63 protein-coding genes, 1 tRNA gene and 2 pseudogenes (2 of these 66 only partly in view) are annotated in these 52374 nt (G+C 62.7%); 34 read left to right on the top strand and 32 right to left on the bottom strand.

The window, feature by feature from the left end; genetic code table 11:
- A protein-coding gene (locus NKJ81_RS09530; protein ID WP_352540273.1) for an N-formylglutamate amidohydrolase crosses the window boundary here: on the bottom strand, nt 1-610 show its 5' portion. The gene continues 188 nt to the left of window position 1, outside the view; only the first 610 of its 798 coding nucleotides appear in the window; its start codon is at nt 608-610; the stop codon falls past the left edge of the window.
- 286 nt (nt 611-896) lie between these two features.
- Between NKJ81_RS09530 and NKJ81_RS09525 the strand changes: the two genes are divergently transcribed.
- The 3 genes from NKJ81_RS09525 to NKJ81_RS09515 all read left to right on the top strand — a co-directional run bounded on the left by NKJ81_RS09525 (nt 897) and on the right by NKJ81_RS09515 (nt 4075).
- Nucleotides 897-1343: a DUF1036 domain-containing protein gene (locus tag NKJ81_RS09525; RefSeq protein ID WP_473505739.1), complete on the top strand. Its 447-nt coding sequence runs from the start codon at nt 897-899 to the stop codon at nt 1341-1343.
- Nucleotides 1340-2770: a pyruvate kinase gene (gene pyk / locus NKJ81_RS09520; RefSeq protein WP_352454861.1), complete on the top strand. Its 1431-nt coding sequence runs from the start codon at nt 1340-1342 to the stop codon at nt 2768-2770. Before NKJ81_RS09525 ends, pyk begins: the two co-directional genes overlap by 4 nt.
- A 216-nt stretch (nt 2771-2986) precedes the next feature.
- Nucleotides 2987-4075 carry an NAD(P)H-dependent flavin oxidoreductase gene (locus NKJ81_RS09515; protein ID WP_352540272.1) on the top strand — a complete coding sequence of 363 codons (1089 nt, stop codon included), beginning with the start codon at nt 2987-2989 and terminating at the stop codon, nt 4073-4075.
- A 101-nt stretch (nt 4076-4176) separates the two neighbouring features.
- Here NKJ81_RS09515 and NKJ81_RS09510 read toward each other — a convergent pair whose 3' ends face one another.
- Nucleotides 4177-4776, bottom strand: a complete 600-nt coding sequence (locus NKJ81_RS09510; RefSeq protein ID WP_352471168.1) for a tetratricopeptide repeat protein — start codon at nt 4774-4776, stop codon at nt 4177-4179.
- 94 nt (nt 4777-4870) lie between these two features.
- On the bottom strand, nt 4871-4996 hold the full coding sequence (gene ykgO, locus NKJ81_RS09505) for a type B 50S ribosomal protein L36 (RefSeq protein WP_006327841.1): 126 nt from the start codon (nt 4994-4996) through the stop codon (nt 4871-4873).
- Between the two features lie 225 nt (nt 4997-5221).
- On the opposite strand from ykgO, the gene NKJ81_RS09500 reads away from it, so the two are divergent.
- Nucleotides 5222-5644, top strand: a complete 423-nt coding sequence (locus tag NKJ81_RS09500) for a lysozyme inhibitor LprI family protein (RefSeq protein WP_352540271.1) — start codon at nt 5222-5224, stop codon at nt 5642-5644.
- Nucleotides 5645-5736: 92 nt separating this feature from the next.
- On the opposite strand, the gene NKJ81_RS09495 is transcribed toward NKJ81_RS09500, so the two are convergent.
- The 12 genes from NKJ81_RS09495 to NKJ81_RS09440 form a co-directional block, all read right to left on the bottom strand.
- Nucleotides 5737-6813 (bottom strand): 5-(carboxyamino)imidazole ribonucleotide synthase, encoded by a 1077-nt coding sequence (locus NKJ81_RS09495; RefSeq protein WP_352540270.1) that lies wholly within the window; start codon nt 6811-6813, stop codon nt 5737-5739.
- Complete coding sequence (gene purE / locus NKJ81_RS09490; RefSeq protein ID WP_023678468.1) at nt 6810-7307, bottom strand: 5-(carboxyamino)imidazole ribonucleotide mutase; 498 nt, start codon at nt 7305-7307, stop codon at nt 6810-6812. Before purE ends, NKJ81_RS09495 begins: the two co-directional genes overlap by 4 nt.
- A 124-nt stretch (nt 7308-7431) precedes the next feature.
- A complete protein-coding gene (locus tag NKJ81_RS09485; protein ID WP_352540269.1) occupies nt 7432-8280 on the bottom strand; it encodes an anti-sigma factor family protein in 849 nt (282 codons plus the stop codon).
- Nucleotides 8277-8837, bottom strand: coding sequence for a sigma-70 family RNA polymerase sigma factor (locus NKJ81_RS09480; RefSeq protein ID WP_352817726.1), 561 nt, complete (start codon nt 8835-8837; stop codon nt 8277-8279). The genes NKJ81_RS09485 and NKJ81_RS09480 overlap by 4 nt, the downstream gene beginning before the upstream one ends.
- A gap of 25 nt (nt 8838-8862) precedes the next feature.
- Nucleotides 8863-9210, bottom strand: coding sequence for a cupredoxin domain-containing protein (locus NKJ81_RS09475; protein ID WP_352540268.1), 348 nt, complete (start codon nt 9208-9210; stop codon nt 8863-8865).
- An 11-nt stretch (nt 9211-9221) separates the two neighbouring features.
- Nucleotides 9222-10166 (bottom strand): metallophosphoesterase family protein, encoded by a 945-nt coding sequence (locus tag NKJ81_RS09470; RefSeq protein ID WP_352452518.1) that lies wholly within the window; start codon nt 10164-10166, stop codon nt 9222-9224.
- Nucleotides 10167-10334: 168 nt separating this feature from the next.
- Nucleotides 10335-11540 carry an aminotransferase class V-fold PLP-dependent enzyme gene (locus tag NKJ81_RS09465; RefSeq protein ID WP_352540267.1) on the bottom strand — a complete coding sequence of 402 codons (1206 nt, stop codon included), beginning with the start codon at nt 11538-11540 and terminating at the stop codon, nt 10335-10337.
- A gap of 23 nt (nt 11541-11563) precedes the next feature.
- On the bottom strand, nt 11564-12025 hold the full coding sequence (locus NKJ81_RS09460; RefSeq protein ID WP_023678474.1) for a RidA family protein: 462 nt from the start codon (nt 12023-12025) through the stop codon (nt 11564-11566).
- A 34-nt stretch (nt 12026-12059) separates the two neighbouring features.
- Entirely contained in the window at nt 12060-12854 is a 795-nt protein-coding gene (locus tag NKJ81_RS09455) for an amino acid ABC transporter ATP-binding protein (RefSeq protein WP_352540266.1), read from the bottom strand.
- A 4-nt stretch (nt 12855-12858) separates the two neighbouring features.
- Nucleotides 12859-13509 (bottom strand): amino acid ABC transporter permease, encoded by a 651-nt coding sequence (locus tag NKJ81_RS09450; protein ID WP_352540265.1) that lies wholly within the window; start codon nt 13507-13509, stop codon nt 12859-12861.
- A 1-nt stretch (nt 13510) separates the two neighbouring features.
- A complete protein-coding gene (locus tag NKJ81_RS09445; RefSeq protein WP_023678477.1) occupies nt 13511-14176 on the bottom strand; it encodes an amino acid ABC transporter permease in 666 nt (221 codons plus the stop codon).
- Between the two features lie 66 nt (nt 14177-14242).
- Complete coding sequence (locus NKJ81_RS09440) at nt 14243-15124, bottom strand: transporter substrate-binding protein (protein WP_352540264.1); 882 nt, start codon at nt 15122-15124, stop codon at nt 14243-14245.
- A 128-nt stretch (nt 15125-15252) separates the two neighbouring features.
- On the opposite strand from NKJ81_RS09440, the gene NKJ81_RS09435 reads away from it, so the two are divergent.
- Nucleotides 15253-16056: an IclR family transcriptional regulator gene (locus tag NKJ81_RS09435; RefSeq protein WP_352540263.1), complete on the top strand. Its 804-nt coding sequence runs from the start codon at nt 15253-15255 to the stop codon at nt 16054-16056.
- A 34-nt stretch (nt 16057-16090) separates the two neighbouring features.
- Here the strand turns inward: NKJ81_RS09435 and NKJ81_RS09430 are convergent, their stop codons facing one another.
- The gene (locus NKJ81_RS09430) at nt 16091-16294 is read right to left on the bottom strand and encodes a YdcH family protein (protein WP_023678480.1); all 204 of its coding nucleotides are present in this window, start codon (nt 16292-16294) and stop codon (nt 16091-16093) included.
- Nucleotides 16295-16533: 239 nt separating this feature from the next.
- Between NKJ81_RS09430 and NKJ81_RS09425 the strand changes: the two genes are divergently transcribed.
- From NKJ81_RS09425 to NKJ81_RS09395, 7 genes are all read left to right on the top strand, one after another.
- Nucleotides 16534-16713, top strand: coding sequence for a YdcH family protein (locus NKJ81_RS09425; protein ID WP_023678481.1), 180 nt, complete (start codon nt 16534-16536; stop codon nt 16711-16713).
- A gap of 200 nt (nt 16714-16913) precedes the next feature.
- Entirely contained in the window at nt 16914-18167 is a 1254-nt protein-coding gene (gene ispG, locus NKJ81_RS09420; protein WP_352540262.1) for a flavodoxin-dependent (E)-4-hydroxy-3-methylbut-2-enyl-diphosphate synthase, read from the top strand.
- 4 nt (nt 18168-18171) lie between these two features.
- Nucleotides 18172-19026: a lytic transglycosylase domain-containing protein gene (locus tag NKJ81_RS09415; protein ID WP_352471157.1), complete on the top strand. Its 855-nt coding sequence runs from the start codon at nt 18172-18174 to the stop codon at nt 19024-19026.
- A gap of 162 nt (nt 19027-19188) precedes the next feature.
- Nucleotides 19189-20385 carry a phosphoglycerate kinase gene (locus NKJ81_RS09410; RefSeq protein ID WP_352540261.1) on the top strand — a complete coding sequence of 399 codons (1197 nt, stop codon included), beginning with the start codon at nt 19189-19191 and terminating at the stop codon, nt 20383-20385.
- 140 nt (nt 20386-20525) lie between these two features.
- A complete protein-coding gene (locus NKJ81_RS09405; RefSeq protein WP_352540260.1) occupies nt 20526-21551 on the top strand; it encodes a class I fructose-bisphosphate aldolase in 1026 nt (341 codons plus the stop codon).
- A gap of 148 nt (nt 21552-21699) precedes the next feature.
- Nucleotides 21700-22440: a DUF899 domain-containing protein gene (locus tag NKJ81_RS09400; RefSeq protein WP_352540259.1), complete on the top strand. Its 741-nt coding sequence runs from the start codon at nt 21700-21702 to the stop codon at nt 22438-22440.
- An 82-nt stretch (nt 22441-22522) separates the two neighbouring features.
- Nucleotides 22523-23254 carry an SGNH/GDSL hydrolase family protein gene (locus tag NKJ81_RS09395; RefSeq protein ID WP_352540258.1) on the top strand — a complete coding sequence of 244 codons (732 nt, stop codon included), beginning with the start codon at nt 22523-22525 and terminating at the stop codon, nt 23252-23254.
- Nucleotides 23255-23371: 117 nt separating this feature from the next.
- Here the strand turns inward: NKJ81_RS09395 and NKJ81_RS09390 are convergent, their stop codons facing one another.
- The gene (locus tag NKJ81_RS09390; protein WP_352540257.1) at nt 23372-23533 is read right to left on the bottom strand and encodes a hypothetical protein; all 162 of its coding nucleotides are present in this window, start codon (nt 23531-23533) and stop codon (nt 23372-23374) included.
- A 203-nt stretch (nt 23534-23736) separates the two neighbouring features.
- Here NKJ81_RS09390 and NKJ81_RS09385 point away from each other — a divergent pair, with 203 nt between their 5' ends.
- The 4 genes from NKJ81_RS09385 to NKJ81_RS09370 all read left to right on the top strand — a co-directional run bounded on the left by NKJ81_RS09385 (nt 23737) and on the right by NKJ81_RS09370 (nt 25179).
- Nucleotides 23737-23904, top strand: coding sequence for a hypothetical protein (locus NKJ81_RS09385; protein ID WP_023678489.1), 168 nt, complete (start codon nt 23737-23739; stop codon nt 23902-23904).
- Nucleotides 23905-24046: 142 nt separating this feature from the next.
- Nucleotides 24047-24193, top strand: coding sequence for a hypothetical protein (locus NKJ81_RS09380; RefSeq protein ID WP_352540256.1), 147 nt, complete (start codon nt 24047-24049; stop codon nt 24191-24193).
- Nucleotides 24190-24441, top strand: a complete 252-nt coding sequence (locus tag NKJ81_RS09375) for a hypothetical protein (RefSeq protein WP_352540255.1) — start codon at nt 24190-24192, stop codon at nt 24439-24441. Before NKJ81_RS09380 ends, NKJ81_RS09375 begins: the two co-directional genes overlap by 4 nt.
- Nucleotides 24442-24459: 18 nt before the next feature.
- Entirely contained in the window at nt 24460-25179 is a 720-nt protein-coding gene (locus tag NKJ81_RS09370; protein WP_352540254.1) for a helix-turn-helix transcriptional regulator, read from the top strand.
- A gap of 58 nt (nt 25180-25237) precedes the next feature.
- Here the strand turns inward: NKJ81_RS09370 and NKJ81_RS09365 are convergent, their stop codons facing one another.
- The 3 genes from NKJ81_RS09365 to NKJ81_RS09355 all read right to left on the bottom strand — a co-directional run bounded on the left by NKJ81_RS09365 (nt 25238) and on the right by NKJ81_RS09355 (nt 27570).
- Nucleotides 25238-25933: a DUF1013 domain-containing protein gene (locus NKJ81_RS09365; protein ID WP_023678492.1), complete on the bottom strand. Its 696-nt coding sequence runs from the start codon at nt 25931-25933 to the stop codon at nt 25238-25240.
- Between the two features lie 354 nt (nt 25934-26287).
- Nucleotides 26288-26428, bottom strand: coding sequence for a DUF1127 domain-containing protein (locus NKJ81_RS09360; protein WP_023678493.1), 141 nt, complete (start codon nt 26426-26428; stop codon nt 26288-26290).
- 131 nt (nt 26429-26559) lie between these two features.
- Nucleotides 26560-27570, bottom strand: a complete 1011-nt coding sequence (locus NKJ81_RS09355) for an NAD(P)H-quinone oxidoreductase (RefSeq protein WP_352471150.1) — start codon at nt 27568-27570, stop codon at nt 26560-26562.
- Between the two features lie 124 nt (nt 27571-27694).
- Here NKJ81_RS09355 and NKJ81_RS09350 point away from each other — a divergent pair, with 124 nt between their 5' ends.
- From NKJ81_RS09350 to NKJ81_RS09340, 3 genes are all read left to right on the top strand, one after another.
- Complete coding sequence (locus NKJ81_RS09350) at nt 27695-27889, top strand: DUF1192 domain-containing protein (RefSeq protein WP_023678495.1); 195 nt, start codon at nt 27695-27697, stop codon at nt 27887-27889.
- Between the two features lie 96 nt (nt 27890-27985).
- Nucleotides 27986-29233 carry an MFS transporter gene (locus NKJ81_RS09345; protein ID WP_352471149.1) on the top strand — a complete coding sequence of 416 codons (1248 nt, stop codon included), beginning with the start codon at nt 27986-27988 and terminating at the stop codon, nt 29231-29233.
- A 31-nt stretch (nt 29234-29264) separates the two neighbouring features.
- Entirely contained in the window at nt 29265-29552 is a 288-nt protein-coding gene (locus NKJ81_RS09340; protein ID WP_023678497.1) for an ArsR/SmtB family transcription factor, read from the top strand.
- 128 nt (nt 29553-29680) lie between these two features.
- On the opposite strand, the gene NKJ81_RS09335 is transcribed toward NKJ81_RS09340, so the two are convergent.
- Both NKJ81_RS09335 and NKJ81_RS09330 read right to left on the bottom strand, forming a co-directional pair.
- Nucleotides 29681-30337: a glutathione S-transferase family protein gene (locus NKJ81_RS09335; protein ID WP_352540253.1), complete on the bottom strand. Its 657-nt coding sequence runs from the start codon at nt 30335-30337 to the stop codon at nt 29681-29683.
- 59 nt (nt 30338-30396) lie between these two features.
- Nucleotides 30397-31248 carry an alpha/beta fold hydrolase gene (locus NKJ81_RS09330; protein WP_352540252.1) on the bottom strand — a complete coding sequence of 284 codons (852 nt, stop codon included), beginning with the start codon at nt 31246-31248 and terminating at the stop codon, nt 30397-30399.
- A gap of 96 nt (nt 31249-31344) precedes the next feature.
- On the opposite strand from NKJ81_RS09330, the gene NKJ81_RS09325 reads away from it, so the two are divergent.
- From NKJ81_RS09325 to NKJ81_RS09315, 3 genes and pseudogenes are all read left to right on the top strand, one after another.
- Entirely contained in the window at nt 31345-31869 is a 525-nt protein-coding gene (locus NKJ81_RS09325) for a winged helix-turn-helix transcriptional regulator (RefSeq protein ID WP_352540251.1), read from the top strand.
- A gap of 75 nt (nt 31870-31944) precedes the next feature.
- Complete coding sequence (locus NKJ81_RS09320) at nt 31945-32175, top strand: hypothetical protein (RefSeq protein ID WP_023678501.1); 231 nt, start codon at nt 31945-31947, stop codon at nt 32173-32175.
- Between the two features lie 97 nt (nt 32176-32272).
- Nucleotides 32273-32689, top strand: a pseudogene (locus NKJ81_RS09315) (GlcG/HbpS family heme-binding protein).
- 10 nt (nt 32690-32699) lie between these two features.
- Here NKJ81_RS09315 and NKJ81_RS09310 read toward each other — a convergent pair.
- From NKJ81_RS09310 to NKJ81_RS09300, 3 genes are all read right to left on the bottom strand, one after another.
- Entirely contained in the window at nt 32700-33101 is a 402-nt protein-coding gene (locus NKJ81_RS09310) for a hypothetical protein (protein WP_352500775.1), read from the bottom strand.
- A gap of 200 nt (nt 33102-33301) precedes the next feature.
- Nucleotides 33302-33484, bottom strand: coding sequence for a 50S ribosomal protein L32 (rpmF, locus tag NKJ81_RS09305; RefSeq protein WP_006203806.1), 183 nt, complete (start codon nt 33482-33484; stop codon nt 33302-33304).
- 139 nt (nt 33485-33623) lie between these two features.
- A complete protein-coding gene (locus NKJ81_RS09300) occupies nt 33624-34382 on the bottom strand; it encodes a biosynthetic peptidoglycan transglycosylase (RefSeq protein WP_352540340.1) in 759 nt (252 codons plus the stop codon).
- Between the two features lie 79 nt (nt 34383-34461).
- Between NKJ81_RS09300 and NKJ81_RS09295 the strand changes: the two genes are divergently transcribed.
- Complete coding sequence (locus tag NKJ81_RS09295) at nt 34462-35379, top strand: polyprenyl synthetase family protein (protein ID WP_352540250.1); 918 nt, start codon at nt 34462-34464, stop codon at nt 35377-35379.
- Nucleotides 35380-35548: 169 nt separating this feature from the next.
- Here NKJ81_RS09295 and NKJ81_RS09290 read toward each other — a convergent pair whose 3' ends face one another.
- The 3 genes from NKJ81_RS09290 to tkt all read right to left on the bottom strand — a co-directional run bounded on the left by NKJ81_RS09290 (nt 35549) and on the right by tkt (nt 40816).
- The gene (locus NKJ81_RS09290) at nt 35549-37438 is read right to left on the bottom strand and encodes a potassium/proton antiporter (RefSeq protein ID WP_352540249.1); all 1890 of its coding nucleotides are present in this window, start codon (nt 37436-37438) and stop codon (nt 35549-35551) included.
- Nucleotides 37439-37655: 217 nt separating this feature from the next.
- Nucleotides 37656-38666, bottom strand: coding sequence for a type I glyceraldehyde-3-phosphate dehydrogenase (gene gap, locus NKJ81_RS09285; protein WP_023678507.1), 1011 nt, complete (start codon nt 38664-38666; stop codon nt 37656-37658).
- Between the two features lie 158 nt (nt 38667-38824).
- Nucleotides 38825-40816: a transketolase gene (gene tkt, locus NKJ81_RS09280; RefSeq protein ID WP_352471145.1), complete on the bottom strand. Its 1992-nt coding sequence runs from the start codon at nt 40814-40816 to the stop codon at nt 38825-38827.
- A 260-nt stretch (nt 40817-41076) separates the two neighbouring features.
- On the opposite strand from tkt, the gene NKJ81_RS09275 reads away from it, so the two are divergent.
- The 4 genes from NKJ81_RS09275 to NKJ81_RS09260 all read left to right on the top strand — a co-directional run bounded on the left by NKJ81_RS09275 (nt 41077) and on the right by NKJ81_RS09260 (nt 43577).
- Nucleotides 41077-41349: a DUF4164 domain-containing protein gene (locus NKJ81_RS09275; RefSeq protein ID WP_006200774.1), complete on the top strand. Its 273-nt coding sequence runs from the start codon at nt 41077-41079 to the stop codon at nt 41347-41349.
- Between the two features lie 4 nt (nt 41350-41353).
- A complete protein-coding gene (locus NKJ81_RS09270; RefSeq protein ID WP_254816554.1) occupies nt 41354-41719 on the top strand; it encodes a cell division protein ZapA in 366 nt (121 codons plus the stop codon).
- Between the two features lie 175 nt (nt 41720-41894).
- Nucleotides 41895-42554 carry a peroxiredoxin gene (locus NKJ81_RS09265; RefSeq protein ID WP_023678511.1) on the top strand — a complete coding sequence of 220 codons (660 nt, stop codon included), beginning with the start codon at nt 41895-41897 and terminating at the stop codon, nt 42552-42554.
- 150 nt (nt 42555-42704) lie between these two features.
- On the top strand, nt 42705-43577 hold the full coding sequence (locus NKJ81_RS09260; protein WP_352471144.1) for an MBL fold metallo-hydrolase: 873 nt from the start codon (nt 42705-42707) through the stop codon (nt 43575-43577).
- Between the two features lie 182 nt (nt 43578-43759).
- Here the strand turns inward: NKJ81_RS09260 and NKJ81_RS09255 are convergent, their stop codons facing one another.
- The 3 genes from NKJ81_RS09255 to NKJ81_RS09245 form a co-directional block, all read right to left on the bottom strand.
- Nucleotides 43760-44272 carry a hypothetical protein gene (locus tag NKJ81_RS09255; protein ID WP_352540248.1) on the bottom strand — a complete coding sequence of 171 codons (513 nt, stop codon included), beginning with the start codon at nt 44270-44272 and terminating at the stop codon, nt 43760-43762.
- Between the two features lie 434 nt (nt 44273-44706).
- The gene (gene rpoH / locus NKJ81_RS09250) at nt 44707-45618 is read right to left on the bottom strand and encodes an RNA polymerase sigma factor RpoH (RefSeq protein WP_023678514.1); all 912 of its coding nucleotides are present in this window, start codon (nt 45616-45618) and stop codon (nt 44707-44709) included.
- A 187-nt stretch (nt 45619-45805) separates the two neighbouring features.
- The gene (locus NKJ81_RS09245) at nt 45806-46846 is read right to left on the bottom strand and encodes an RluA family pseudouridine synthase (RefSeq protein WP_352540247.1); all 1041 of its coding nucleotides are present in this window, start codon (nt 46844-46846) and stop codon (nt 45806-45808) included.
- Nucleotides 46847-46872: 26 nt separating this feature from the next.
- Here NKJ81_RS09245 and NKJ81_RS09240 point away from each other — a divergent pair, with 26 nt between their 5' ends.
- From NKJ81_RS09240 to NKJ81_RS09230, 3 genes and pseudogenes are all read left to right on the top strand, one after another.
- Nucleotides 46873-47256 (top strand): fimbrial protein, encoded by a 384-nt coding sequence (locus tag NKJ81_RS09240; protein ID WP_352540246.1) that lies wholly within the window; start codon nt 46873-46875, stop codon nt 47254-47256.
- A pseudogene (locus tag NKJ81_RS09235) lies at nt 47253-47657 on the top strand (VOC family protein); the annotation flags it as partial. The gene NKJ81_RS09240 and the pseudogene NKJ81_RS09235, both read left to right, overlap by 4 nt.
- 93 nt (nt 47658-47750) lie before the next feature.
- A tRNA-Glu gene (locus NKJ81_RS09230) sits at nt 47751-47825 on the top strand.
- Between the two features lie 512 nt (nt 47826-48337).
- On the opposite strand, the gene NKJ81_RS09225 is transcribed toward NKJ81_RS09230, so the two are convergent.
- The gene (locus NKJ81_RS09225; protein ID WP_352540245.1) at nt 48338-49405 is read right to left on the bottom strand and encodes an adenylate/guanylate cyclase domain-containing protein; all 1068 of its coding nucleotides are present in this window, start codon (nt 49403-49405) and stop codon (nt 48338-48340) included.
- Nucleotides 49406-49520: 115 nt separating this feature from the next.
- Here NKJ81_RS09225 and NKJ81_RS09220 point away from each other — a divergent pair, with 115 nt between their 5' ends.
- The 4 genes from NKJ81_RS09220 to tolA form a co-directional block, all read left to right on the top strand.
- Entirely contained in the window at nt 49521-49961 is a 441-nt protein-coding gene (locus tag NKJ81_RS09220; RefSeq protein ID WP_008873905.1) for an SRPBCC family protein, read from the top strand.
- Nucleotides 49962-50367: 406 nt separating this feature from the next.
- Nucleotides 50368-50949: a VOC family protein gene (locus NKJ81_RS09215; protein WP_352540244.1), complete on the top strand. Its 582-nt coding sequence runs from the start codon at nt 50368-50370 to the stop codon at nt 50947-50949.
- Between the two features lie 27 nt (nt 50950-50976).
- A complete protein-coding gene (locus NKJ81_RS09210) occupies nt 50977-51843 on the top strand; it encodes a glutathione S-transferase family protein (protein ID WP_352471137.1) in 867 nt (288 codons plus the stop codon).
- A gap of 364 nt (nt 51844-52207) precedes the next feature.
- Nucleotides 52208-52374: the beginning of a cell envelope integrity protein TolA gene (gene tolA, locus NKJ81_RS09205; RefSeq protein WP_352471136.1), read on the top strand. 238 nt of this gene lie beyond the right edge of the window; the window shows 167 of its 405 coding nt (coding positions 1-167); the start codon lies at nt 52208-52210; the stop codon falls past the right edge of the window.

The raw sequence follows: 52374 nt of genomic DNA, 5'->3' as shown, positions 1-52374 counted from the left end.
TATCGCCGCGCAGTGCGCCGTCATAGGGTTCGTTGTCGCCGACGATGAGGCTCTTGTCCTCGGCGAGCATGTCGATCAGCGGCCGCGCAACGCGGTCGTCCAGATCCCACAATATGCCGACGTGCCACGGCCGCACGAAGCCCTGCATGGTCGGTGTGAAGGAATGCACCGAAAAGATGAAGGGTGCCTGCGCGGATGCTCGCGCCACAGAGGCGATCATGGCGCCGACGGCATCATGATAGGGGCGGTAAAAGCGATCCAGCCGTCTTTCGCGCTCCTCCGGGGCCATGGGATAATTTCCCGGGATGATGGTGCCGTCATAGAGCTGGCGAATCAGCGTTGGATCGTCTTCGCCGCGATTGGGGTCGATCAGCAGTCGCGAAAAATTGGCAAGCACCGCCGGAACGCCGAGCTGACTTGCGAGTTCGCGGGTTACAGTCTCGACGCCGATGTCGTAGGCGATGTGGCGGTCGAACTCCGCCGCCGGCAGGCCGAGACTGCCATACTCCTCCGGCAGGTCGCGGCGGGCGTGATCGGCCAGAAGCACCATGCCGCGCTTGCGATCGCCTTCGACGATATCGAAAGGCGCGAAAACTGTGGATCGGGTCATTGGCGGGAAAGGTCTGTTCGCTGGCTTTCGGGGAGGGTGGTATCGTCATTCCACGAAGAGAACGCTTGCGCAATGCCGTTGTTTGGCCACGGTTTCTGCCAAAAAACTGAGCAGGGGCGGCCGCAAGCGCGCCAGAGCCTTCTAAATCGATTGGAATTGGACAGATCGGCGCGTTGACATGCGTACGGACTTTTCCGAAAAGGGGCGTTGAGAGATGCAAATGTGGTTCTTGAGGGGTTTCAGGATGGGTTTCGCCGGCAGGCTGCGTGTGCGCCATGCCTTGGCCATGCCGCTCCTGATACCGGCCATGGGTCTTTTCGCGGTGATTTCGGCCTCGCCGGCACGGGCCGATTTCCGGGTCTGCAACGCCACGCAGAACCTGGTCGGTGTCGGCATCGGCTATCGCGCCAAAGCCGGCTGGATCACCGAAGGCTGGTGGCACATCGAAGGATCGAGCTGCAAGACGCTGATCGAGGGACCGTTGTCATCAAGGTTTTACTATCTTTATGCAGAAGACGCCGAGCGCGGCGGACGCTGGGATGGCCCGATCAACATGTGCGTGGCCGAAAAAGAGTTCAAGATCGCCGGCGTTACCGATTGCGTCGCCCGGGGCTTTCAGCGCGCCGGATTCCAGGAATATGACACGGGCGAGCAGGCAAGCTGGATGGTCCAGCTGACTGACGAGCCCGCAACGGATGGCGCTCCAGCCGCCCCGGGAACAAACAGTCAATGAGACGCAGCCGCAAGGTCAAGATCCTCGCCACCATCGGTCCGGCCTCCTCGTCCGAGGAGATGCTGAAGAAGCTGTTCGAAGCCGGCGCCGACGTGTTCCGCATTAATATGAGCCACACCGACCATGAATTGATGCGGACGCTTGTCGGCCGCATTCGTGCCGTCGAGGAGGCGGTCGGCCGGCCGATCGGCGTTCTCGCCGACCTGCAAGGGCCAAAGCTGCGCGTCGGCAAGTTCGCAAACGGCAAAGAGGTGCTGACCGTCGGTCAGACCTTCACGCTCGACGACAATCCCGAGCCCGGCAATTCGACGAGGGTCTACCTGCCGCATCCCGAAATCCTGCGTTCGGTCGAGGCTGGTCATCGCCTGCTGATCGACGACGGCAAGCTCGAGCTCAAGGCGGTCAGCAGCAACGGCAAGGCGATCGTCTGCACCGTCGTCGCCGGCACGACCATTTCCGACAAGAAGGGCGTCAGCCTGCCCGACACCGACCTGCCGGTCGGCGCGCTGACGGAAAAGGACCGCCGGGATCTCGACGCGGTTCTGGCGACCGGCGTCGACTGGGTGGCGCTGTCCTTCGTGCAGCGGCCCGAGGACCTGGCCGAGGCGCGCAAGATCGCACGCGGCCGGGCACTGATCATGGCCAAGATCGAAAAGCCGCAGGCCGTCGCCCGGCTGGCCGAGATCATCGAGCTTTCGGATGCGCTGATGGTCGCCCGCGGCGATCTCGGCGTCGAGATGCCTCTCGAAGCCGTGCCTGGCATTCAGAAGCAGATCACCCGCGCCGCGCGCCGTGCCGGCAAGCCGGTGGTGGTCGCCACGCAGATGCTGGAATCGATGATCACCGCGCCGGTGCCGACGCGGGCCGAGGTGTCGGACGTGTCGATCGCCGTGTTTGAAGGCGCCGACGCGATCATGCTTTCGGCGGAGTCCGCCGCCGGCGCCTATCCGGTCGAGGCGGTGGCGATGATGAACCGGATCGCCACCAAGGTCGAAACCGACCCGACCTATGCCGGAATTATCAACGCGCAACGCTCGGAACCGGAAGCGACCGGAGCCGACGCGATCTCGCTCGCCGCCCGCGAAATAGCCGAGACGTTGAAGCTGTCGGCGATCATCACCTATACCGCGTCCGGCACGACCGGCTTGCGCGCCGCGCGCGAGCGGCCGCAAGTGCCGATCGTGGCGCTGTCGCCGATCCTCAACACGGCGCGGCGGCTGTCGCTGTTGTGGGGCACGCATTGCGTCGTTTCCCCCGACGCCAGCGACCTCGACGACATGGTCGACCGCGCCTGCCGCATCGCCTTCGATGAAGGTTTCGGCAAGCCGGGCGACCGCGTCATCATCACGGCCGGCGTGCCGCTGAGGACGCCGGGCTCGACCAACATGCTGCGCATCGCCTATGTCGGATCGGAAGTCGGCCGCTAATGTCGGCCGCGGCTGCCGGATAGGCCGGCTGCATGGCGCGTCGTAAACGCGGCGGCAGCCCGGTGCATTGACGGCAGTTGGGCTGCGATCAACGCCGAACTCCGCCAGCTTGCATCAGCCTGTGGCCGGCCGTGAAGCGGTTCGAAGGCCCTATCCGATCTTGAGCTGGAAGTCAGTTAAGGTAATCTCTCCTGGGAGAAAGAGGAGGGTGATCCAATGTGGATGCGCACTGATCTTCTGGAACTCCTCGGCATTGAGCACCCGATAATCCAGGCTCCGATGAGCGGCATCACCACGCCGGAACTGGCGGCGGCAGTCAGCAATGCCGGGGCGCTTGGCTCGCTCGGATGCGGCATTCTGCCTGCGGCGGCTATCCGCGAGCAGCTCACGGCGACACAGCACGCCACCAATCGTCCGATCAACGTCAACTTCTTTGCGCACCCGGCGCCGATACACGATGATGCGGCAGCCCAAAGTATGCGAGACCGCCTTCGCGGCTGCTATGAGGAGGTCGGCCTCGGACCGGTGCCCGAGCCGGGCGAGCCCTTCCCCACCTTCGATCGTGAGCGCCTCGAAATTGTGCTCGAGCTGCGCCCCAAGGTGGTCAGCTTCCACTTCGGTCTACCCGACACCGCAATTGTGCAGCAGTTGAAGGCGGCCGGCTGTACTGTCTTGTGTTCGGCCACCACCGTCTCGGAAGCGCGCCAGCTTGAGGCAGGAGGGGTGGACGCCATTATCGCCCAAGGATACGAGGCGGGTGGGCATCGCGGCACATTCACTGGCGACCCTGCTATTGGCACAGCCGGCACTATGGCACTCGTACCGCAGATTGTTGATGCCGTGCGGGTGCCTGTAATTGCCGCCGGCGGTATCTTCGACGGTCGCGGCATTGCTGCCAGCTTTGCACTTGGTGCATCTGGTGTGCAGATCGGCACGGCTTTCCTGACCTGTCCTGAAGCCAATGTGCAGCCAGTCTATCGCGTAGCATTGCGCTCGGCCAACGACGAGAGCACGTCGGTGACTCGCTGCTTCACTGGCCGCCCAGCGCGCGTGGTGCGCAACCAGTTTGTGATGGAAATGGCTGGTGAGGAAGATGCAGCGTTGGCGTTTCCGCTGCAGGCGAGTCTGGTCATGCCACTTTCGATGGCAAAGGATGAAAGCAAGCGGGCTGACTTCTTGCCCATTTGGGCCGGGCAGGGCGTTGCGAAGCTGCGGGAGATGCCGGCCGCCGCCCTTGTGGAGAAACTCGTCACGGAAGCAAACGGCATAGATCGGGCCTATAGGGGAGTAGGGAGTAGGGGGTAGGGGGTAGGGGGTAGGGGAGTAGGGGAGTAGGGCGCATGTGTTCCACAGTGCAATCTGCACCTCTCACATACTACCCTATTCCCCCTACTCCCTTACTGGTCTCAAATGCCTTCGCCGGCAAGCTCCTCGGAAAGTGCGGCGACCTGGTCCTGGGCGCTGCGCATCATTGGGTAGATGCCGAGCACGCGCTGCCAGGCCTCAAGTGCCGACTGCTTGTGGCCGGTTTCGGCCATGATCTGAGCCAGGCCCGAAAGCGCGCCGAAATGGCGTGGTTCGAGCTGCAGGGTGCGGTCGATGTCCGCCATCGACTTCCCGTAGTTCTTCATCATGAAATGAACAGTGGCGCGCCGGTTCCAGCCTTCCGCATAGGTCGGCTGCAAAGTCACCACCTGATCGAGGAAATCGAGTGCAACATCGAATTTCTGGGTTTCGATCGCCTTCTGCGACCATTGCATCATCAGGTCGATAGAGGCGCTGCCCGACTGGGACCACTCGCTGCCGATGCGTCCGGCGATGCGCTCGGCCGCCTTTTCATTGCGTTCGCGCTTGAGATCGGCAAACAGCTGATCGAGCCGCGCCTGTTTCGTCTTGACGACCGGAGGTGCTGTCGGCGGAGTTGTGGTCGGATCTTCAGCCCACGCCGGCAGCGAGACAGCGCCGGAAACGAGGAAAGCCGTGAAAAATGCAAAAAGAATCCGCATCGCGGGAATCTAGCCCCCGACGCCGGATCGTCAAACTGAATTTAGCGTGAGAGTCGTATCATGCGAACGGAGGCGCGCAGCCTCCGTCGAAAACTCAACCCTGGCGCGCCTTGTAGCGCGGCGCGGTCTTGTTGATGATGTAGACGCGGCCCTTGCGACGAACCAGCTGGTTGTCGCGGTGACGCGCCTTCAACGCCTTGAGCGAATTCTTGATTTTCATGGTCTTGCCCGTCGGTCTGGGCCCGGTCACGGGCCGAATTATTAAGGCGCGCCCACAGACGCGCCTTTGAACTGTGCGTGGCTCATAGACGAGGAGCGTTGCCCGTGTCAACCGCAAGCGCGTTGCCTAAACGATACGGACCGTTTCGTATCATCAAATATCCGCCACTGGCGTTGCGCAAGCTTGAGACGGCTGGAATGATGCGGTTGCGAATTGGAGATCGTCATGCGCCGAATTCTTGTGTCCGCCTGTCTTGTCGTCCTCGCGGCAGGTTCTGTTGCCTATGCCCAGGAATGCGACCGCAACGACGACAGCCAGCAGATGATGAACATCTGCGCCGACGCGGACTACAAATCCGCCGACGCCAAGCTCAACAAGGCCTACCAGGATCTCATCGGCGGAACTGACGCAAAAGCCAGGAAGCTGTTGCAGACGGCGCAGCGCGCCTGGATCGCTTTTCGCGACGCGGAATGCAGCTATTCGGCCGCGGACAGCGAAGGCGGCTCGATCTATCCGATGCTGATATCGGAATGCCTGACGCGGCTGACCGACGATCGCACCAAGCAGCTCACCGCCGATTCGACCTGCGCGGAAGGCGATGTTAGCTGCGCCAGCCCCGACGAGGACGAGAGCGGCGAAATCCAGTAAGCGTAGGTTCTAACTTTGTGTTTGAGCATGATCTTTTCCGAAATCCGGATTCCACTTTTCGCTAGCGCGGACCTTCGGTTCGGGATCATGCTCTAGCTGCGGCGGCTCACGCGCGTAAAATGGCCCATCTTGCGGCCGGGCCGCGCCTCGGCCTTGCCATAGAGGTGCAGCATCAGATCGGGCTCGGCGAGCAGCTCAGGAACGCGCCTGACATCGTCGCCGATCAGGTTTTCCATGACGCAGTCGAACTGCCGGGCGGGATTTCCCAGCGGCAGGCCCGCGACGGCGCGGATGTGCTGCTCGAATTGCGAGATGGTGCAGGCGGCCTCCGTCCAGTGGCCGGAATTGTGGACGCGCGGCGCTATCTCGTTGGCCAACAGCGAACCGTCGGCAAGGACAAAGAATTCGACGCCGATGACGCCGACATAGTCGAGCGCTGCAAGGATCTCCGCCGCCGCCGTTTGAGCCGCAGCCGCCGTCTCGGATTTTACTCCGGCCGGCAGTGTCGAGCTGTGAAGAATACCGTTGCGATGGACATTCCACGCTGGATCGTAGGCGGCGAGCGAGCCGTCGCTGCCGCGCGCGGCGATCACCGAAATCTCGCGCTCGAAGGTGACGAAGGATTCCAGGATCAACGGCACGTTGCCCATCGCCTCGCAAGTGCCGGCAAAGCCGCCTGTTTCCATGTTGCGGAAGACACGCTGGCCCTTGCCGTCATAGCCCATGCGGCGCGTCTTCAATATGCCGCTGCCGTTGAACTTTTTCAGCGCAGCCGTCAGTTCCTCGTCATTGTCGACGGGGCTGAAATCGGCGGTCGGTATGCCGATGCCGTTGAGGAATTTCTTTTCCGCCAGCCGGTCCTGCGCCACTTCCAGTGCGCGTGCCGGCGGATAGACCGGCACCGTAGAGGCAAGTGCCGCGGCGGCCGCGACCGGTACGTTCTCGAATTCATAAGTAACGACGGCACTGGCCGCAGCCAGCTCGCTAAGCGCGGCCGCGTCGTCATAGGCGGCGACGATCTGCCGGTTGGCAACCTGTGCCGCCGGGCAATCCGGCTGCGGCTCCAGCACGACGATGCGGTAGCCGAGGCGGGCCGCGGCCATCGCCAGCATGCGGCCAAGCTGGCCGCCGCCGATGATGCCGATGCTCGATCCCGCCGGCAGGCTCACGGCGCGTCCGTGGGCTCGGCGGCCACCTTGGCGGTCTGCGCGGCGCGCCAGCTATCCAGCCGGGCGGCGAGCTTTTCGTCGCTCAGCGCCAACACCGCGGCGGCCAGAAGGGCAGCATTGGCAGCGCCGGCCTTGCCGATGGCCAAAGTGCCGACCGGAATGCCGGCCGGCATCTGCACGATTGATAGCAGCGAGTCCTGGCCCGACAGCGTCTTTGATTCCACCGGCACGCCGAACACCGGCAGCGGCGTCATCGCCGCCGTCATGCCGGGCAGATGCGCCGCACCGCCGGCACCGGCGATGATCACCTTGTAGCCGGCCGCCTTGGCGCCCTTGGCGAAGTCATAGAGCCGGTCGGGCGTGCGGTGGGCCGAGACGATCAGCCGCTTGTGCGGAATTCCAAGCGCCTCCAGCGTTTCGGCGGCGTGGCGCATCGTCGCCCAGTCGGACTGGCTGCCCATGATGATGGCGACGTCGGCGCGGTGATCGTCCAAGCTTCTGCTCTCCGGCGGCAAAAGCGCGCATTAGCTGAAATCGAGGGGAGCCGCAAGGATGGCTGGAAACGGCAAAGCCGCTTGTGCCGTCTCCGTGGCTACGCACATGGACAGGGTCGGTCTGTCATCGGGCGGCCGCTGCTCGGAAGCGGTTGACGAAGTCGTCAAGTTCAGGCCGTTCGGTATCGGAAATCGCCCAATAGGAAAAGGCGCTGTCGCTCCAGTGCACCAGCGAGAAGCCACCGGTAGAAAGATCGACCGGCGCGGTTGTCGAGCCGGTTTCCTCGGGCGCCGCGACGAGAGTGATCAGGTGCTCGCGGTGCCTGTAGACCAGTGCCGGCACTGGCTGGTCGGCGATCACCTCGACCCGGCCGCCGAGCAACGCGAAGCCGTCACTGGCAAGGTCAGGTGCCGGCGGCGACAGGCCGACCCTGCCATCCAGCCAGGGTTTGACCGTGTGCCGGTCCGACGAGACGACGTCCACGGGGCTGGCTGCCAGCAGGCTGCGGCGATGGCCGCTGGCGACTGCGGCGGCAAAGCTGTCGGGCGCCCCGCTGAGCATCACCCATTGCGTCACGCCGCTGGCCAGCACGGCGGTGACGAGGATCGATGCCGCCATTGCGCGCCAGTCGAACGCGCCGAAGCGGCCCGGCCGCGTTTGGGTTGGCCGCATGTGGGTTGGCACGGTTTGCGGCGGCCGCGTCGGCGCCGGCCGAGCCTGTGCCTCGCCAGTCGCGCCGATCGCCGCGATGCGCGCATTGAGGGCGTCGCTGACCTGTGGCAGCGCCAGCCTGCCGACAGCGGACTGCAGCGCCACGATGCGGGCATGCTCGGCCGCGAGCGCCGGATCGGCGGCAATGCGCCGCTCGACCGCCAATGCTGCCGCTGCGTCGAGCTCGCCATCGACCAAGGCATGGATCATCAGTTCCACGCCCGCCGGGTCATCGGGCAGTCCATCGTTGTGCGCGCTCATGGCGCCCTCCCAAGTTGGGATATCAGCAGACCGCGCGCTCTCGCCAGCCGCGACATCACCGTGCCTAGCGGCACGCCAAGCAGCGTCGCGATCTCGCGATAGCTGAGGCCGTTGATGTCGCGCAGCACCACAGTCTCGCGAAATTGGTGCGGCAGCGCGGCGATCGCCGCCTCGAGTGCGGCCGTGTCGGCCTTGGCGATCAGGCTTGCCTCAGGACTATCCGTATCCGGCAGGCCGGCGCCATATGCAGCCGTCATGTCATCGAGGTCGCTCAGGTCGCCGACGGCGACGATACTGCGCGGCCGGTTGCGCGCCAGCCAGGAGTAAGAGGCGTTGCGCACGATCGCCAGCAGCCAGGCGCGCGCATTGCCGCCGGCATAGCCGGCGATGCCCGCATGCGCCTTCAAACAGGCCTCCTGCACCACATCCTCCGCGTCGGCGGCGTTGCCGGTCAGCCAGCGGGCAAGCGCAAGCGCATCCGCGAGATGAGGCAGAACCACCTCGCGAAAGCGCTCGGTCGCGGCCTCTTGGTTCAACACCGTCGCATCGCCCGGCATCCCGGGCAGAACCTTCCGAAAATCCTCATGGAGCGACGGTGATCCTGCCCTGCATGTGCGGGTGAAGCCCGCAGAAATAGGCATAGTCGCCCACTTTGGTGAAGGTGAAGGCGTATGTGTCACCGGTGTCAAGCGCCTTGGAGCGAAACGAGGCATCGTTGGCGACCACCAGATGCGGGATGTCGTCGTCATTCTCGAAGGTCACGGTAGTGCCCTGCTTTACCGTCAGCACCGCCGGCGTGAAGGCAAAGTTCTCGATCTTGACCATTGGCTGGCCTGCTGCGTTCAGTGGCATGGCAACCATTATCAGGATCGCCGCCAAACCGAACGTGACAGGGGATACGACCAAGACGCGGGATGGGAAGCGGATCATCGCATTTCCCCTCAGGCCAGCGTGCTGTCGATGATGGCGAGGTCCTGCCCGCCTTGCTTGACTGTCACGCTGCTTGTGCCGAGCAGGCTGCGCAACTGGCCGGCAGGTACCGTCATCGGCCCGGGTGAGGCTGCGGTGCCCGGCGCCGGTTGCGGGAAAGCGGTCGAGCGCGCGGTATGAAAGGTAACGTTGCCTTCGACCTTCTGCATGATCTGGTGGATATGGCCGTTGAGTACGGTGACAGAGCCGAAGCGCTTGAGCAGCGCCAAGGCCTGCGCCGCGTCGTCGGTGCCCCAGCCCCATTCGGGATAAACAGCCCATAGCGGGATATGGGCAAAGACGACGATTGGCGTCGAGGCGGTGACCGCCTTCAGATCATCGGCCAACCATGCCAACTGGTCGGCGCCGAGATTGCCCAGCCCGCCAGCCTTCAGGTTGACGACGTTGACCAGCCCGATGAAATGGACGCCGTTCTGGTCGAACGAATACCAGCCAGCGCCCTTGGTGCCCTTGCCGTAGCGGTCGAGATAGGCCTGGCCATTGCCGTCATCGATCAGGTCGTGCTCACCGGGCACATAATGCACGTCGAAGCCTGCGCCGCCGATGATCTGGGCAGCGTTGTCGAACTGCGCGGCTTTCGACAAATGGGTGATGTCGCCGGTGTGGATCATGAAAGCGGGCTTTTGCGGCAACGCCTGGATCTTGCCGATGGCCTCCTTCAGCGTGTCGATGGCGTGCGGGTTGGCAGCCTTGTCGAAGCCGATGTGGCTGTCGGAGATCTGGAGGAAAGTGAAGCCGGTGGCCAAGGCCTCGGCGGCTTGCGACGCACCGAGCAGGCTGAGCGAGACCGGCACGCCGGCCGAAATTGTCCACAGCACTCCCGTGCCGGCCCAGATCATGCATTCCAGTGCATGACGGCGGCTGATGCCGTCAGCTTCATTGTCGTGGTGGTGGATCATACCGGTCTCCTGCACGCCGGAAATGGCGTCTGTTTGGGAGACCAATGGGCGGGGTGGTTTATTCCGCCCGAAGACTAAAAGTTCATTCACACTGCCGTGATGGCGCACTGGCCCGATGCGAAGCCGGTGCTGGAAGGCACTGGCTCGACCACGCTCTGGCGATGTCTAGTCCGGCCAGCGCAGCGCTCCGGCGGACTGCTTGCGAGCGGGTTTCATCGCATCGGTGGGCCGATCGGCAGCACTCAATACCGCCCGCAGGCGTTCGGCAACGATCTCCGCCTCGCCGGGATGGAGATTGCACGGATCAAGGAAGAAGTGACCGCGCTCGACCTCGTGGTTGCGCACGATCACGGGCGGCGAACCCGCCGCAAGCGCCGAGGCGAGGCCGGCGGCGGTGAAGCGGCTTTCCGGCGCAACAAACACCTGCAGGCGGTCGAGAGGATTTCCGGTCGGATCTGGAATGATACGTGCCTCGATGCCAGGCAGGTCCTGCAATGCGGTTTGCCACAGATGCAGTGCGGCTTCTTCCCGCTGGCGAATGCCGGCATGGTCGCGCCGCTCCCAGGCTTCCAGGGCCGCCATGGTGCCGGCAATGCTCTCCTTGCCGACCTTCATGGCGCGCGCAACGCCGCGGTTCTGGAGATAGGCGGCCCGTACCAGATCCTTGCGGCCGGCAACGATGCCGCTTGTCGGCCCTGAGAGAAATTTGTGCCCGCTGTAGACAACAATGTCGGCGCCGCGCGCCAGAAAGCCACGCAAATCGTATTCCGAGGCGGCGTCGACGATCACCGGCACGCCCTTGGCGTGGCAAATCTCGCAGAACTCCTCAAGCGAGAGCATGCCGTATTGCACGGTGTGGTGCGCAACGACGTAGAGGGCTGCCGCCGTCCGGTCCCGGATCGCCTCGGCAACATGATAATCCTGGGTGACGCTGACCGTGCCGGCAGGCACTGCCTTGGCTCCGGCAAGCCGGATCGACTGGTCGATCGGCGCGCCGTAATTGACGATGTGACCAAGCTGAACGATGACCTCCGATTTGAGGCCCTCGGTGTCGTCCGGCAGCCGCTCGATCGCAAGAAGGCTGGTCCCGGTCATCGCGCCGGCAATTGCCATTGTTATGCCGCTGGCGCAGCATGCGGTGATGAAGCCGGCCTCGCCGCCGGTAAGGCGTGCAATCACCCTACTTGCGGCGCGCTGCAGATCGTCCATCTCGACCCATTGCGAGGCCATTTCCGACATTGCGGCAATCGCTTCTGGCACGATGATCGAAGCACCGAGTGCCGTCATCGTGCCGGAGACATTGATGATTGGGCGAAGGCCAAGTCGTTCGCGGATTGTCGTGTTGGAACGGTCAGCGGCATAGGTCGTCATCTCTGTAGATCCTGTTTAAGATTTCAGGCGGCGATCTCGACGACCGCCTCGATTTCAACTGTGATGTTGCCCGGCAGCGAGCCGACACCGATCGCGGAACGGGCATGTCCGCCAAGCGTATCAAAGACGGCCGCGAAAAGATCGGAACAGCCGTTCACCACCTTGGGGTGCTCGCTGAATGTCGGCGTCGCATTGACAAAGCCAAGCAGCTTGACGACGCGCACGATGCGGCCGAGGTCGCCGGCCGCCGCATGCATGACGGCGAGCAGGTTCAGGCCGGTCAGACGCGCATGCCCGTAGGCCTCTTCAACGCTGACATCCTCGCCGACCTTGCCGGTGCAGAGCGCGCCATCGGCGCGCAACGGCCCCTGGCCGGAGAGGAAGATCAGCCGTCCGCTCTCGGCATAGGTGACGAAGTTGGCGATGGGCTTCGGCGGCTCGGGCAGTGTCAGGCCCAATTCCGCGAGCCGGATGTAAGGCGTCATAAAAGCTCCTTGCGACGGCTTTCGCCGTCTGATGTCAAAAATGCGAGGCGCGAAACCGCGCCAGGAAACTGCGAAGACGTTCATTGTCGAACCCCGCCGCCAGAATCTCGGCGGGTGGTCCGACGGCACTGACGCCGCCATCCGCCATGAAAACGATGCGGCTCGATGCGTCGCGTGCAAAAGCCATTTCGTGCGTGACCATCAGCATCGTCATGCCGTCTTCGGCGAGGCTGCGCACGACCTCGAGCACCTCGCCAACCAGTTCGGGGTCGAGTGCCGAGGTTATCTCGTCGAGAAGCAATATCTTCGGCTCCATCGCCACGGCGCGGGCGATGCCGACGCGCTGCTGCTGGCCGCCGGACAGCTCGGCCGGCAGACTGTCGGCTTTGTGGGCGAGGCCCACGCGGCCGAGCCAGTGCTCGGCAATGGTGCGGGCCTCGGCATTGCTCTTGCCGCGCACCTTGCGCAGGCCAAGCATGATGTTGCCGGCCGCAGTCAAGTGCGGAAACAGATTGAAGCTCTGGAACACCATTCCGGTCTCGGCTCGCATCGCCGCCAGGTCGCGCTCGCTGCGTCGCGGGCGCGTTCCCGTCTCGCGATAGCCGACTTCTTTGCCGTCGATACGGATCGAGCCGCTGTCGTAGCTCTCCAGGAAGTTGACGCAGCGCAGCAGCGTGGTCTTGCCGCTGCCGGAGGGGCCGATGACAGTCACGACCTCGCCGCGTGTCACTTGCAGGCTGACGGAGCGCAGGACCTCGACGGATCCAAAGGCTTTGGAAACCTCGGTGACATCGAGAAGTGCCGGATTCTGGTGCGAGGCATTGGACATCGTGCTATTCCCGGATGAAGGAGAAACGCCGCTCCAGGCGCCGGCTGGCCAAGGAGAGGGCGTAGTTGACGGCGAAGTAGACGAGCGCACCGAGAATGTAGAGCGGCATCGCCTCATAGGTGCGGCCGATGACCTGGTTGATAGCCTGCATGAGGTCGGTGATGCCGAGCAGCGAGACCAGCGCGCTACCCTTTACCGCGTCGGTGACGCCATTGATCCAGGGTGGCAGGAAACGCCTGAACGCCTGCGGAAAAATGACGTAGGCCAGCCGCTGGCGAAAGGTCAGTCCGATCGCCAGCGCCGCCTCGGACTGACCCTTGGGAATCGAGCCGACGGCGCCCCTGAGATATTCGACCACCTGTGCGGTCTTGAAGAGGGTGAGGGCGAACACGGCCGCCCAAAAGGATTCCAGATGCAGCCCCACCGCGGGCAGGCCGTAATAGACGAAGAAGATCAGCACCAGGATCGGAATGCCGCGGATGGTGTCGCTGAAGATGCGCACTGCCCAGCGCAGCGGAACAGGACCATAGACAAGGCCGACACCCATCAGCACGCCGGCGATGAGCGATAACACCACGACCAGCAGCGACACCCACAAGGTTACGGCAAAGCCTTCGGCGAGGAACGGCAAGGCGTAGATGATCTGGCTCAGCATGTCAGCGCGCCGCCTTGAACCGGCGCTCGACGAGCCGCAGCGCGAAAAGCAGCGTGTAGCCGGTCAACAGGTACATTGCCGTCACCACCAGATAGACTTCGACAATGCGGAACGTGTTGAAGTTGATCCACTGGGCGCCATAGGTGAGTTCGGGTACCGAGATGACCGACGCCACGGACGTATCCTTGAAGAGCGATATGAATGTGTTGGAAAGCGCCGGCAGGGTTATGCGCAGCATCGTCGGCAGGCGCACATCGAGCAGCCTTTGCCATGGCGTCAGGCCGATTGCCTTGCCGGCGTCGAGCTGACCGCGCGGCACCGCCTCGAGCCCCGAGCGAAACACCTCGACCAGGTAGGCGCCGCTGTAGAGCGACAGTGTGGCAATGAATGAGGTTTGCGCGCTGTAGGCAATGTCGACCACCGTCGGCAAACCGTAGAAGACGAGATAGACGAGCAGGATCAGCGGCACGTTGCGGATGAACTCGACATACCCCGCGATGATGGTCCGCACCGCACGTCCGGCCGACACGTACCAGACCGCCAGAACGAGCCCGATGACGATGCCGATCGCGATCGAGATGACGGCCAGTTCGAGGCTTAACAGCAGTCCGCCCCAGAGCTTGTCGAAATGCCGCCAGATAAGGTTGAAGTTGAGAGTATAACCCATGCGTCCTCGTCATGGAGGGCTGTGATGAGAGAAGGCGGAAGGACGTTGTCCTTCCGCCTGCTTGCATCAAATGACCGGGAAACCGGGATGGCGCGCCGGCGGCTCCTGTCCGAAATAATCCTTGAACGCAGCGTCGTAGAGTGCCGTTTCATGGCCGAACATGGCGATGGTGAAGGTCTGGTTGACGAAGGTCAGCCAGTCGAGGTCGCCCTGCCGCAGCGCGGCACCATAAAGCATCGAGAACCAGCTCTTGCCGGCATCGAAGTACTTATCCGGATTGCGCGAGGCGAGCCAGCGTACCGTTGACAGATCGACCGCGGCGGCGTCGACGCGCTTCGATTCCAAGGCCTGCAGCACGTTGGCCTGCGTGTCTATCTGCATCACCTGCGACTCCGGCAGAACGATATGCACGTTAGCCTCGGCATCGACATTTTGCAGGATGGAAATCCGCGTCGCCGAACCGCCGGCAAGCAGCTGGTCGAAGGTCTTGTTTTCGGCGTTCGGAAGGGTCAGCAAGGCGATGCCTTCGACGTAGTAGGGTCGGGAGAAGTGGATCAGCTGCGAGCGCTGGGCGGTCATGGTCATGAACTGGATGGTGATGTCGACCTTGTTGGTGGTCACGTTCGGAATGCGCTGAGCCGGATCCTGCATGACGAATTCCACTTTGGTCGGATCGTCGAAAAGCCCCTTGGCGAGAATGCGACCCATGGTGATGTCCATGCCCACCAGTTCGCCGGCGTCGTTCTCGAAATGCCAGGGCGCATTGGTGCTGCCGGTGCCGACGATCACCTTGCCGCGCTCGAGGACGGTGCGCAGCAGGCTGTCCGGCGCTGCCTGGGCCGCCGCTTTCTGAACGTCGACCGCGGTAGCGGCGCTCATCACTCCGGCCGTTGCAAGCCCGGCCATTCCCAGTTTCAGAAATTCACGCCTTTTGGATGTGTCGTTCACGGCGACCTCCTTTCGTGTTGTGTTCCCCTTTGGAGCAGCAGTACAGGCATCGGTTGCAACTGACGCCATTGTCCCTTACAAGAGACGCCTGTACTCTGTACAAGACAGATTAACATCAGGAATCGATAATGCAAGAAGGTAATGCCTTGGCCGCTCGACCGGACGCCGGTCTGGACGAAGACAAGAACTCGGGCTCTCGGGAGAAGGGCCTCAACCGGGTTCTCCAGATTCTGGAGTTTCTTCACGCGACCCAGCGCGCGATCGGCATCGGCGATCTTGCCAAGGGGGTAAACGCGCCGCGTTCGACGACTTATACGCTGGTGCGCTCGCTGGTCGACGCAGGCCTGCTGGAAATGGCCGGAGACGGCAATCGGGTCTATTTCGGAAAGAAGCTCTATCTCTACGGAATGGACTATGTGCGGGGCAACGACCTGCTCAGGCGAGGGCGCCAGGAAGTCGACCATCTGTCGCGCGAGACCGGCGAGACCTCGGAGTTGTGCATGCTGCAAAGCGGCCGCTACACCATTGTCCATTCAAGCCCGGGAACGAGGCCATTCCGGATCAGCTCGGCGACGGGTCTGCAAATACCGCTCCCCTGGACAGCTTCCGGGCGACTGCTCCTCGCCGGCTTCGACAGGGCGGCGATTGAGGATATGGTCTCCGAGGACGATCTCGTGCTGCCGGACGGCCGCAGATTGCAGCTCGACGATTTCATAGACGACATCGCCGTAGCCAAGTCGGCCGGCTACTGCGTCACCTCCGGCCTTGTCGATGCCTACACGAAATGCCTGGCCGCGCCGGTCTTTTCAGCGCCGGGCAGGGTCGAGGCGACGATGTGCCTGGTGGTTCCCATCGATACCTCGACCGAAAAGACCGATGACCTGATAGAGCTGTTGCTCGAGCGCGCCGCGCGGCTTTCGATCGCGGCATAGGCCGCCTTTCCAGCAGGCCAGCGCCGGCGTCCGTTCAAGCGATAATGTCTGGAATGATCTTGTCTTCCAGCGCCATCAGCCTGTCCTTAAGGAAGAGCTTCTTTTTCTTCATGCGCTGGATCTGCAGCGGGTCGCAATTCATCGCGATCATCGCATTGATGGCGGCGTCGAAATCGGCGTGTTCCTGCTTCAGCCGGGAATATTCGAGGCGGATATCTGCCTGTTCCTGATCGGACATTTTTACCGTCTGCACGTCTGCGGCGCCCAAACTATGGGCCTGATTGGGCGGGACCGGGTCTTCTTGCACCGGCGCGCAGCCCATATCACATTTCATATTGGCGTGGAATGCTACCACGCAGCATTCGACATCGGTGCGCGATGGTGGCACACTGTCATTATGCCGTCATAGAAGCGAGCCTGCGGTGGACGTGCCATGACGGCTGCAATCCGAGGAAACCATGAAAGGGAGAACCAATCATGTCTCTTGCATCCCATCTTGATGAGCTGCAGCGGAAACACGGCGACATCGAACGCGAAATCGATGATGCGATGACCCATCCATCGGTAGACGACCTCGAAATCGTGAATCTCAAGCGGCGCAAGCTGGCGCTCAAGGACGAGATTGAAAAACTGAAGGCGAAACCGACGACGCACTGAAGCCCTTCCAGGACTAGAAGCGCCGCCCGGCGCGCGATCTTTCCGGTGGCATCGCTATGCTACCGGAAACGTTCGTGGATTTGCGGCAAGCTGCCGTCTTGTTGTTTCCGATTTGCTGGGCCTGCGCGCCAGTCGCCATTGACAAGCCATCTTTGCTCCTCCACCTCATGCCCGGACCTTCAAGATTAAAGGCAGCCGGCATGACCGGATATTTTTCCTCACCCTTCCCACGCCGCAGGTCGGTCGGTGTCGGTGTCGGCGGCGTGATGGTCGGCGGCGGCGCGCCGGTCGTCGTCCAGTCGATGACCAACACCGACACGGCCGATGTCGACCAGACGGTCGCGCAGGTGGCGGCGCTGCATCGTGCCGGCTCCGAGATCGTGCGCATAACCGTCGATCGCGACGAAAGCGCTGCGGCCGTACCGGCCATCCGCGAGCGGCTGGAACGGCTCGGCATCGACGTGCCGCTGGTCGGCGATTTCCACTATATCGGCCACAAGCTCCTGGCCGACCACCCGGCCTGTGCCGAGGCACTGGCCAAATACCGTATCAATCCCGGCAATGTCGGGTTCAAGGACAAGAAAGACCGGCAGTTCGCGGCGATCGTCGAGATGGCGATCAAATACGACAAACCGGTGCGCATCGGCGTCAATTGGGGTTCGCTTGACCAGGAGCTGCTGACCCGGCTGATGGACGACAACCAGGCCCAGGGCTTTCCGCTGACGGCGCAGGAAGTGACGCGCGAGGCAATCGTGCAATCGGCGATCCTGTCGGCCGGAATGGCCGAAGAGATCGGCCTTGCGCGCGAGAAAATCATCCTGTCGGCCAAGGTCAGCGGCGTGCAGGATCTGATCGCCGTCTACACCGAGCTTGCCACCCGATCCGACCATGCGCTGCACCTCGGCCTGACGGAGGCCGGCATGGGCTCGAAAGGCATCGTCGCCTCGTCCGCGGCCATGGGCATCCTGCTCCAGCAAGGCATCGGCGACACAATCCGCATCTCGCTGACGCCGGAGCCGAACGGCGACCGCACGCGCGAGGTGCAGGTATCGCAGGAGCTGTTGCAGACCATGGGCTTCCGGCAGTTCGTGCCGATCGTCGCTGCCTGCCCGGGCTGCGGCCGCACGACCTCGACCGTGTTCCAGGAGCTTGCCCAGAACATCCAGGCCGACCTGCGCAAGAACATGCCGGTGTGGCGCGAACAATATCCCGGCGTCGAGAACCTCAAAGTCGCGGTGATGGGTTGCATCGTCAACGGTCCGGGCGAATCCAAACATGCCGATATCGGCATTTCGCTGCCCGGCACCGGCGAGATACCGACCGCCCCGGTATTCGTCGACGGCAAGAAGGCGGCGACGCTGCGCGGCCCATCGATTGCCGCGGATTTCGAGAAGATGGTCGCCGACTACATCGAACGGCGGTTTGGGCAACACGGCAAAGCCGCGGCGGAGTAGTTCGATGCGGCGTTTGCTGGGCGCGGCGCTGGTTGTCATTTGCGGGCTGATCTGGGCGACAGCCGTTCAGGCCGATCCACCACGGCCCGCCAAAAAGAAGCTGATCGACCAGGTTTGCAACCTGATCGAGACGCATGCCGACCAGAACGGCCTGCCCCGGGATTTCTTTGCCCGGCTGATCTGGAAGGAAAGCCGTTTCGATCCCAATGCGGTCAGCCCCGTCGGCGCCGAGGGTATCGCCCAATTCATGCCGGGTACCGCCAAGATGCGCGGGCTCGCCAATTCCTTCGACATCGAACAGGCAATCCCGGCCTCGGCAAAATACCTTGCCGAAATGAAATCCGGTTTCGGCAATCTCGGCCTTGCCGCCGCAGCCTACAATGCTGGCGAGAGCCGGGTGACGCGCTGGCTGAATTCCGGCGGATTCCTCCCGTTGGAGACCGAAAGCTACGTCCTGGACGTCATGGGCGAGCCGGCCGACAAGTTCACCGATGCCGCGTATGCCGGCGTCATCCGGCCGCTCGACAAGAAGGCGAGTTTCGCTGCCGCTTGCCGCGAGCTGCCGGTGATCATGTCCAGAACCGTGCCGATGTCGTCGATCAACATCAAGCCGTGGGGCGTGCAGGTGGCGGGCAATTTCCGCCGCGCCGCGGCGCTCAACCAGTGGCTAAGAGTGAAAAGCCGGTTCCCGGCACTGCTTGCCGGCCACGATCCGGTGGTCAGCCGGGTCCGCACACCGATCGGCAGGCGCGGCATCTATGCCGTGCGGATCGGCGCCGATAGCAGAGCCAAGGCCGACACGATCTGCGACAAGCTGCAAAGCGTCGGCGGCGCCTGCATCGTGGTACGCAACCGGTAAAGCCATATGTCGGAGCGTTTTGCGCCATTGCTGCCCATCTCGCTCCCCGTGGGCACTTCGTCCTCGATACGTGAATCATATTTTCGGTGAACCGTTAGGCAGGTCTTGCATCGTCGTCGATGCGGGGTAAGGTCCCCGCGATTTTTCGCGAAAGGGATCAGCATGGCCGGCTTCAAGACACTGGACGACATCGGCAATATCAGCGGCAAGCGTGTGCTGGTACGTGTCGACCTCAACGTTCCCGTCGCCGAGGGCAAGGTCACCGACGCCACCCGCATCGAGCGCATTGCGCCGACCATTGCCGAGCTCTCCGGCAAGGGCGCCAAGGTCATCCTGCTTGCCCATTTCGGCCGGCCGAAGGATGGACCGGCGGCGGAATTCTCGCTCGAGCCGATCGCCAAGGCGACGGCGGAAGTGCTCGGCCGCCCGGTTGGCTTTGCCGCCGACTGCATCGGCGACAAGGCGGGAAATGCCATTGCTGCCATGAATAATGGCGACGTGCTGCTGCTCGAGAACACCCGCTTCCATAAGGGCGAGGAGCAGAACGATCCGGCCTTCACCGAAAAGCTCGCCGCCAACGGCGACATTTTCGTCAACGACGCCTTCTCCGCTGCGCACCGCGCCCACTCGTCGACGGAAGGGTTGGCGCATGTGCAGCCTTCCTTCGCCGGCCGCACCATGCAGGCCGAGCTCGACGCGTTGGAAAAGGGTCTTGGAAATCCCGTCCGCCCGGTTGTCGCCATCGTCGGCGGGGCCAAGGTCTCGACCAAGATCGACCTGTTGATGAACCTGGTGAAGAAGGTCGATGCGCTGGTCATCGGCGGCGGCATGGCCAACACGTTTCTCGCGGCACGCGGCACCGACGTCGGGAAATCCTTGTGCGAGCGTGATCTCGCGACCACCGCCAAGCAGATCATGATCGAGGCGGCCGAGGCCGGCTGCGCCATCATCCTGCCCGCCGACGGCGTTGTCGCCAGGGAGTTCAAGGCCGGCGCCGCCAGCGAGACCGTCGCCATAGCAGACGTGCCGGCCGACGGCATGATCCTCGACGTCGGCGCAAAGACCGTGAAAACCATTGCCGAATGGATCGACCGCGCCGCGACGCTGGTCTGGAACGGGCCGCTCGGCGCCTTCGAGATCGAGCCATTCGACCACGCAACGGTGGCGACGGCCAGGCACGCGGCAGCTCGCACCAGGGCCGGCAGACTGATCTCGGTCGCCGGCGGCGGCGATACGGTGGCGGCGCTCAACCATGCCGGCGTAGCCGACGACTTCACCTATGTCTCGACGGCTGGCGGCGCTTTCCTGGAGTGGATGGAAGGCAAGCCCTTGCCCGGCGTCGACATCTTGAAGCGCTGAGCGCGGCAGCAATAACAGCGCGAAAGAGGGCGCCCGCGACTTTCAATCGATTCGCGCCTACCCGGCGAAATTGTTCGACTTGAACCTGCGCTGCTCTGGTGGTCTGCTGGGCACGGATCAATTCTTTCAGGAGAAGCACGATGAGCGAACGTCTCGAGGACATTGCCGCCGCGATTGTGGCCAATGGCAAGGGCCTGCTGGCTGCCGACGAGAGCTCCGGCACCATCAAGAAGCGCTTCGACGTCATCGGCGTCGAGTCGACCGCCGACAGCCGCCGCGACTATCGCGAGATGATGTTCCGCGCCAGCGATGCAATGACCAAGTACATTTCCGGCGTCATCCTCTACGACGAGACCATTCACCAGAAGGCCGCCGACGGCACACCGCTGGTCGACATCATCAAGGCATCAGGCGCTATCCCCGGCATCAAGGTCGACGCCGGCGCCAAGCCGCTGGCCGGCTTTCCCGGCGACACCATCACCGAGGGCCTGGACGGCCTGCGCGAACGCCTTGCCGACTATTACAAGCTCGGCGCCCGCTTTGCCAAATGGCGCGCGGTGATCGACATCGATGTTGCCAAGGGCGTGCCTTCCGCCACCTCGATCGGCTCGAACGCCCATGCGCTCGCCCGTTACGCCGCGCTTTGCCAGGAGGCCGGCATCGTGCCGATCGTCGAGCCGGAGGTGCTGATGGACGGCGCCCACGACATCGACACCTGCTACGAGATCAGCAAGGCGACACTGACAAAGTTGTACACCGAGCTCTATGCGGCTCGCGTCGTGCTCGAAGGCACCATCCTGAAGCCGAACATGGTGCTGGCCGGCAAGAAATCAGGCAAGGTCAGCAGCCCCGACGAAGTCGCCGAGAAGACAATAAAACTGTTCCGCGAGACGGTGCCGGCCGCTATTGGAGGCATTGCCTTCCTTTCGGGCGGACAATCTGACGAGGAGGCGACCGCCAACCTCAACGCCATCAATGCCATTGGCCCGCATCCGTGGAAGCTGACCTTTTCCTACGGCCGCGCCTTGCAGGCCGCTCCGCAGAAGGCGTGGGGCGGCAAGGCGGCGAATGTCGCCGCCGCACAGGCTGCCTTCGCCCATCGCGCCCACATGAACCATCTGGCAGCGCTTGGACAATGGCAGCCGACCCTTGAGCAAGCCGCCTGACGGAATTCAGGTTGCGTTCCTCCGACCCGGGCCATGTGCCCGGGTTTGTTTGAAAGCAGCAAGGTCTGCAATTTCCTGCAACTGAAATGCAGCTCTGTGTCGGCATTCCTCGCTGCCGATCGTCCTCCGTGAAAAGAGGAGCAGACCTATGCCAAACAACAAGACCGTATCGCAGAAAGACTGGTTTCAGGCGCACAAGGCGCATCTGGCGCGCGAAAAGGAATTGACGCGCTTTCGCGATCGTGTCGCCGCCGAACGCCGCGAACTGCCGTGGCTGAAGATCCGCAAGGACTACGTCTTCGAGACCGAGCAGGGGCCAAAGAAACTGCCTGACCTGTTTGGCGGCAACAGCCAGCTGATCATCTACCATTTCATGTTCGGCCCCGGTGCCGACTATCGTTGCGAGGGCTGCTCGTTCCTTGCCGACCACATCGACGGTGCCAACCAGCATCTCAGGCACCACGACGTCTCGCTCGTGGTGGTTGCGCGGGCGCCGCTGGCCGAGCTTCTGCCCTACAAGCAGCGCATGGGCTGGAAATTCGACTGGGTGTCGTCGTACGCTTCGGACTTCAACTTCGACATGCAGGTGTCATTCACCGACAAGCAGATCGCGGCCGGCGACACGACCTACAATTTCGAGCGGCGCGCGCGGCAATCGAAGGATCTTCCCGGCACCAGCGTGTTCTATCGCGACGAGAAAGGCGACATCTTCCTGACTTTTATCTCGCGCTCCAGAGGCGGCGATCCGCTGATCGGCGCCTATCACTATCTCGACCTGACGCCGAAGGGTCGCAACGAAACCGGTCCCCACCATAGCCTGGTGGACTGGGTGCGGCTGCACGACGAATATGCGGATACGCCCGAGATGCAGGACAGCTGCTGCCATTGACGACGGGCGGTCACCCAAGGTCTTTCGCCTTCGGCCCGACATGCGCTAAGTGCTGTTCGCTATGCCCTAAAAGGGACTTGCCATGCGGCGCTTTCCGACCCTTCTCACCTGGCTCGCCTTTCCGGTTTATGTCTGGCAAGGACTTGGCGTGCGTCGCCGCACCGCCCGCATGCTGCCGGCACAAGGTCCGGTCATGCACGAGGCATCTGGCCTGGCGCCAGCAATCTCGGTTCTGGTGCTTGGCGATTCCTCCGCCGCTTCGGTAGGGATCGGCAATTCCGAAAACGGATTGGCCGCGCAACTGGCAGTTCTGATTGCGCAACGCACCGGCCGCACCGTGCGCTGGCGGGCGGCCGGCTTCAACTCGGCAACCTCTGGCCAGATCCGCGATCATGTGCTGCCCAATCTATCGGCCGATCCGTGGACGCATATCGTGCTGGCCATCGGTACCAACGACACCAAGAATTTTCATTCGGTACCGCGCTTCAAGCGCGAGTTTGGCGGCCTGCTCTACGCGCTGCGCGCCAAATGGCCGGAAGCGCGCGTCGTGTGGTCGCCGGTGCTGGAGTTCACCCGAGCTCCGGCAATGCCGCCGCTGCTCGGCAAGATCCTCGAAATCCGCGCCGTCGAAATGAACCGGATGGGCGAGCGCCTTTGCCTCGAACGCGGCGCCATACCGGCGCCCCGGCTGCCGATCACGGATGCCGATGCCGGCTTCGCATCGGATGGATTTCACGCTTCGGAAGCCGGCTACCGAGCCTGGGCGGAACATCTGGTCAGCCTGGTGCTCGCCAACGAACCGGGCGTCGCGTAGCGGGCCGCCCGCACTAAAGCGCGTCGCATTCGATTGGCCTCATCCGACGCGCTTCAGGTTCTTGTTTTTATGCATGTCGTTGTCGCAAAACCGCTGCACACTTTTGCGCGACATGCATTACGTCCAGTGCCCGAGCACCGCCGTAATCGAAATCGCCGCCATCGCCAGCAGCGCCAGCTTCCAGAAATCGCTGCGCCGCTTCAGCCCGGGCCAGCCGAGCGGCTTGATGAGCTGGATGACCATCATGAAGATGATGACGAGTGCGAGAAGTTTCGACATGCAGCCTTTGATCAGCATCGCGGCTGGCTGTCAAAGCGGCTCCGCGATCGCCGTCTTTCCAGTGCAGCAGGCCTCTTTTCAGCACTGCCTGATCACTTCGGTCGACAAATCGGAACGCCGGTCAGGAGAGACGCACCCTCCTGACAGACTGCTGTCAGCAGGGGTGTGCGATAGTGCCTGCATCGAAAGAGAGGAGACCAGCCATGAACGGTATTACCATTCTGCGTAGCGTGCAGCACTATGTCGGCAAGATCCGGACGATCCGCAATGAGATCCGCACCCAGCGATTCATGAACACCCTGCCGGCGGACATCCGCAAGGATATTGGTTGGCCGGACATGTATGGCGACCGCCGCAATGGCGGCAATTGAGGCAAGCTTTCCGCGTGGCGTTTGGATGCAACCTGGCGACGAGCTGAAATGGGGCATGCTGAAGCCTCCTGACAGTATGGTGTCAGGAGGCTCGTGCCATAGTGCGATGGCCGCCGGAGCCGGATGGCCGAGAGGACGATCGATGAAAAGCTGGAACGACAGGCTGAACACGCCTGGCATCAACGGCATAACACCGTCGCCACGCACCATCGGCGACGTCGTCGAAGGCCAGCCGATGCTCGCCAGGTCCATGCATTCATCCGCTCCATCCCCGAAGGCATGGACATGAATATCCGCGCTTTGCGCACCGCTCTCGCCATCGAGCACGGTGCCGAGATGACATGTCCGGTCACCATCGGCTATCATCTGCGCACCGTCGCCGAGGCCGCCAACGAGGATCTTGAGCGTGGTATGGCGCTGGGCGATGTTGCGCCGTTCTGGCGGGTGGTCGACGCAAGCACGCCGACAACGAGTAAACTGTCCTTCGGCGCGGCCTTCGTCGCCGCGCAGCGCAAGCGCGAAGGGCTGGAACGATAGACGCCGAGGGACCATACGATGCGCCGCGCCGACAGGCTCTTCCAGATCGTGCAGCATCTGCGTGGTGGTCGTCTGGTCACCGCCCAGAAGCTGGGCACGTGGCTCGAGGTTTCCGAGCGGACGATCTATCGCGACATCGCAGACTTGCAGTCGACCGGCGTCCCGATCGACGGCGAGGCCGGTGTCGGCTACATGATGAGGGAGGGTTTCGACCTTCCGCCGCTGATGTTCACGCGTGACGAGATCGTCGCGCTGGTCGCCGGCGCTCGCATGGTGCGCGCCTTTGGCGGCGCGGCTATGGCGCGAGCCGCCGACGAGGCGCTGGTCAAGATAGGCGCCGTGTTGCCCGACGCCGAAAAGGACCGCATCGCCCGTACCGAGATACACACGCCGATGTGGGTGGTAAGCGATGCCGCCCGCGAAGCCATCGACCTGATCGAGCGGTCCATCGAGAAACGTCAGGTGCTGACCATCGACTATTCGGATGAGGCCGGCCGCAGCACCGCGCGCGACATCCGCCCGCTCGGCCTGTGGTTCTGGGGCAAGGTGTGGACCTTGGTCGCCTGGTGTGAGATGCGCAGCGATTTCCGCGCTTTCCGCATCGACCGAATCGCCACGGTGGTCATCGCCGGCCGCACCTTCAAGCCGGAGCGCGGCAAGCAGCTCGCCGATTTCTATCGCGCGGTGGAGCGCAGCGAGGATTACGGCATGGCGCCGGACCGGGCGGCGCGAAGCTGACACGGAAGATCACAAAAAAGCCCGCTTGAAAGCGGGCTTTTTGTTTTGGATGCCAGACCTATTCCTCTTCGTCGGCGTCCTTGTCCTTCGACTTCAGCGCCGAAAGCTTGGCGAAGACGGCGTTGGCGTCAAGTTCGCGGTCCTCGTCCTTCGGCTTTTCGGGCGCCGGCACCAGCCGTTCGGTCAAGGCGGCCGGCAGCAGCGTATCGCCGACCGGCTGCGCCTGCTCGCGGCCGCGCGAGGCGCGGTTGATTTCCATATCGAGGTCGATCTGCGACGTCAGGCCGAGCGTCACCGGATCCATAGGCTGGAGATTGGCGGAGTTCCAGTGCTTTCTGTCGCGAATCTGGTCGATCGTCGACTTCGTTGTGCCGACAAGGCGGGCAATCTGCGCATCCTTGAGCTCGGGATGGTTGCGCACCAGCCAGAGGATGGCGTTGGGCCGGTCCTGGCGCTTCGACAGCGGCGTGTAGCGCGGACCCTTGCGTTTGGATTCCGGCACCCGCACCTTGGGATCGGAGAGCTTCAGCCGGTGGTTGGCGTCCTTCTCGGCGCGCGCGATCTCGTCGCGAGTGAGCTGGCCGGTCATGATCGGGTCCATGCCCTTGATGCCTTGCGCCGACTCGCCGTCGGCGATCGCCTTGACCTCAAGCGGATGCAGTCCGCAGAACTGCGCAATCTGCTCGAAGGAAAGCGCTGTGTTGTCAACCAGCCAGACGGCGGTCGCCTTTGGCATCAGCAGCGTATTGGCCATTACAAAAATCCTTCTCGTTCGCCCGCGTTCCCGCGCGGGCGGTGGTTTAGAGCCACCAAAATGGGAAAATCGCGGTCTATATAACCGCTCGCTCGCCGTTTCGCAATGTTTTTGGCAGGCGCGCGTCAAGGACGGCACGGCAGCGCGACCAGCAGACCGCGAAGGGTCGGCAGATGACGCCATGCAGTCGAAAGCTTCAAAAAGACAAAGCCCGCCAGACCAAGGTCGGGCGGGCTCGGAACCGGCGACGGAAATCCGTCTGCTGCGGCTCTGGCTTCTAAAGCTTGATCCCGAACCGCGGCTCGGCGTTGCCGAAAAGCGGCGCCCGGTCTTCGAGCGGGATCGTGCTCGAGATCAAAGCCCTTTGCGGGCGATTCTCTCGATGTCGCCGCGGTTGATGCCGAGGTCGTTGAGCTGACGAGCATTCAGCCGGTTCAGTTCGCGCACGGTTTCGTTGTACATGCGCCAGTTACGGAAAGCGCGGATCGGGTTCATGATAGTCCTCCATCGTTTTGATGCCGCGTAAATAGGCATCGGCGATGAAAAATTGAACAGACGCTTTTGCATGGCCGCAATGCGTTTGTTGCATTGCACCATAAGCTTTCGTTCAGCCTGTTTGCGGGCCGTCAGGCGACATCGAGCACAATCTTGCCGATGTGCTCACCCTCCTCCATCCGCTCATGCGCCCGCCACGCTTCCTTGAGCGGGAAGATCGTATCCATCACCGGCGCAACCTTGCGCGTGCCGAGCAGCGGCCAAACCTGCGCCTCGAGCGCAGCCGCAACTGCCGCCTTGAACTCCACGGTGCGTGGCCTGAGCAGCGATCCTGTGTGCACGAGCCGCTTGGCCATGATCTTGAAGAAATCGGCGCTCGCCACTGCCCCGCCCTGCGTCGCGATCTGGACGATGCGGCCTTCCATGGCTGCAGCCTCATAGTTTCGCGCCACATAGTCGCCGCCGACCATGTCGAGGATGACATTGGCACCCTTGCCGCCGGTTGCCTCCTTGACTGCGGCGACGAAGTCCTCCTCGCGGTAGTTGATCGCCCGGTCGGCGCCGAGCTTGAGGCAGGCGTCGCATTTCTCCTTGCTGCCGGCGGTGGTGACGACATAGGCGCCGAAAGCGGCAGCAAGCTGGATCGCCGTGGTGCCGATACCCGACGAGCCGCCATGCACGAGAAGGGTCTCGCCGCTCTTCAGGCCGCCGCGCTCGAAGACATTGTGCCAAACAGTGAAGTAGTTTTCCGGCAGCGCCGCCGCTTCGGTGTAGGTAAAGCCGGCGGGCAGCGGCAGCACGCTGCCGGCGTGCACTCTGACATATTCGGCATAGCCGCCGCCCGCCGTCAGCGCACAGACCCGGTCGCCGACGCGCCAGCGCGATATCTCGTCACCAAGGGCAGCTACTTCGCCTGCCGCCTCCAGCCCCGGCAGATCCGACGCTCCCGGCGGTGGCGGATAGGCGCCCTTGCGCTGTTGCACGTCCGGCCGGTTGACGCCGGCGGCCCGCACCCGGATCAGGATCTCGCCGGAACCGGGAACCGGTACGTCGCGGGTTTCCGGTTTCAGCACCCGCGGCCCGCCCGGTTCCGATATGGCGATCGCCATCATCTTCGCCGGAATTTTCTGTGCGTTCGCCATGAACTTTCCCGTCGTGCTCCGCCGGTTTCTCGTGCCAGCTCTTGCCCGCCATTTGCATCCATACCCTTGCCCTATGTATGCTCATTGGCAAATCAGGCAAATGGGCAATCACGGAGGAGCGACGATGGCGATCTTCGACGACGAACCCAAGAAGAAAGCGCGCCCGCACGAGATCGGGCAGGATCTGTCGCTGCTTTCCGTCGATGAATTGTCCGAACGGATCGGCATCCTGCGCGACGAGATCGCCCGGCTGGAAGCCGAGCTCAAGACCAAGGGCTCGACCAAGTCGGCGGCAGAGGCGCTGTTTCGCCGCGGGTAGTTACTGCGGGCAATTCCAAAAGCTCGGGCACGCCGCCGAAAAGCCCGAATGCCGCTGTCTCCAGACTTGTGCCCTAAACCCCAGCCGGATTGAAAAATGTTCGCAAGCTACAGACCGATCCTCTCGCTGCTGCGCGGCACCGCGTTCCTGTTGGCGGCATCCGGACTGCACGGTCTGCTGTTGCCGCTGCGCGGCCAGGTGGAGGGCTTCTCGACGGCATCGCTCGGCCTGATGGGCACGGCTTGGGCCGGCGGCTTCGTCACCGGCTGCTTCTTTGCGCCACGCATCGTGCGCCGCGCCGGTCATGTCAGGGCTTTCGGCGCCTTTGCCGCATCGGGAGCGATCGTCGCATTGCTCACCGGCCTGATCATCGACGAATATACCTGGATCCTGCTGCGCGCCTTCACCGGCTTCACCATGGCCGGCGCCTTCATGGTCATCGAAAGCTGGCTCAACGAGAAGGCCACCAACGAAAACCGCGGCACCGTCTTCGGCCTCTACATGATGGTCACCTATGCCTCGATCATGGGCGGTCAGATGATCGTTGCCGGCGGCGATGTGAGATCGGCGTCGCTGTTCATGATCACCGGCATTCTGTTCTGCCTGTCGCTGATCCCGACAGCGGTCTCGACGGCGTCTCACCCCAAGCCGCTGCAGGACGTGTCGCTTGACGTCAAGGGGCTCTACGTCAATTCGCCGGTGTCGGCGATCGCTTGCGTGCTGATCGGCATCGCCAACGGCGCCTGGGGTACACTTGGTGCCGTCTATGGAGCGCGCATCGGCATCTCGACAGCCGAGATCGCGCTGATGATGAGCCTCGTGGTCATCGCCGGCGCCGCCATGCAGCTTCCGGCCGGGCGGCTCTCCGACATGACGGATCGTCGTTTCGTGCTGGCGGGCGCGGCCTGCGGCGCTGCGCTGTTTGCCATCGCCATCTTCCTGTTCGAACCGCGCTCCGGCGTCTTCGTCATCGTCTGCACCGCCGCCTACGGCGCCTTCGCCTACACGCTCTATTCGATCGCGGTGGCGCATGCCAATGACCATGCGCGATCGGAGGACTTCGTCAAAGTGTCGGGCGGCCTGCTGCTGCTTTATGGCTTCGGCACGATGATCGGTCCGCTGGTGGCCGCCGGCCTGATGGGCTGGATGCGCCCTGAGGGGCTGTTCCTGGCCACTGCGCTCGCGCATCTCAGCCTGGCTGGCTATACGCTGCTGCGCATCAGCCGTCGCGCGCCGGTGCCGATCGAAGGCCGCGATGCCTTCAAGACCCAGCCCGCCGATCGCTCGGTGACGCCGGAAGCGTTGCGGCTCGACCCGCGTAGAAAAGCTGAAGCCGACAGTTGAGATTCGAGGCGCTTTGCCCCACAAATAAGGCATGATGCTTTCCGACGCCTTCATGGCGATTGCCGATCCCAACCGGCGCCATCTCTTGGAAGAGCTCCGGCGCGGACCGAAGACCGTCAACGAATTGGCATCCGGCTTGCCGGTGTCCCGCCCGGCCGTTTCGCAGCACCTGAAGGTGCTGCTTGATGCGGGGTTGGTCAACGCCAAGCCGGAAGGCACCAGGCGCGTCTATACGGTCAGCAATGCCGGCTTCCTGAAGCTCAACATCTGGCTTGACCAGTTCTGGGATGCGGAGCAGCTCGGTTCACCCGGAAGCTGAGAGGCATCGTCAGCGCGTCGAGCAACTAGGCAGCATCGGGCCTAGAGCAATTCCAGGAAAAGTGTGAAACGGTTTTCCGTCCGGAAGAGATAGAGCGGTTCGGCGTTTCCGTGAAACGATGAACCACTCTAGCCATTGTTGTAGGGGAAGAGCTTGAGATACGGCTGTGCTTCCTCGATCACACGGGCAACCGAGGGGCGTTGCAGCAACCGGTCGTGATAGCGCCTGACCGCAGGATATTCGTCTCCGAAAGGCTCGACCTTATTGGCGTAGAACAGCGCGGGGGCGGCAGCGCAGTCGGCCATGGTGAAGCTCGCACCCACCGCCCATGTCCTCGACCGCATGTCCTGTTCAATGATGGCGTAGGAGCTGCGCAGCTGGGCGCGGGCCTGCTCGACGCCGAACGGATCGGTCTTGCCCTCCGGCCGCAGCCGGTCGCCAACGATCTTCTGCATCGGTTCCTGGACGTAGAAGTCATAGAAGCGGTCGGCGAGCCGCGTCTGGCGAGCGAGATCGAGATCGGCGGGGATCAGTTCGACCGGCCCAGGATAATACGCGTTGAGATATTCGATGACGATCGTCGATTCCGGCACGGTCCGGTCAAGCGCTTCATCGCGCAGCACCGGCATCTTGCCGAGCGGCCACAATTTCAGAAACGCCGCGCGCGATTGTTCATTGCCGAGATCGACAACGACCGATGTGAATGGCGTGCCGTTCTCATAGAGCGCGATCAGCGGCTTCCAGCAGAAGGAGGCCAGTGGATGAAGGTGCATAATCAGGGACATTGTTGTCGTTCCTCAGGGGGTTCGTCTCGCGGAAATTCGATGTCGAGGTCGGCTCGGTACTATTTGGCCTGGCTGTGGGTGACGATGGCATCGATGATCGCGGCCCAGTCGTCGGGATGCAGCTCGTGGCCGCCGCCCTCGATCCGGAGCAGCCTTGCACCGGCGACCGCGTCGGCAAGAGCGGCGCCATGCTCGACTGGAAAGATGGGATCGTCGGTGCCGTGGATAACGAGGAGCGGGATTTTCATGTTGGGCAGCCGACCCGTCCAGTGCTCGCCGCTCCCATCTTCGCCACTCTTGAGCATGAAATGATTGGTCGCACTTAGAAAACCGCCGGACCGGTCATAATCCTGTTCGACGAAAGCCCGTGTTCGCTGCTCGTCGAAAGAGTGCGCCGCACCGGTGAGCGCATGCGCGTCCTTGACGATGAAATCGACCACTTGGCCCCGGTCCGCCCAGTCGACCTTGGCGCCTTCGGCCGAGTGGTTCCTATGGGCCTCGGTGGTTCCGGGCAGATGCGACGTATCGATGCCCAGGGGCGAGCTGCTGATCACCGTCAGCGAAGTGACACGCGACGGGTATTTCAACGCAACAAGCTGCGCGATCATGCCGCCCATCGACATGCCGACCACATGCGCCTTTCGGATTCCATGGTCGTCAAGGACGCGGATAGCATCGTCCGCCATGTCGTCAAATGTATAAGGCGGCTCGCCCGGCGCGTACTTGGTCGAACGGCCGGTATCGCGATTGTCATAGCGGATCACGAAGCGACCCTCGCCGGCCAGCTTCCGGCAAAACGCTTCGGGCCACCAAAGCATGGAAGCCATCGCGCCCATGATCAACAACACCGCCGGATGGGCCGGATCGCCGAACGTCTGGGATGCGATTTCGGGGTGTTCGGCGTTTTTCATGGCTTTCCTCCCTGGGCTTCCAATCCGATTGCATTTTGCAATCAGTTGCACGATATTAAAACCGATACGATAATGCAACCGGTTTTGGAGATTCGCATGAACATCGATCGTCGGTCCGGATGCCCCATCAACCTGTCGCTCGAAGTGTTCGGTGACCGGTGGAGCCTGATCATCCTTCGCGACATCATCTTCGGCGGCAGACGCCACTTTCGCGAACTGCTCAACGGCTCGGTGGAGGGCATCGCCTCCAACATCCTCGCCGACCGGCTGAAGAGGCTGAAGGAGCTCGGCATGCTGACCAAGGCGGACGATCCCTCCCATAAGCAAAAAGCGATCTACAGCCTGACCGAAATGGCGATTACGCTGGTGCCGATCCTGGCGCATCTCGGCGCCTGGGGTCGCGTCTGGCTGCCGGTCAGCGAAGAGCTCTCTATCCGTGCCGAGCTTCTGGAAAAAGGCGGCCCGCCGATGTGGGACAAGTTCATGAACGAGTTGCGCCACGAGCATCTGGGTGCGTCTCCCGCCCCATCTGGACCCACCGTCCGCGCGACTTTGCAGGCCGGATACGATGCGGTCGTCGCCCGCAAGGCGGAGCGAGTCGGCTGCGACCCGGCGCCATGACCAACTTATTTTCCCAATTGCGGGCTGGCTCTGCTATCAAGGGACTGAAGATAATTTACGGATTGGATAACGCTCTTGGTCGAGAACTCTAAGGACACTGCCCGTGCGCGGGCCGATTTGCGTTTCAAGAAACAGGAAGAGGCAGCCACGGTTCGCCAGAAGGCGATGGCGGAATATGTCGCCGAGAGCGACGCTCGCCAAGCCAAGACCAACAAGCTGCGGGCGCTGCGCCTCGCCAAGGAAGCGGAAGACCTGGCCAATGCGCCTCCGGCCCCGGTGAAGAAGCCTCGGGCCAAGAAGAAATAGGCCGGCGCTCCCAGAATCCATGCTTCCTTCCGCACGCGAAACAGTTCACTCGGAGTCTGTTCTGACGGCTGATAACTGGCGCGTTCAGGAGACGGCCATGACCGCACTGACGCTCGACAAAGCCCTTGAAATCAACGCCGCCGCCTTTGCCAAGGGTGCCTAGCTCAAGCTCAGGCCGCTTGGCGTCTCGGTGCTCGACGCCGGCGCCCATCTGGTCGCGTTCCAGCGTCAGGACGGCGCCTCGTTCCTGCGTCCGCAAATGTCGGCCGGCAAGGCCTATGGCGCGCTCGCTATCGGCATGGGCCCGCGCCGGGTGGAAGCTTTCGCCAAGGAGCGCCCGCATCTGATCGCCGGCGGCTCCGACGTGTCGGGCGCGCGCGCGCGGCGTGCTGATGCGCGACAACGCCGGCACGATCATCGGCGCCATCGGTATTTCCGGCGACACGTTCGACAATGATGAAACGGCAGCCATCGCCGGCTCGAGGCGGCTGGCTTCACCGCTGACCCGGGCTGAGCCGGGATCCTTAATTCATATTGATGTCGCGGGTGGCCGACCGCATTGACACCGAAAAGCCGGCCAGCACGTCGATCAGCGCTATGACCATCAGTGTGAAGAAGACAGAATGGGCGGCGCCCTTCACCAGCAGGAACTCGACCAGATAGGCCACAAAGACGAAGGTCGACAAAAGATGGTCCATGATCGAGGCACTTGTCGTGCGCGTCGACTTCACCACTTCGACGAACAAGAAGATCAGTGCGATCAGCACGATGAGGTCGCCGAGGGTCATCGAGAACACGCCACCCGACATCATCCGGACCGAAAACATTTCGGTGGCCCACGGATCGTCGCCGCTGCCGAATATTCCCAGAAGCCCAAGATTGTAGAGGATGAAAGGCACGATCAGCAGCGGGATGGCACCGAACATGTGGCGGCTCCGGTTGGACTGATCTTTGTAGAGTGCGCCCGGCGTTCGCCGTCAAGAATTTTCGTGCGGCCGATAAACACGGACAAAGACGGCGTGAAACAACAATGTCAGGCCCGGCTGATACGATCAGTTGTCGCAAACGCAAAAAGACCGGCCAATGGCCGGTCGCTTCGCAACCCAATAAACCGTCGAAAGCTCTATCAGCTTTCCTTCGGCTCCAGAACCTGGCGACCGCGATACATGCCGGTCTTCAGGTCGATATGGTGCGGACGGCGCATCTCGCCGGAGTTCTTGTCCTCGACATAGGTCGGGGCCTTCAGTGCGTCGGCAGAACGGCGCATGCCGCGCTTCGACGGAGAGGTTTTTCGTTTCGGAACGGCCATGGATATGCTCCACTACATGGTCAAAACGCCCCGGCGGCCCTCGTGAAAGGGCCACATCAGGGGCCGGAATCTGAGAAAGTCGGGTGCCTATACACGCCCGACGGCGTTTTGGCCAGCGTCGCCGTGTTTTTTTTTGACACTATCGCAGGCAACCGACATAGGCGCCGGCGCGGCCGGCGCGCCGTTCGATCAACGCGGCAAGCCGCCTCAGTCCCGGCCCGGGCTTCGCCGGATTGCGCACGATCGGATTCGGCAAGGTGACGGCAAGCAGCGCTGCCTGCCGGCGCGACAGCTGTTTTGCCGAGACGCCGAAATGATGCTGGGCGGCGGCCTCGATGCCGTAGATGCCCGGTCCCCATTCGGCGATGTTGAGGTAGATCTCCATGATCCGCCGTTTCGACAGCACCGCATCGAAATAGACGGCCAGCGGCAGTTCGACGACCTTACGGACCGAGCCCAACGGCCGCGACCATAGATAAAGATTCTTTACCGTCTGCATGGTGATGGTCGAGGCGCCACGTGTCATCTCGCCGGCGAGCGCATCGTCGACGACGCCGCGCAACTCGCCCAGATCGACGCCGCGATGGAAACAGAACTGCCCGTCCTCCGACATGATTACCGAATATGCCAGCACCGGCGCGACATCGTCGATGGAAACCCAGCGCCGATCGTAGCCGGAAAACGTCGCCAGGTCCTTCAGCATCAATGTCGACACCGGATGCACGAATGACGGCAGATACAGGAAGGTCAGCACCACCGGCACCAGCGCCAGCACGACGGCGACGGCAATGCCGCGCCGGACCCAGCGTTGAAGACCGATGCGGCTGCCGCGTCTCGGTCTCGCCATGTCCAACCCTTCGGTTTCGTGATCGACGATCGGTTCCGCCAAGCCACCCAGTCCGCGCTACTCCCTGCCCCCGGCATAATGGCGCTTGGCTTCTTGCGCAATGTCTGAGTGTCGGCTACCGCTCCCGACCATGACGAAAGACGACCAAATGGCGTTCGAAGCTGCACTTATTGCCCGGGCAGTTCCGCTCGAGGCGCTGCTGAGGCGGTTGCTCGACGGACGGACGCTTTCGGGCGAGGTCGCGCGGCCCGAACGCCTGATGGCGGCAATGCGACATGGCGTGCTGAACGGCGGCAAACGACTGCGTCCCTTCCTGGTCATGGAAAGTGCTGCACTGTTTTCAGCCGACGGCGAGGCGGCGCTGCGCGTCGCGGCGGCGCTCGAATGCGTGCACTGCTATTCGCTCATCCATGACGATCTGCCGGCCATGGACGACGACGATTTGCGCCGCGGCCAGCCGACCGTGCACAGGGCTTTCGATGAGGCGACCGCCATTCTTGCGGGCGACGCCTTGCTGACACTTGCCTTCGACATCCTTGCCGACGAGGCGACAATGCTGCCGGCCGAGCGCAGGACAACGCTGGTGCTGGCACTGGCCCGCGCCGCCGGGGCGGGAAGCATGGTCGGCGGCCAGATGCTCGATCTCGAAGCCGAACAAAGCCGGCCGGACGAGGCCGGCATCATCCGGCTTCAGGCGATGAAAACCGGTGCGCTGATCCGCTTTGCCTGCGAAGCGGGCGCTATCCTTGCCGGCGCGCCGTCGGGCGACCGCGAAAGGCTGGCCGAGTTCGGCTCGGCGATCGGGCTTGCCTTTCAGCTTGCCGACGATCTGCTCGACCTGACCGCCGACGCGCATCAGATGGGCAAGGCGACCGGCAAGGATGCCGCGGCCGGCAAGGCGACGCTGGTCGCGCTGCACGGACCGGACTGGGCGCGGGGCCAGCTCCATGGCCTCGTTGACCAGGCTCATGCGTTGCTCGAACCTTTTGGCGAGCAAGCTGCGCTTCTGAAACAAGCGGCGCAGTTCGTAGCGGCCCGCAACAATTAAGCGCGCCCCTATGGCGCGCCGGAGAATTGGCGACTGATCGGCCGAACGTCCTCGCAACCGGCCGAACGGGATCATTTCCGGCGATGTCGGACCACATGGACCCGCCACACCAGTTGCCGAGCCATTCTTCAGCCTCGCGGCAGGGTTCCGCGGCTCGGGTGGACAGCGGTCAGCCTTCGCCAGTTGTCTTTTCCACCACGGGCTGCGGAACCGGTTCCATCTCGGCCGCCGCCTCGACCGCCCGCGCCTCGGCCGGCTTGCGCCGGTTGCGGATGAAGGCGGCGATGCGGTCGCGGATTTCGCCGGCGCTGAGAAACACCGGAACGCGCGCCACCGGCGCGGTCGGCTCAAAGGACAGGCCAAGGCCGGTGATCCTGCCCTTGTCGTCGACGTCGCGGACGATCAGCTCGATTGGACCGAGCAGCACGCGGTCGGCATATTCGGCGTGGCCGCCGAGCCGCGTAGTGACCAGGTCGCCAATGCTGAGCTTGCGTTCCGCTTCGGTCAGGCCCGGCGCGTAGGCGGTTTCCAGTTCCTCGGCGGGGCGTGACGGATCGACGGCGAAGGCGCCGAAGAAATCCGCGTCCTCGGGATCGACCACGGCACGGCTGGCGAACAGCTTGTCGAGCAGGCGCGGATAGCGGTCCGGCACGAAGATGTAGACATGGTCGCCGGCCGCGAGCCGGCCCATATCCTGGAAGCGCATCGAGCGTCCGTCGCGCAGCACCAGCGACGGCCGCGCCCAGCGCGGAATGCGTTCGCCGCGCGCCACCGGGCTGCCAGGTGACACGCGGTAGGCGAGAAGCTCATGATGGGCGGAGCCCGGCAGTTCCAATTCGACCTTGTCGAGCGGTCCCAGGCGGGCCGGCACGATAAGGCCGAGACGGCGCGCCAGCGGCCCGACGGTCCATCCCTGGATGATCAGCGAGACCAGCACGATGATGAAGGCAGTGTTGAAGATGAGGCGGCCGTTCTCAAGACCGCCGAGCAGCGGCGTGATGGCAAGCAGGATCGACACGGCACCGCGCAGGCCAACCCACGAGACGAAGGCGACTTCCGGGCGTGGCAGACGGAACGGCACCAGGCAGAGCCAGACGGCGATTGGCCGTGCCACAAATACCAGGAACAGGCCGAGCAGCACTGCCGGCACCAGGATCGCCGGAAATTGTGAAGGCGTCGCGAACAGGCCGAGGATCAGGAACATGATGATCTGCGCCAGCCACGACATGCCGTCCTGGAAGCGCTTGAGGATGGTCACGGCCCGGATATCGGAATTGCCGGCAATCAGGCCTGCGAGATAGACCGCCAGGAAGCCGGAGCCGCCGACGGCACCGGCGGCAGCGAACACCATAAGCGACAGCGTCAGCACGAAGATCGGCAGCAGGCCGTGATCGAGATTGAGGCGATCGACAAGGCGCACAATGGCCATGCCGCCGAGAATGCCGATGACCGCGCCGAGCCCCATGTTGACAAGGAAGCCGACGGCAAGATCGGTGACCAGCACCTTGGCCTCGGGGTGGGTATTGCCGGCGATGACCTCGACCAGCGTGATGGTCAGGAAGATGGCGATCGGGTCATTTGTGCCGGATTCCACCTCGAGCGTGGACCGCACGCGCTCGCGCAAATTGATCTCGCCGGCGCGCAGCAGGAAGAACACCGCCGCGGCGTCGGTCGAGGCGACGGCGGCACCGAGCAGGAAGGATTCCAGCCAGGTCAGGTCGAGCAGATAATAGGCGGCGGCGCCGAAGAGCCCGGTGGTCAAAAGGACGCCGAATGTGGCCAGCGACAGCGCCGGCCCGGCCGCCTGCCGCAAGGCGTTGAGCGGCGTGCCGAAGCCGGAATCGAAAAGGATGACCGCCAGCGCCAATGAGCCGGCAAAATAAGCAACTCGGGCATTGTCGAAATGGATGCCGAGACCGTCGGTTCCGGTGGCGAGGCCGATGCAGAGAAACAGCAGCAGGAGAGGGGCGCCGAAACGGAAGGCGATCAGGCTTGAAAACGCGGCGGCAACGACAAGTGCTGCGCCAACGAGCGTCACAAGATAGATACCATGCTCCATTCGTTGGTCGCCCCTAGTCGATATGCTACGGCATCACGGGAGAGTGGGGCGAAGACATGGCCGCTGCAAGGCAGCAGCGTGGCTTTTTGCCCCACGCTGCCGATCGTCGAAAGTTTTGGCACCCCCGAGCAGCGGAGCGTGCCTCGGCGGTTCGTGCTGCAATGAAAAACGCCCGGACTGAGCCGGGCGTCTCCAAGTCGAGAAGCTGGCTCTGCGATCAGGCGATGGTCTTGCCGAAGGCGACGGCGGTATCGCCCATGCGGTTGGAAAAGCCCCACTCATTGTCGTACCACGACAGCACCGAAACGAAGTTGCCGTCCATGACCTTGGTCTGGTCGAGCGCCACGATCGAGGAATGCGGATCATGGTTGAAGTCGATCGAAACATTGGGGTGACGGGTAACGGCGAGGATGCCCTTCAGCTTGCCGTTCGAGGCGGCGATCACCGCGTCATTGATCTCCTGGACGGTGGTCGGCCGCTTGGCGATAAACTTGAAATCGACGAGCGAGACGTTCGGGGTCGGCACGCGGATGGAGATGCCGTCGAGCTTGCCCTTGAGTTCGGGCAGTACCAGGCCGATGGCCTTGGCAGCACCGGTCGAGGTCGGAATCTGCGACAGCGCGGCGGCGCGGGCGCGGTAGAGGTCCTTGTGCATGGTGTCCAGCGTCGGCTGGTCGCCGGTGTAGGAATGGATCGTCGTCATCATGCCCTTCTCGATGCCGACCGCCTCATTCAGCACGGCCGCCAGCGGCGCCAGGCAGTTGGTGGTGCAGGAGGCGTTTGAGATGACGATGTGGTCCTTGGTCAGCTTGTCGTGATTGATGCCATAGACGACGGTGAGATCGGCGCCCTCCGCCGGAGCGGAGACGAGAACGCGCTTGGCACCGGCGGTCAGATGGGCGACGGCCTTGTCGCGGGCGGTGAAGATGCCGGTGCATTCGAGCGCGATGTCGATGCCAAGCTCCTTCCAGGGCAGTTGTGTCGGATCCTTGATCGCGGTGACCTTGAATTTTTCCTTGCCGACGATGATCTGGTCGCCGTCAACCGTCACCTCATGCGGAAAGCGGCCATGCACGCTGTCGAAGCGCAGCAGATGCGCGTTGGTCTCGACCGGGCCGAGATCGTTGACCGCGACGACGTCGATATCCTTGCGGCCGGATTCATGGATGGCGCGCAGGATGTTGCGGCCGATGCGGCCGAATCCGTTGATGGCAACTCTGACGGTCATTGTTCTCTCCCTGGGAGTTGGAGGCCGAAGATCAAGTCCGCAGCTTCATAACGGCGGACGGGCAAAGAATCCAGCCGCCGAGGCGTGGATTTAAATCGATTAGTGCTCCACCGCCCGGCAAAACCGCTATGCCAGCCTTTACCGGGCGGGGCTCACTTTCATTTGCCATGCAGACGGGCTTCCGCCGCCTTCACCGTTGCCTCGGCTGTGATGCCGAAATGCGGGTAGAGCTGTTCGATGGTGCCGGAGGCGCCGAAGCCGGTCATGCCGACAAAGATGCCGTCGGTGCCGATGAAGTGATCCCAGCCCTGACGGATGCCGGCTTCGATGGCAATTTTGAGCGGCGCATTGCCGATCGTCCTGCTGCGATAGTCGGCGCTCTGCTTGTCGAACAATTCGAAACACGGCACCGAGACGACGCGGGTCGCGTGGCCGTGCTTTTCCAGGGCCTCGCGGGCGGCCAGCGCGATCTCGACCTCAGAGCCCGACGCGAAGATCGTCACCGCCGCCTCGCCACTGGCGGCGGCAAGTTCATAGGCGCCGCGGCTGGAGAGGTTTTCCGCAACGAAGTCGTTGCGTACCGTCGGCAGGTTCTGCCGGGTCAGCGCCAATGTCGAAGGCGTCTTTTCCGACTCAATGGCCAACTGCCAGCATTCCGCGGTTTCCACCGCATCGGCGGGGCGGAAGACATTGTGGTTCGGAATGGCGCGAAGTGCTGCCAGATGCTCGACCGGCTGATGGGTCGGGCCGTCTTCGCCAAGGCCGATGGAATCATGGGTCATGACGAAGATCGAGCGGATGCCCATCAGCGAAGCAAGCCGCATCGCCGGACGGGCATAATCGGAAAAGCACATGAAAGTGCCGCCATAGGCGATAATGCCGCCATGCAATGTCAGCCCGTTGAGCGCGGCCGCCATGCCGTGCTCGCGAACGCCGTAATGAACGTAGCGCTGGCCGTAATCGTCGGCGGTGATGTTCTTGGTCTGGCTGGTCTTGGTGTTGTTGGAGCCGGTCAAATCGGCCGAGCCGCCGACGGTTTCGGGCACGGCGCCGTTGATGACCTCCAGCGCCATTTCCGATGACTTACGGGTGGCGACCTTCGGCTTGTCGGCGACGAGCTTCTTCTTGTAATCGCCAATGACCGCGTCGAAGTTGGCCGGCAGCGTGCCACTGATGCGGCGTTCGAACTCTGCGCGCAATTGGGCATCAGCCTTGGCAAGGCGGCTTTCCCAGTCGGTGCGCGCCTTGACGCCGGTCCGCCCGGCGGTACGCCATGCGTCGAGGATATCGGCCGGAACCTCGAAAGGCGGATAATCCCAGCCGAAGAATTTTCTGGCGCCAGCGATTTCCTCGGCGCCGAGCGGCGAGCCATGCGCCTTGTTGGTACCGGCCTTGGTCGGCGCGCCGAAGCCGATCGTCGTCTTGCAGGCGATCATCGTCGGCTTGTCGGAGTGGCGGGCCGCTTCGATGGCATAGGCGATCGCTTCCGGGTCCTGGCCGTCGATATGGCTGGCATTCCAGCCGGACGCCTGGAAGCGGGCGACCTGATCGGTGTTATCGGCGAGCGACACCGGGCCATCGATCGAGATGTTGTTGTTGTCCCAGAAGACGATCAGCTTGTTCAGCTTCAGATGCCCGGCAAGCGCGATGGCTTCCTGGGATACGCCTTCCATCAGGCAGCCGTCGCCGGCCAGCACATAGGTGTAGTGGTCGACGAGATCTTTGCCGAAAGCGGCATTCATGATGCGCTCGCCGAGCGCGAAGCCGACCGAATTGGCAAGGCCCTGGCCGAGTGGGCCGGTCGTCGTCTCGATGCCCGCGGCATGGCCGTATTCCGGGTGGCCCGCCGTCCTCGACCCCAATTGGCGGAACTGCTTGATCTGCTCGATGGTGATGTCTTCGTAGCCGGTCAGATAGAGCAGCGAGTAAAGCAGCATCGATCCGTGGCCGGCCGACAGGATAAAGCGGTCGCGGTCCGGCCAATGCGGGTTTTTCGGATCGTATTTGAGAAAGCGGGTGAACAGCACCGTGGCGATGTCGGCGCAGCCCATGGGCAGTCCGGGGTGGCCGGAATTTGCCTTCTCGACGGCGTCCATGGCTAGAAAACGGATCGCATTGGCCATCCGGTCATGTTGTTCGCGCGAGGTCATGCTTCCTCCAAAATGGGGGTTTGGGCCTTGGGAAAGCCCTTGAAAAGGGTGCGCGACACATAGCAGGCGCGGCCTTTTAGTCAACAAATCGGTGTGCTTTTGCCGGTCTTGTGATGGCCGTGCGCGACTTACATTAGCGTTAGCAGGGGACAGTCGCGACAGCTTTATTGACGTGCGGTTCACACGACGCGTAATGTTTCAGGGATAACGCGTTCTGAACGTGGATGATTCGGTGATGGGCAGGGCGCAGGACGAAAGCCATGACCGGGGAAACGACCCTCAAGGAAGTCATTGCCAGGCTGGGTAAGGCCATCGAAGGGCTGGAAAACGCCGTCGCGGCCAAGCTTGAGCATGAGCGGGACTATTCGGAAGCCGAGGCCGAAGTGCAGCGGATGAACGCCGACCGCTCGCGGCTGGCGCAGGAGCTCGACAATTCCGAGGCCCGCGCCGAACGGCTGGAAGATGCCAACAAGGAAGTGTCGCGAAGGCTGGTGACAGCCATGGAAACCATCCGCGCGGTACTGGACAGGTAGGCCAATGGCACAAGTCACGGTTTCCATCGACGGCAAGCAGTATCGGATGGCCTGCGACGAGGGCCAGGAAGAGCATCTGATCGATCTTGCCGAGCGCTTCGACCGCTATGTCTCGCATCTGAAGGATTCTTTTGGCGAGATCGGCGACCAGCGGCTGACCGTGATGGCCGGCATCATGGTCATGGACGAGCTTTCGGAACTGCAAAAGCGGGTCAAGGGCATGGAAAGCGAAGTGCTGACGCTGCGCAAGACGCGCGATGACGCACTGACCAAGGCCGACAAGAACGATTCCGTGCTGACCGGGGCGCTCGGCGCACTGGCCCAGCGCATGGAAGACCTGGCGACGACGCTGGCAGTGAACAAGGCCTGAACCAGCGCAGCGAAAATTCCTGCTGCATTTGCCGAGAAGCAATGAAAATATTTCGCCGCCGGCCTTGATGCCGGCGCAACAGGCGTTTGAAGGATGACGCCGGAGTGATAGAAAGGCAAAAGCAGCGCCGGCCAACGCCGGCTGCGATCTGCACGCACAGGGTAAGGGACACGTCATGAGCCTTCGCATCAACGATATCGCACCGGACTTCACCGCTGAGACCACGCAAGGACCGATCAGCTTCCATGAATGGATCGGCGATGGCTGGGCGGTATTGTTCAGCCATCCAAAGAACTTTACGCCGGTTTGCACGACCGAACTCGGCACAATGGCCGGGCTCGAAGGCGAGTTCAGGAAGCGCAACGTCAAGATCATCGGCATCTCGGTCGATCCCGTCCAAAGCCATGAAAAGTGGCAGAACGACATCAAGACCGCGACCGGTCATTCGGTGAACTACCCGCTGATCGGCGACAAGGATCTCAAGGTCGCCAAGCTTTACGAGATGCTGCCGGCGGGTGCCGGCGAGAGCTCGGAAGGCCGCACGCCCGCCGACAATGCCACGGTGCGTTCGGTTTACGTCATCGGGCCCGACAAGAAGATCAAGCTGGTTCTCACCTACCCGATGACGACGGGCCGCAACTTCGACGAAATCCTGCGCGCCATCGATTCCATGCAGCTGACCGCCAAGCACCAGGTGGCGACGCCGGCGAACTGGAAGCAGGGCGAGGACGTCATCATCACCGCTGCCGTCTCGAATGAGGATGCCATCAAGCGCTTCGGCGCCTATGAGACGATCCTGCCATATCTCAGGAAAACCAAGCAGCCTTCCGCCTGAGCAGGCAGAGGCGGCACAGAGAGTTTTCGGTTTTCCTGGCCGTGTGAGCATGGGGTGCTTGACGATGCCTGGTTGACGGACAACCATGCCTTTAATTTGCCGTGGCAGAGAAAATCCTTCCTGCCGTGGTGAGGGGCGAAGGAGGCTGGATTGGACGCATTATCGGCCAGGTCGCAGGTCACCGGCTTCTATGACAAGCCGAGCGGGTCCGTCCAGTATGTGGTCGCCGACATGGCGACCCGCAAATGCGCCATCATCGATCCGGTGCTCGACTTCGACGAAAGGTCCGGTGCAACGGCAACGAAAAACGCCGACGCCCTGCTCGACTTCGTCAGGGAAAGCGGGCTGGAGGTCGAGTGGATCCTCGACACGCATCCGCATGCGGATCATTTCTCCGCCGCCCATTATCTGAGGGGGAGAACCGGAGCGCCGACGGCAATCGGCGAGAAGGTCATCGACGTCCAGAAATTGTGGAAGGTGATCTACAACTGGCCGGAATTCCCCGCCGACGGTTCGCAATGGGACAGGCTGTTCGCCAACGGCGCAACTTTTTCGGTCGGCGGCATTGCGGCAAGAGTGCTGTTCTCGCCGGGCCACACACTGGCCTCGATCACTTACGTCATTGGCGACGCCGCCTTCATCCACGACACGCTGTTCATGCCGGACAGCGGCACCGCAAGGACAGACTTTCCGGGCGGCAGTGCCGAGCGGCTCTGGCGTTCGATCGAGGACATCCTGGCGCTGCCGGACGAGACACGTCTGTTCGTCGGTCACGACTACCAGCCGGGCGGTCGCGAAGCGCGGTGGGAAAGCACGGTCGCGGAGCAGAAAGCCGGCAACATCCATGTTGCCGGCTGCAAGACGGAAGCCGACTTCGTCGCGCTCCGCCAAGCCCGCGACAGGACGTTGCCGATGCCGCGGCTGATCCTGCACGCGCTGCAGGTCAATATGAATGGCGGACGCCTGCCGGAACCGGAATCCAACGGGCAGCGCTATCTGAAGTTTCCGCTCGATTGCCTGTGAGAGGATGGGTCGCTGGCACTACAATGCCATTCAGACTCGGCGCCGCCCTCATCGTTCTGCGATGGTCATCCAAGCTATTGATCCTGATTCGATTTTTGCGATGTTTGAATCCGATAGGTCTATGCGGGACGACGGTGGCGGCAGCCGGATGAGGAGCAGCGCAGACGCCAGCCAGTCGAGCGTCAGGGTTTTGTTCGGCGGGCTAAATGTTCATACATGATTTGCCAAGGATCGCTCTCGGAAGATCTTTCCTCGCCGATCCAATGGAAGCTGGTGGCAGTGATCTCGGTGAAACGCCATCGAGTTTGCAGACCGCGCGAGTCATTGCCGAGCTGGACAATGTCCTTACCCTCGGCCCGCCCGATCTGGCGCGAGTGATCCCGGTTGAGCGGGTCGTTCCATATGATATGCCAGCCATCGATCCCAGGGTCGAAGATGCGCAAGGTTGTGCCATACATCGCGGACGGAGCAGGGCGCTTGGGCCTGATCCAAACGTCCTGAATCGCGCGGCCTTCGAGCACCCAGCCAAAATGGCATTCGCCATCCCATTTCTGGATTGTGCCGTCGTCGAGGTAGTGGACCGAGTCCATCTCCCAGCTTCCAATTAGCCATCCATACAGGGCCATGTCTTTCGCTCGATCGGCTGGCGGACCGTCGGATCCGAGGGCGGCCAGAAACGGAGAAATCGTCATCATCACACTGCCTTTCGTTTCCAATAGACGAACTCAACTGCCCGACGGACCGTTGTCGCGCCCGCCTGCCGCAAGCGCCGGGTTGTGGAATGCCGCGGTCGGCGCCGCAACATTGCCGCCACAGCTTGCAGCCTTGCGGTTTTCAGGGCTTGGGGAAAATTGCGACAATGCCGCTATCAATGAGATCGTCTGGGGACGCCTGGCAAGGCTACTGAGCAGTTAGGGCGACGGATCGGACATCCGCGAAGGCGCCGCGGAACCGGCAACCCGCTAATGCATGTCGCGCAAAAGTGTGCAGCGGTTTTGCGATAACGACATGCATAAAAACAAGAATCTAAAGCGCGCCGCACAAGGCCGGCCCGAACGCGACGCGCTTTAGAAAAAAACGGCGGCGCCAGTTACCTGACGCCGCCGTTATTTGTTTCTACCGGAAGGCCTTACGCCGCCGGCTGCGCCTCGATGGTGCGCAGCGCCTGCGTCTGGCGCTTGGCTGCGGCCTTGACCGCGTCCTGCACCTTCTCGAAGGCGCGCACCTCGATCTGGCGCACGCGCTCGCGGCTGATATCGAACTCGGCCGACAGCTCTTCAAGCGTCAACGGCTCATCGGCGAGGCGGCGCGCCTCGAAGATGCGGCGTTCGCGGTCGTTGAGCACGGCAAGAGCGCCCGACAGCATGCCGCGCCGGTTTTCCAGCTCGTCCTGCTCGATCAGCATCTCTTCCTGGCTTTCGTGGTCGTCGACCAGCCAGTCCTGCCATTCGCCGGACTCGCCTTCACTGGCCCGGATGGGCGCATTGAGCGAGGCGTCGCCCGACAGGCGGCGGTTCATCGACACGACTTCCGCTTCCGAGACGTTCAGCCGGGTGGCAATCTCGGTGATCTGGTCCGGCTTCAAATCGCCTTCATCGAGCGCCTGGATCTTGCCCTTCACCTTGCGCAGGTTGAAGAACAGGCGCTTCTGGTTGGCGGTGGTGCCCATCTTGACCAGGCTCCACGAGCGCAGGATGTATTCCTGGATCGAGGCCTTGATCCACCACATCGCATAGGTGGCGAGACGGAAGCCGCGCTCCGGTTCGAATTTCTTGACGGCCTGCATCAGGCCGACATTGCCTTCCGAGATCACCTCGCCGATCGGCAGGCCGTAACCGCGATAGCCCATGGCGATCTTGGCGACGAGCCGAAGGTGGCTGGTGACGAGCTTGTGCGCAGCCGTCGTGTCCTCATGCTCGGCGTAGCGCTTGGCGAGCATGTACTCTTCCTGCGGCTGAAGCATCGGAAAGCGGCGGATTTCTTCCAGGTAGCGGCTGAGACCGCCTTCGCCGGAAACGATACTGGGTAATGACTGGGCCATGATAGCGCCCCCTCTCTATTGGAGTGATGCCCCCGAAACGCGGCGGGCATGTGGCGCGAATGCCAAAGGCACATTCGCGCCAACCGACATATATAGGAACAAAACCAGAAAGACAGGCATTTGTTCAACACGAAACAGTGTGTCACGTTGAAGTGAACAACGCCGGTCAGGTTTTCAGGTGGCTGGTTCAGAGCTTGCGGAAGCCGTCGACGAGTTCCTCCATGTCCCACGGTATCGGTGCTTCGAACCTCATCGTTAGATGGGTATCGGGATGGCGAAATGCAAGGAGGCGGGCGTGCAAAGCTTGTCGCGGAAACGCCTTTACCTTGCTTCTTAGCGGCTCGGGCAACCGATTGGCCTTGGTGCGGAAAGCCTGACCGTATTCGGGGTCGCCAATCACCGGATGGCCGATATGGGCCATGTGGACGCGTATCTGGTGAGTGCGACCGGTTTCCAGCCGGCATTCGACCAGGCTCGCCATGGCGAATTCCTGCTGCTGCTCGCCAAAGCGCTCAACGACGGTGAAATGCGTGACGGCGTGGCGGGCATCGTCGCGGCCTTGCGGCACCACGGCGCGGCGTACCCGGTCGGCGGCGCGGCCGAGCGGCGCGTCGACGGTCCCGGTCGGCCTTGCCGGTATGCCCCAGACCAACGCCAGATAGGCCCGCTCGAGATCGCCGGTCAGGCCGTGGTCGGCAAAGGCCTCCGACAACGCCTTGTGGGCGCGATCGGTCTTGGCGACGACCATGACGCCGCTGGTCTCCTTGTCGAGGCGATGGACGATGCCCGGCCGTCTCACCCCGCCGATGCCAGACAGGCTGTCGCCGCAATGATGGATCAGCGCGTTGACCAGCGTGCCGGTCCAGTTGCCGGCGCCGGGATGAACGACCAGCCCGGCCGGCTTGTTGATGACGATCAGCTCGCTGTCCTCGTAGAGGACGTCCAGCGCAATATCTTCGCCTTGCGGCGCCGCCGGTTCCGGCTCCGGCATATCAACCGACACGCTGTCACCTTGCGCCATCTTGCGCTTCGTTTCGCTGGCTGGCTTGCCGCCGATCCTGACGGCGCCCTGCTTTATCAGCATCTGTACCCGGCTGCGCGACATGTCGGGGCCGAGCCTGGCCGCCAGCCATTGGTCGAGCCGCTGGCCGGCCGCATCAGCGCCCGCCTCCAGGACGATCGGTCCGGCCCCTATTAATTGTCTGACCACTTCGTTATGAGCGCTCATCGAAAACAGTTCCGGAATCTGCTGCCATGGCCCGGCCGCTTGCCGACGAAGACGAGGAAAAGCCGCTCGACCCCGAGGTCGAAAAGGTGCGGAGGAAGCTCGTCCGCTTCGTCGCCATCAATCTCGGCCTGCTGTTCCTCGCCCTTATGGTGGTGATCGCGGCACTTGTCTACAAAGCGCGCAACGCGCCGCCTGCCGCCCCTCCGCTAAGCAGCGACATCCAGGTGCCGATCGGCGAGACGGTCAACGGCGACATCGTGCTGCCGGTCGGCGCCAGGGTGATCAGCCAATCGCTGTCCGGCAATCACCTGTCGATCGACGCAGAGCTGCCCGACGGCAGCCGCGCCATCTTCGTCTATGACATCACCGAGCGCCGCATCGTTGGCCATTTTTCGATCAGGAACAAATGACCGGTTTTGCCGAATACCGCAGCATTGCCACGGTCGCGCTTGTCGTCGCAAATTATGACGAGGCGATCTCGTGGTATGTCGACCGGCTGGGTTTTGTGCTCGCCGAAGATGTCGATCTCGGCGGCGGCAAACGCTGGGTCACGATCACGCCGTGCAACGGACAGGGTGCGCGGCTGCTTCTCGCCGAGGCATCCGGCGATGCGCAAAGGCACGCCATCGGCAACCAGACCGGCGGCCGGGTCTTTCTGTTCCTCGAAACCGACGATTTTGCCCGCGACTATGCGCTGATGCTCGAAAAGGGCGTTGAGTTCCGTGAGGCGCCCCGGCACGAGACCTATGGCACTGTGGCGGTTTTCGCAGATCTCTATGGAAATCTCTGGGACCTGATCGAGCCAAAACGCTGGGCTTGCAGCGGATACTTCACCGGCGCGATCGGCAGCCTTAAGCCTAGTTGCTTTTTGCCAGCCGTCAGCCTATATCGCCGGTTCTTGAACGCGCCCATCGTCTAGCGGTCAGGACACCGCCCTCTCACGGCGGGAACAGGGGTTCGATTCCCCTTGGGCGTACCAAGTCTCTCCAAGCTCTCGGCAAACCATCAATCCGATCCATCGCCTTGGGTCGCGGCGGGTCTGGCTCATTGCCGCTTCTGGTGAAGCGGAGCTGATTGCATTAGCATTGCATCGTGGGTCTTGAGGCACAGCGTTAGCGGCGCGCAGAACGTCGCGCTGAACAGGGCAGTCGATGCCACGCGGGGAGGAGCCAGATACAGAAACTACAATCACAAGGCGTCCATCACGCTGGTCGGCACTGCCTGGAGCCGACCTGAGCTACAGCTGCCGGCGGCGGATCGTTTTGGCGAACTCGGCGAAGGCGCCTCTCCCTCGAAGGGTGGATGCCGGGAAGGCCCTTAGCACCGGCCAGCGAAAGCTGCGCGCGACGCGCATGGCTGGGCTCTAAACGCGCCATACTCCAGTTGCAGTATCGTAGCTTCTTTGCCGTTCGAATTTCTCTCAGTCATGGCTTCGCACGATACCAAGATATGCTGCGAACGACACATCCACGGCGGGCTCAACCATTCGATCTATTCCGGCAAGCCGAAAAGTGTTTGCGCGCCTGCTATTCCTCCGAGCGGATGACTGCCCATGGCGATCATCGGCTCGGTAGTTTCTGCCTCGAACACTGTCGACGCGAGCACCGTCCGTCCCAACGGCTTGCACAGCCCTTCGATGCGGCTGACAAGATTTACAGCCTTGCCGATCGCGGTGAAGTCCAACCTGCCGGCAGTGCCGATATTCCCCCAGAGTATCTCGCCGACATGCAGGCCAATGCCATATCCGAGCTCAGGGCCGCCATTGCGGCGCCGAGTTTGGTTGAGATGATCTATCCCGGCGCGCGTGGCCTTCACGGCGCGTACCGCCGCGTCACATGCGGCATTTGCATCGCGCTCGCCAATCGGGAAAATCGCGAGGACGCCATCACCTATAAACTTGAGAACCTCACCACCAAATGCGTGCACCGCGCCGGCGACGCAATCGAACCAGGCATCAAGTACCAATACGATCTCGTCTGCATCATGAACCTCGGATAGATCGGTGAAACCTCGAAGGTCCGCGCACAGAAGCGCAGCCCGTATCGTCTCTCCCTTTACTCGACGAGAATGACCGTTGAGCACATGTGCTGCACTGCGCTTTCCCAAATATGCCTCGAGCAATGCGCGTTTCGCGGACCGTTCTGCGAGTGCGGTCATCGGAGCCGCAGCAAACCGGGAGATTTGCCGCAGCAGCTCTGACTGCGCCTCATCCGGAGTATGATCGAACGCCCACACCAAAGTCGGTGCGACACCGCCCGCTCGCTCGTCGAACACGATCGCCCGCGTCGTGCCAAGCCACTCCCGCAGCACGAGCCGGGGATCGGCATTCTGGCGGTCGGCGCCTATCCCCAAAGCCTCGACCACTTCACCCCCAGGCGCTCGCCAGAGCCAGATGCGGCGTGAGATAATCGGGTCGGGAGCATCCTGCGCCAGCGCGCCGGCGATGATCGGCAAGCCGTCTTCAATCAAATGCGTTGAGAGCTGCAATAGAAGTCGCCCACCGTCGCCAATATGCGCGGCGTCGTCCAGAAGGAATGAAAGCGACTTTGCGAGAAGCATGGGTAGAAGGTCACTCGGCACCGGCTTATGCTTACGCCTCGAACATCTTCTTGCAACTCCCCACATTCGCTTCAATCATGCAGGTATTCGCTGCGGATGTGACCTGGAGTGAGCGATGGCGGAATCGGTTTACACAGAGATTGAGGTCGCGGCGCCACAAGCGACCGTGTTCGCGCTTTTGACGGATCCGGACCAGATTGTGCGATGGATCGGGACCGAAGCGAATTTGGATGCAACGCCGGGCGGTCTGTTCCTCGTCAATGTCGGTGGTCGCCATATGGCGCGCGGTGAGTTCACCGAGGTGATCCCGGTCCACCGTCTTGCCTACAGTTTTGGCTGGGAAGACAACGAGACCGTGCCGCCCGGCTCCAGTCATGTCGAGATCGACCTGATCGCGAGGGATGCGGGGACACTGATCCGCTTCACGCACAGCGGACTGCCGAACGCAAAGGAGCGTGACAGCCACCGAAGGGGATGGGAGCACTACCTCTCAAGGCTGAAGATCACTGCCGATGGGGGACATGTCGATCCCGACGTGCCGATGAAGAATATGTGATTTTCGTCTAAGGGCCGCGGATGCCCGTAATCCGAACCAGGCGCGGCATGCGTCAACGAGGGCCCCTTTGACCTGCCGTCGCCAAACCGGCGCTCGGGAAACCCAGCGACCTGCGGGCCGCCGCACCACTACAGCTGCCGGCGACGGGTCGTTTCAGCGAGCTCGGCGAAGGCGTCCGCGATCCCGGTGCCGCTCTTGGCGCCTGCGTGGAGTTCTTGAAACTCAGCGCTTCTGGCGCAACGCCGCGGATTGAATTAGCATCCGTTCATCAAAGCTCCGGCCGCACTCCTGCAGGATGCGGAATGCGGAGCGCAGGCGAGCGAGGCCGGGCGCGGTCACATGCCAAGCGCGACTGGGCATCCGAACTTCCGTTCGGCGGCAAGACGGCGTGGCCGGGAGGAGTCAGATGCAAAAGCTGCAATCGCAAGGCGTTCATCACATCACGCTGGTCGGGGCCGGGCGCCAGACTTCCATCGATTTCTGGGAGGGCGTGCTTGGCATGCCTTTCATCTTCGAGCAGCCCAATCTCGATAAGGCAAGCGAAAGCCATCTCTATTTCGATCCGGGCGACGGCCGGCTGATCACCGTCTTCACCGACGAAAGCCGCACGCCGGTCAAGCGGCGCACGCCGACCGACACGGGCTGCGTCCATCATATCGCTTTCGCGGTGTCGCGCGTCACCTTTCTGCAGGCGGTTGCCCGGCTCGACGAGCGCGCCATCAAGCACAGCGGCGTCAAGGATCGCGGCTTCATGGACTCGATCTATTTCGAGGATCCGCTCGGCCTGCTGATCGAACTCGCCTCCTACCGTTTCGAACCGCCGGCGGGCTTCACCCATGCCGACGTGCTGATGCAGGCGCACAAGATCCGCGTCGCGCGCGGCGACTACAACATCGCCGAAGTGCACCTTGCCGATGCGATCCAGGCGCTTGTCGAGCGCTCGCGCACGACGTTGTCGGAGGATCGCGCACCGAAAAATCCATACTGACGACACGCCGAACAAAGGGAGGATACAATGGCGAAGACAGCAACCAAGAGTGCCACGAAGCCCGCGGCCAAGGCAGCCAGGCCAGGAGCGAAGCCGGCGGCCAAAGCCGCCGGCAAGTCAGCGGCGAAAGTGGCAAAGCCGGCGGCCAAGGTCTCCGCCAAGAAGCTGGCGCCGAAGGCCAAGGCGAAACCGGCGAAAAAGCCCGCGCTCTCGCTCAGCATGCTGAAGCCCAGCGTCAACAATATGAGCGTTCGAGTGTTTGCACGCGCCGCCGGGCTCGATCATTCCGAGACCGACGTATGGGGTCTCACGCGCTCGCCCGAATACATGGCGCGAAACCCGGCCCATCTTACGCCGATGATCGAGGACAAGGGCCTGCCGAGAGGTGTCTTGTGGGAAAGCTGCGCCATTATGCAGTACCTCGCCAACAAGCACGGGCTGGAGAAACTATATCCCAAGGCGCCGGCCAAGCGGGCAATGATCGACAGTGCCATGTTCTACCTGATCGGGACGCTCTACCCCTATGTGGCGCGCGCCACATATCCTGTGCTGAATTTCCCGCAATATGCCGGCGAGGTCGGCCACAGCGACGCCCACCCCGACAAGAAGTCGGAAGCCCAGAAGGCCGCTATAGAAGCGATAGCCGAGCCGCTGGAGGTGTTTCACAGCTTCTTCAGGAACGGCAAGCCGTTCATCGGCGGCAAGAACCCGTCGATCGCCGACATCCGCCTGGCGGCGACGCTCGAATTCCTCGCCGTCATCGACTATGCGCTGCCCCAATGGGCAAAAGACTATATGGCGGCGATCGAGAAGAAGCTCGGCAAGGCCTATGCTGAGCCGGCCGGCGACGTGCGCGGCTATATCGCCTATGTGCGGTCGCAGGCCAACGCCTGAGGCACGTGCAGGCCGGCGATCGTCCGCACGTTCTGCGGGAGCCGGTAATGATCTGAGGTAATTCTTTCTTACTCTCCCCTGTTTGCACGATGTGGGGAGCTTAAGGTTTCGTTAACCGAAACCCTTTCTACTGGTATCCACCTCCAGCTTGCGACCACGGATGTACTGGCGCGGATGGAAAGCAAAGGTCGGCTGCTCGCCGGCCTTTGCTTATTGCAGCCCTGCCGAAGTTTGCGGCTGACGGCGCTTCACGACGCCTGAATGGCTGATGAAGCGCGTTGCCGGCATCTTGCCATCGCCGATGTGGGCCCTACCATCGAAGTAGTCCCGTCCTCGATGGCGGTTCAAGGACAGAGGCCCTGTCATGAAAAGCATTGCTGGAATGATGGTGATTGCAGGCGCCATGCTGGCGGGTGCAGCCGGTCAATCGAATGCAGCGACGCTCAACACCATGCCCGAGGTCGGGGCTGCCATCCAGGCGTGCTGGACCCCTCCGGCGAATGCCGGGAATTCCACCGTCACCCTGAGCTT

Source organism: Mesorhizobium sp. M0018 (assembly GCF_040323955.1).
In the GTDB taxonomy this organism is placed as follows: domain Bacteria; phylum Pseudomonadota; class Alphaproteobacteria; order Rhizobiales; family Rhizobiaceae; genus Mesorhizobium.
This window is presented reverse-complemented; position numbering and strand designations above follow the sequence as displayed.

What these genes read in the sequence shown, in the direction of transcription:
- NKJ81_RS09525 (WP_473505739.1), top strand. Translation starts at nt 897, where the DNA reads ATGCCGCTCCTGATACCGGCCATGGGTCTTTTCGCGGTGATTTCGGCC.
- pyk (WP_352454861.1), top strand. Translation starts at nt 1,340, where the DNA reads ATGAGACGCAGCCGCAAGGTCAAGATCCTCGCCACCATCGGTCCGGCC.
- NKJ81_RS09515 (WP_352540272.1), top strand. Translation starts at nt 2,987, where the DNA reads ATGTGGATGCGCACTGATCTTCTGGAACTCCTCGGCATTGAGCACCCG.
- NKJ81_RS09510 (WP_352471168.1), bottom strand. Translation starts at nt 4,776, where the DNA reads ATGCGGATTCTTTTTGCATTTTTCACGGCTTTCCTCGTTTCCGGCGCT.
- ykgO (WP_006327841.1), bottom strand. Translation starts at nt 4,996, where the DNA reads ATGAAAATCAAGAATTCGCTCAAGGCGTTGAAGGCGCGTCACCGCGAC.
- NKJ81_RS09500 (WP_352540271.1), top strand. Translation starts at nt 5,222, where the DNA reads ATGCGCCGAATTCTTGTGTCCGCCTGTCTTGTCGTCCTCGCGGCAGGT.
- NKJ81_RS09485 (WP_352540269.1), bottom strand. Translation starts at nt 8,280, where the DNA reads ATGAGCGCGCACAACGATGGACTGCCCGATGACCCGGCGGGCGTGGAA.
- NKJ81_RS09480 (WP_352817726.1), bottom strand. Translation starts at nt 8,837, where the DNA reads ATGCCGGGCGATGCGACGGTGTTGAACCAAGAGGCCGCGACCGAGCGC.
- NKJ81_RS09475 (WP_352540268.1), bottom strand. Translation starts at nt 9,210, where the DNA reads ATGATCCGCTTCCCATCCCGCGTCTTGGTCGTATCCCCTGTCACGTTC.
- NKJ81_RS09465 (WP_352540267.1), bottom strand. Translation starts at nt 11,540, where the DNA reads ATGACGACCTATGCCGCTGACCGTTCCAACACGACAATCCGCGAACGA.
- NKJ81_RS09460 (WP_023678474.1), bottom strand. Translation starts at nt 12,025, where the DNA reads ATGACGCCTTACATCCGGCTCGCGGAATTGGGCCTGACACTGCCCGAG.
- NKJ81_RS09455 (WP_352540266.1), bottom strand. Translation starts at nt 12,854, where the DNA reads ATGTCCAATGCCTCGCACCAGAATCCGGCACTTCTCGATGTCACCGAG.
- NKJ81_RS09450 (WP_352540265.1), bottom strand. Translation starts at nt 13,509, where the DNA reads ATGCTGAGCCAGATCATCTACGCCTTGCCGTTCCTCGCCGAAGGCTTT.
- NKJ81_RS09445 (WP_023678477.1), bottom strand. Translation starts at nt 14,176, where the DNA reads ATGGGTTATACTCTCAACTTCAACCTTATCTGGCGGCATTTCGACAAG.
- NKJ81_RS09435 (WP_352540263.1), top strand. Translation starts at nt 15,253, where the DNA reads ATGCAAGAAGGTAATGCCTTGGCCGCTCGACCGGACGCCGGTCTGGAC.
- NKJ81_RS09430 (WP_023678480.1), bottom strand. Translation starts at nt 16,294, where the DNA reads ATGTCCGATCAGGAACAGGCAGATATCCGCCTCGAATATTCCCGGCTG.
- NKJ81_RS09425 (WP_023678481.1), top strand. Translation starts at nt 16,534, where the DNA reads ATGTCTCTTGCATCCCATCTTGATGAGCTGCAGCGGAAACACGGCGAC.
- ispG (WP_352540262.1), top strand. Translation starts at nt 16,914, where the DNA reads ATGACCGGATATTTTTCCTCACCCTTCCCACGCCGCAGGTCGGTCGGT.
- NKJ81_RS09415 (WP_352471157.1), top strand. Translation starts at nt 18,172, where the DNA reads ATGCGGCGTTTGCTGGGCGCGGCGCTGGTTGTCATTTGCGGGCTGATC.
- NKJ81_RS09410 (WP_352540261.1), top strand. Translation starts at nt 19,189, where the DNA reads ATGGCCGGCTTCAAGACACTGGACGACATCGGCAATATCAGCGGCAAG.
- NKJ81_RS09405 (WP_352540260.1), top strand. Translation starts at nt 20,526, where the DNA reads ATGAGCGAACGTCTCGAGGACATTGCCGCCGCGATTGTGGCCAATGGC.
- NKJ81_RS09400 (WP_352540259.1), top strand. Translation starts at nt 21,700, where the DNA reads ATGCCAAACAACAAGACCGTATCGCAGAAAGACTGGTTTCAGGCGCAC.
- NKJ81_RS09395 (WP_352540258.1), top strand. Translation starts at nt 22,523, where the DNA reads ATGCGGCGCTTTCCGACCCTTCTCACCTGGCTCGCCTTTCCGGTTTAT.
- NKJ81_RS09390 (WP_352540257.1), bottom strand. Translation starts at nt 23,533, where the DNA reads ATGTCGAAACTTCTCGCACTCGTCATCATCTTCATGATGGTCATCCAG.
- NKJ81_RS09385 (WP_023678489.1), top strand. Translation starts at nt 23,737, where the DNA reads ATGAACGGTATTACCATTCTGCGTAGCGTGCAGCACTATGTCGGCAAG.
- NKJ81_RS09380 (WP_352540256.1), top strand. Translation starts at nt 24,047, where the DNA reads ATGAAAAGCTGGAACGACAGGCTGAACACGCCTGGCATCAACGGCATA.
- NKJ81_RS09375 (WP_352540255.1), top strand. Translation starts at nt 24,190, where the DNA reads ATGAATATCCGCGCTTTGCGCACCGCTCTCGCCATCGAGCACGGTGCC.
- NKJ81_RS09370 (WP_352540254.1), top strand. Translation starts at nt 24,460, where the DNA reads ATGCGCCGCGCCGACAGGCTCTTCCAGATCGTGCAGCATCTGCGTGGT.
- NKJ81_RS09365 (WP_023678492.1), bottom strand. Translation starts at nt 25,933, where the DNA reads ATGGCCAATACGCTGCTGATGCCAAAGGCGACCGCCGTCTGGCTGGTT.
- NKJ81_RS09360 (WP_023678493.1), bottom strand. Translation starts at nt 26,428, where the DNA reads ATGAACCCGATCCGCGCTTTCCGTAACTGGCGCATGTACAACGAAACC.
- NKJ81_RS09355 (WP_352471150.1), bottom strand. Translation starts at nt 27,570, where the DNA reads ATGGCGAACGCACAGAAAATTCCGGCGAAGATGATGGCGATCGCCATA.
- NKJ81_RS09350 (WP_023678495.1), top strand. Translation starts at nt 27,695, where the DNA reads ATGGCGATCTTCGACGACGAACCCAAGAAGAAAGCGCGCCCGCACGAG.
- NKJ81_RS09345 (WP_352471149.1), top strand. Translation starts at nt 27,986, where the DNA reads ATGTTCGCAAGCTACAGACCGATCCTCTCGCTGCTGCGCGGCACCGCG.
- NKJ81_RS09340 (WP_023678497.1), top strand. Translation starts at nt 29,265, where the DNA reads ATGATGCTTTCCGACGCCTTCATGGCGATTGCCGATCCCAACCGGCGC.
- NKJ81_RS09335 (WP_352540253.1), bottom strand. Translation starts at nt 30,337, where the DNA reads ATGTCCCTGATTATGCACCTTCATCCACTGGCCTCCTTCTGCTGGAAG.
- NKJ81_RS09330 (WP_352540252.1), bottom strand. Translation starts at nt 31,248, where the DNA reads ATGAAAAACGCCGAACACCCCGAAATCGCATCCCAGACGTTCGGCGAT.
- NKJ81_RS09325 (WP_352540251.1), top strand. Translation starts at nt 31,345, where the DNA reads ATGAACATCGATCGTCGGTCCGGATGCCCCATCAACCTGTCGCTCGAA.
- NKJ81_RS09310 (WP_352500775.1), bottom strand. Translation starts at nt 33,101, where the DNA reads ATGTTCGGTGCCATCCCGCTGCTGATCGTGCCTTTCATCCTCTACAAT.
- rpmF (WP_006203806.1), bottom strand. Translation starts at nt 33,484, where the DNA reads ATGGCCGTTCCGAAACGAAAAACCTCTCCGTCGAAGCGCGGCATGCGC.
- NKJ81_RS09295 (WP_352540250.1), top strand. Translation starts at nt 34,462, where the DNA reads ATGACGAAAGACGACCAAATGGCGTTCGAAGCTGCACTTATTGCCCGG.
- NKJ81_RS09290 (WP_352540249.1), bottom strand. Translation starts at nt 37,438, where the DNA reads ATGGAGCATGGTATCTATCTTGTGACGCTCGTTGGCGCAGCACTTGTC.
- gap (WP_023678507.1), bottom strand. Translation starts at nt 38,666, where the DNA reads ATGACCGTCAGAGTTGCCATCAACGGATTCGGCCGCATCGGCCGCAAC.
- tkt (WP_352471145.1), bottom strand. Translation starts at nt 40,816, where the DNA reads ATGACCTCGCGCGAACAACATGACCGGATGGCCAATGCGATCCGTTTT.
- NKJ81_RS09275 (WP_006200774.1), top strand. Translation starts at nt 41,077, where the DNA reads ATGACCGGGGAAACGACCCTCAAGGAAGTCATTGCCAGGCTGGGTAAG.
- NKJ81_RS09270 (WP_254816554.1), top strand. Translation starts at nt 41,354, where the DNA reads ATGGCACAAGTCACGGTTTCCATCGACGGCAAGCAGTATCGGATGGCC.
- NKJ81_RS09265 (WP_023678511.1), top strand. Translation starts at nt 41,895, where the DNA reads ATGAGCCTTCGCATCAACGATATCGCACCGGACTTCACCGCTGAGACC.
- NKJ81_RS09255 (WP_352540248.1), bottom strand. Translation starts at nt 44,272, where the DNA reads ATGATGACGATTTCTCCGTTTCTGGCCGCCCTCGGATCCGACGGTCCG.
- rpoH (WP_023678514.1), bottom strand. Translation starts at nt 45,618, where the DNA reads ATGGCCCAGTCATTACCCAGTATCGTTTCCGGCGAAGGCGGTCTCAGC.
- NKJ81_RS09245 (WP_352540247.1), bottom strand. Translation starts at nt 46,846, where the DNA reads ATGAGCGCTCATAACGAAGTGGTCAGACAATTAATAGGGGCCGGACCG.
- NKJ81_RS09240 (WP_352540246.1), top strand. Translation starts at nt 46,873, where the DNA reads ATGGCCCGGCCGCTTGCCGACGAAGACGAGGAAAAGCCGCTCGACCCC.
- NKJ81_RS09225 (WP_352540245.1), bottom strand. Translation starts at nt 49,405, where the DNA reads ATGCTTCTCGCAAAGTCGCTTTCATTCCTTCTGGACGACGCCGCGCAT.
- NKJ81_RS09220 (WP_008873905.1), top strand. Translation starts at nt 49,521, where the DNA reads ATGGCGGAATCGGTTTACACAGAGATTGAGGTCGCGGCGCCACAAGCG.
- NKJ81_RS09215 (WP_352540244.1), top strand. Translation starts at nt 50,368, where the DNA reads ATGCAAAAGCTGCAATCGCAAGGCGTTCATCACATCACGCTGGTCGGG.
- NKJ81_RS09210 (WP_352471137.1), top strand. Translation starts at nt 50,977, where the DNA reads ATGGCGAAGACAGCAACCAAGAGTGCCACGAAGCCCGCGGCCAAGGCA.